Consider the following 56309-nt stretch of genomic DNA (forward strand, 5'->3'; position numbering starts at 1 on the left):
GAGGAGGTCACGGCGGGTCTGACCGGTATGGAGGTTCCGCTGCGGGTGGCCGTCATGGGCTGTGTGGTCAATGGTCCCGGTGAGGCGCGTGAGGCTGATCTGGGTGTGGCGTCCGGCAACGGCAAGGGGCAGATCTTCGTCAAGGGCGAGGTGATCAAGACGGTGCCCGAGTCGAAGATCGTGGAGACCCTGATCGAAGAGGCGACGAAGCTCGCCGAGCAGATGGAACAGGACGGCGTCGCGGACGCCCCCACCGCCACGGGAACACCGACGGTGACGGTGAGTTGAAGTACGGCACGGACCGAGAGGGGGCCCAGCGTGACCATTCTGGAGAGCATCCGGGGACCACGCGACCTGAAGGCGCTGTCCGAGGCGGAACTCGGCGAACTGTCCGACGAGATACGTGACTTCCTGGTGCACGCGGTGGCCAGGACCGGCGGTCACCTCGGGCCCAACCTGGGGGTGGTGGAACTCACCGTCGCCCTGCACCGGGTCTTCGAGTCACCGGCCGACCGGATCCTGTGGGACACCGGCCACCAGAGCTACGTGCACAAGATGCTGACCGGACGTCAGGACTTCTCCAAGCTGCGCGGCAAGGGCGGCCTGTCCGGCTACCCCTCCCGCGAGGAGTCCGAGCACGACGTCATCGAGAACAGCCACGCCTCCACCGCGCTGGGCTGGGCCGACGGGCTCGCCAAGGCGCGCGAGGTGCGAGGGGAGAAGGGGCACGTCGTCGCCGTCATCGGTGACGGCGCGCTGACCGGCGGCATGGCCTGGGAGGCACTGAACAACATCGCCGCCGCCCGCGACCGGCCGCTCATCATCGTCGTCAACGACAACGAGCGCTCCTACGCGCCCACCATCGGCGGCCTCGCCAACCACCTGGCCGCCCTGCGCACCACCGACGGCTACGAGAAGGTCCTGGCGTGGGGCAAAGAGGTGCTCCAGCGCACCCCCGTCGTCGGCGGCACCCTGTACGAGTCGCTGCACGGCGCGAAGAAGGGCTTCAAGGACGCCTTCGCGCCGCAGGGCATGTTCGAGGACCTGGGACTGAAGTACCTCGGCCCGATCGACGGACACGACATGCGCGCCCTGGAGTCGGCGCTGCGGCGCGCCAAACGCTTCCACGGGCCGGTCCTCGTCCACTGCCTCACCGAGAAGGGCCGCGGCTACGAGCCCGCCCTCGCCGACGAGGCGGACCACTTCCACACCGTCGGCGCGATGGACCCGCTCACCTGCGCGCCCCTCGCCCCGTCCGGCGGTCCGTCCTGGACCTCCGTGTTCGGCGACGAGATCGTACGGATCGGTGAGGAGCGCGACGACGTCGTGGCGATCACGGCGGCCATGCTGCACCCGGTGGGTCTCGGCAAGTTCGCCGAGCGGTTCCCCGGCCGGGTGTGGGACGTCGGCATCGCCGAACAGCACGCCGCCGTCTCCGCGGCCGGCCTCGCCACCGGCGGTCTGCACCCGGTCGTCGCCGTCTACGCCACCTTCCTCAACCGCGCCTTCGACCAGTTGCTCATGGACGTGGCGCTGCACCGCTGCGGCGTCACCTTCGTCCTGGACCGGGCCGGCGTCACCGGCGTCGACGGCGCCTCCCACAACGGCATGTGGGACATGTCCGTCCTCCAGGTCGTCCCCGGTCTGAGGATCGCCGCGCCGCGCGACGCCGACCAGTTGCGCGCCCAGTTGCGCGAGGCCGTCGCCGTGGACGACGCGCCGACGCTGGTGCGCTTCCCGAAGGAGTCGGTCGGCCCCCGGATCCCGGCCGTCGACCGGGTGGGCGGCATGGACGTGCTGCACCGCGCGGAGCGGCCCGAGGTGCTGCTGGTCGCCGTCGGCGTGATGGCCCCGGTGTGCCTGCGGGCCGCCGAGCTGCTGCGAGCGCGCGGCATCGGCTGCACGGTCGTCGACCCCCGCTGGGTCAAGCCCGTCGACCCGGCGCTGCCCGCACTGGCCGCCGGGCACCGGCTGGTGGCCGTGGTCGAGGACAACAGCCGCGCCGCGGGCGTCGGTTCCGCGGTGGCCCTGGCCCTGGGCGATGCCGACGTGGACGTACCGGTACGGCGGTTCGGCATCCCGGAGCAGTTCCTCGCGCACGCCAAGCGCGGGGAGGTGCTGGCCGACATCGGTCTCACCCCCGTCGAGGTCGCCGGGCGGATCAGCGCGAGCCTCGCCGCCAAGGAGCAGGCCGGGTCCGTTCCGGCGCAGGCGGGGACCGTCCCGGCACAGAAGCCCGCCGGGAGCGGCACGGCAGTCAAGGAGAAGACTGAATGACCACGGAGTTCGACCTCGGCACCCTCCTGGCCGAGCGCGGCGCCGAGCGCTACGAGCTGCACAGCAAGCACCTGAACCACCAGCTGCCGCGCATGCTGCACACCATCGGTTTCGACAAGGTCTACGAGCGGGCCGAGGGCGCGCACTTCTGGGACGCCGACGGCAACGACTACCTGGACATGCTCGCCGGGTTCGGCGTGATGGGCCTGGGCCGGCACCACCCCGTCGTCCGCAAGGCCCTGCACGACGTGCTGGACGCCCGGCTCGCCGACCTCACCCGCTTCGACTGCCAGCCGCTGCCCGGCCTGCTGGCGGAGCGGCTGCTCACGCACAGCCCGCACCTGGACCGGGTCTTCTTCGGCAACAGCGGCACCGAGGCGGTGGAGACCGCGCTCAAGTTCGCCCGCCGCGCCACCGGGAAACCGCGGATCCTGCACTGCGAGCACGCCTTCCACGGCCTGACCACCGGCTCGCTGTCCGTGAACGGCGAGGAGGGCTTCCGCGACGGCTTCGCCCCGCTGCTGCCCGACACCGCGATCCCGCTCGGTGACCTCGACGCGCTCGCCCGCGAGCTGAAGAAGGGCGACGTGGCCGCCCTGATCGTCGAACCCATCCAGGGCAAGGGCGTGCACGAGACCCCGCCGGGCTACCTGCGGGCCGCGCAGGAGCTGCTGCACCGGCACAAGGCGCTGCTCATCGCCGACGAGGTGCAGACCGGCCTGGGCCGCACCGGCGACTTCTACGCCTACCAGCACGAGGACGGTGTGGAGCCGGACCTGGTGTGCGTGGCCAAGGCCCTCTCCGGCGGCTACGTCCCGGTGAGCGCGACCCTCGGCAAGGACTGGATCTTCAAAAAGGTCTACTCATCGATCGACCGGGTGCTGGTGCACTCGGCGAGCTTCGGCTCCAACGCGCAGGCCATGGCGGCGGGCCTCGCCGTCCTCTCCGTCATGGAGAACGAGCAGATCGTGGCCAACGCGCGGGCCACCGGCGATCTGCTCAGGTCCCGCCTGGCGGCGCTGACCGACAAGTACGAGCTGCTCGCCGACGTGCGCGGCCGGGGCCTGATGATCGGCATCGAGTTCGGCAGGCCCAGGTCGCTGAAGCTGCGCGGCCGGTGGACCATGCTCCAGGCGGCCCGCAAGGGCCTGTTCGCGCAGATGGTGGTCGTCCCGCTGCTCCAGCGCCACCGGATCCTCACCCAGGTCTCCGGCGACCACCTGGAGGTGATCAAGCTGATCCCGCCGCTGGTCGTCGGCGAGCAGGACGTCGACCGGTTCGTGGACGCCTTCACCGCGGTGATGGACGACGCGCACGGCGGCGGCCTGATGTGGGACTTCGGCAAGACACTGGTCAAGCAGGCGGTGGCCAACCGGTAGCCCTCCCGGGAGGCGGGGGCACCGCACGGGTGCGCCGCGGCGATTTGCCTCTGAGGCAATAAATTTGCCCCAGGGGCAATCCTGCGGCTGAATGGAGGCATGAGCACTCCCGAGTCCGGGCCACCGGCGGGCCAGGCCGACGACCTGCCCGCCGTCGCGCCCCAGCTGCGCGCGCTCCGCCGCCGCGCCTCCCTCACCCTGGAGGCCGCGGCCCGCGCCGCCGGGCTGTCGCCCGCACACCTGTCCCGCCTGGAGACGGGGCAGCGCCAGCCCTCGCTGCCGATGCTGCTGGCACTCGCCCGCATCTACGGTACGACGGTCTCCGAACTGCTCGGGGAGAGCGTCGCCGAACGGGACGCGATCGTCCGGGCCGCCGACATGGAGCCCACGCGGGCCGGCGGCTGGACCTACCACCAGGCCGGTGCTGCCGGGCGCGGCATGCAGACCCTGCGGGTCAACGTGCCCCACGGCTCGCAGGGCGACATCGTACGGGTCCACCCCGGCGAGGAATGGCTGTACGTCCTCAAGGGGCGGCTGCGGCTGCGGCTGGGCGACAGCACGCACCTGCTCGCCCCCGGGGACAGCGCGCACTTCGACTCGCTGACCCCGCACCGCATCGCCGCCGAGGACCCGGACGGCCTGGAGCTGCTCTTCGTCCACACCCTGTTGCAGAGTCCCACGGCCGCGCTGTGCCTGGGCCCCCACACCGGAGAGATGTCATGACAGACATGGAGGAGAAGTTCCCGCGCGCCCTCTGGGTCCGGCTGATCATCTACATCGCGGTCGGACACCTGTTCGCCGCGTTCGTCTGGCTGCTGTTCGAGGTCGGCGCCAAGTGAGGCGCGCACCCCGAGGCCGCCGGGCTCAGTCCAGCAGGCGCTCGCGCAGCCGCTGCCTGGTCCGCGGAGCGAGCCCCAGCCCCTGCTCCAGGTAGGCCTCGACCCCGCCCCAGGTCTCCTCCACGGTCTCCAGGGCCGCCGCCAGGTACTCGGCGCGCGCGTCGAACAGCGGGCTGAGCAGCTCCATGACCTCGGGGGAGTAGGCGGAGGGGGAGGAGCCGCTGCGGTGCACCTTGTAGCGGCGGTGCCGGGCGTTGGACTCCAGGTAGTCCGCGACGATCGCCTCCCGCTCCACGCCCAGGGCGAGCAGCGTCACGGCGATCGACAGGCCGGCCCGGTCCTTGCCCGCGGCGCAGTGCATCAGGGCCGGGACGCTGTCCTCGGCGAGCGCGTGCAGTACCCGGGAGTGCTCGGCGGTGCGCTCCTTCATGATCGTGCGGTAGGAGGCGATCATCCGGGCGGCGCCCTGGCCGTCGTCCAGGATCGCCCGCAGCTGGTCGAGGTCGCCGTCGCGGACCATCTTCCAGAACTCGGCGCCGTCGGCGGGGTCGCTCAGCGGCAGGTTCACGTTGCGCACGCCGGGCAGCTCGACGTCCGGCCCCTCCAGCTTCCTGTCGGCCGCGTTGCGGAAGTCGAAGACGGTGTGCAGGCCGAGGGAGGCGAGGAAGACGGCGTCCTCGGCGGTCGCGTGCGCGAGATGACCGCTGCGGAACAGCACCCCGTGCCGCACCCGCCGGCCGTCCACGGTCGGCAGGCCGCCCACATCGCGGAAGTTGCGCACTCCGGTCAGCTCCGGCTCGGTCGACGGGACCTGCTGCGTCACGGGGACTCCTCCCTCTCGGCCCCGCCGCCACGGCTCGGCGGCGGGCGCGATCCCGACGATACGACATGGCTGCCTGAGGCAACATCGACGGCGGGGACGGGGTGACGCGGGTCATGGAGACCCCTTCCTCCGCTGCCCGCGCCGCGTGTATTCCCGACCACGAGATGATGTTGAAGTGGCCTTTCTCACCGTCCGTCAACCCCTGCCTACGGTCGCGTAGGTCACATTCGAAGGTGAATCATGGGCCGACGTGGCAGACGATTCGAAGAGTGACAGCAGATCAGTGATCGGGTCGTACGTGGCGGTGGGGGACAGCTTCACCGAAGGCGTGGGAGACCCCGGACCCGACGGGGCGTTCGTCGGCTGGGCCGACCGGTTCGCGGTCCTGCTCGCCGACCGGCGACCCGAGGGCGACTTCCAGTACACGAACCTAGCCGTGCGCGGGAAGCTGCTCGACCAGATCGTGGCGGACCAGGTGCCGCGGGCCGCCGAGCTCGCCCCCGACCTGGTCTCCCTCTGTGCGGGCGGCAACGACATCATCCGGCCCGGGACCGACCCGGACGACGTGGCCGAGCGTTTCGAGAAGGCGGTCGCCCACCTCGCCTCCGCGGCCGGGACCGTGATGGTCACCACCGGGTTCGACACCCGCGGCGTGCCCGTGCTCAAGCACCTGCGCGGCAAGATCGCCACGTACAACGGCCATGTGCGGGCCATCGCCGACCGCTACGGCTGCCCGGTGCTCGACCTGTGGTCCCTGAAGACCGTGCAGGACCGCCGGGCCTGGGACCACGACCGGCTGCACCTGTCTCCCGAGGGGCACACCCGCGTCGCGCTGCGGGCCGGCCAGATCCTCGGCGTCGACGTCCCGGCCGACCCGGAGCAGCCCTGGCCCCCGCTGCCGCCGCGCGGCACGCTGGACATCCGTCGCGACGACGTCCACTGGGCCCGCGAGTACCTGGTCCCCTGGATCGGCCGCCGTCTGCGCGGGCAGTCCTCGGGGGACGACGTGACGGCCAAGGGCGCGCTGTCCCCGGACGACATCAGGACCCGGATCGCTTCGGTGGCCTGAGCCGCGCGGCCACCGTGCCGTCGGACCGGTCCGGGGTGCTCCGCCCCGGGGGACCGGGGCGGGGGCCGCGGCCGCGCGGCCGGGCGCCGGAGGAGGGCGATGGTGGGGGGCGACGCGGGAGTACGGCGGGCGCAGCGGCCCTCGGGCGTGGTTCAGCGGACCGCAGTCGCCAACGCCTGCCGCTCCAGGCCCAGTTCGCGAGCCAGGGCCTCGTCCACCCATTCCTGTGCCCGGGCGCGGGAGACCGTGCCGCCGTAGCAGGTCAGCTGTACGGCGAGTCCGTCCAGGAGGGCCGTGAGGCGCAGGGCCGTGCCGTCGGGGTCCGGGCAGCGGAACTCGCCCGCGGCCACCCCCTCGGCCACGACCCCGGTGAGGGCCGCCTTCCACTGCCGGTCGAGGTCCCGGGCGACCTGGCGCAGGGCCGGCTCCCGCAGCGCGGCGGCCCACCCCTCGACCCACAGCCGCCAGCCCTTCGCGTTGCCGGTGGGCGCGTACCAGCGCAGGGCGGCCCGCAGCCGGCGCAGCGCACTCGTACGCCGGCCGAGCAGCGCACGCAGGCGCGCGAGGTCGTCCTCGGCCGCGTGGGCGAACGCGGCGGCCACGAGGTTCTCCTTGGTGGAGAAGTGATAGAGCACCAGCGCGTTGCTCACCCCGAGCACCGAGGCCACGTCGGCGATCCGTACCGCTGACACGCCCCGCGCCTCGATCTGCCCGATGGCGGCCCGCAGCAACTCCTCACGCCGCTCCGCCCCACTCAACCGCACTCGCGCCACGCGGTCACCCTAATGGGTCTTGCCCGGGAGGCAAGGTGCGTGCGGGGGGCAGTGACCGGTCGCGCGCCGGGCGGCCGGTGGGACACCCGGCGGCCCCTTCATAATGGAAAACCTGACCGACCCCCTGTGGAGGTAACGTGGCCGGCTTCCGTCCCCCGAGCTCCGGGCTCAGCGCCCTGCGGCCCGAGGCCTTCGGTGTGGACCCCGGCGGTGCGCGCATGGCGCGGATCCGCCGGTCCCCCCACTTCAAGGACGGCGTCTTCCAGAATCCCGGAGGCGAGGCGCGGACGCGGCCCTCGGGCACCGCGTGGGACTTCGCCAAGCTGTACTTCGACAAGGAGCAGCGCACCCGCCGCGCCCCCCTGGGCAACATCCCCGTGCACGCCACGACCTTCGCGGACCTGGCCCGCCCCGCGGCCACCGGACTGCGGGTGACCTGGCTGGGCCACTCCAGCGTCCTCGTGGAGATCGACGGCCGGCGGGTGCTCTTCGACCCCGTGTGGGGCGAGCGCTGTTCGCCGTTCCCCTTCGCCGGCCCCCGCCGCCTGCACCCGGTGCCCCTGCCGCTGGCCGCGCTCGGCCCGGTCGACGTGGTCGTCATCTCCCACGACCACTACGACCACTTGGACATGCCCACGATCAAGGCACTGGCCGGCACGGACACCCTCTTCGCCGTGCCGCTCGGCGTCGGGGCGCACCTCGAACACTGGGGCGTTCCGGCCGACCGCCTGCGCGAGCTGGACTGGCACGAGGCGACCGAGGTCGGCGGACTCACCCTGACCGCGACCCCGGCACGGCACTTCTGCGGCCGTGGCCTGCGCAACACCCAGCACACCCTGTGGGCCTCCTGGGTCGTCACGGGCGCCGGACACCGCGTCTACCACAGCGGCGACACCGGCTACTTCGAGGGCTTCAAGGACATCGGCGCCGACCACGGCCCGTTCGACGTCACGATGATCCAGCTCGGCGCGTACTCCGAGTTCTGGACCGACATCCACATGACGCCGGCACAAGCGCTGCGGGCGCACCTCGACCTCCAGCAAGGCGGCCCGGGCGGCGTGCTGCTGCCGATCCACTGGGGCACGTTCAACCTGGCCCCGCACCCATGGGCGGAGCCGGGGGAGTGGACCAAGGAGGCGGCCGAGGAGGCCGGGCAGGCGGTCGCGTTCCCCTGCCCGGGGGAGCCGTTCGAGCCTGCCGGGGAACTCCCCACGCGCCCTTGGTGGCGGGATGTGTCGCGGCCCCTGGAGCGCACGTGGTCCGTTCCGCAGAGCACGCCGGTGGCGGCCTCCCGGGACGACCTCGACCTGGTGGGCGAGGGCTGAGCGGGGGCGGGGTGACGGGGATCGCGGGGGCGGCCGGGGCCGGGACGGCTCCTCGCCCGCCCCGACGCGGATCTCCGCGGGCCGGACGGCGCCGTCCGGCCCGGGTGCCCGACCTGCCTACAGGAGTATCAACAGCCTGGTCCCCGGGACCGGTTTGCGGTTGACCGTTCTCTTGCGTGGAGGCCCCGGCGTTCACGCCGGGGAGGAATCGCCTTGCCAGCCGGCGGCTGGGCGAATACGAACACGCATACTGCCGTTCACGAGTTGGGGTGAGCGTGACGGTAAGGGCGTGCGTGTGTGCGGGGCTCGCACATACGGTCAGTGTCAGTCGGCCGGACGGGGCCGGCTGACCGGAACGCGAGGCAGGGGGTGTGGCGGGGGTGCGGGAGGCCGAGGGTGCGGTGGGGCGTGCCCGGTGCACGTACCGGCTGCGGGTGTACCGCGACAGCCTCGGCCACTGGTACGCCTCCTTCGTCGTCCCCGCCCCGGGCGAACCACTCCCGTCCACCGGCCGGGTGATCGGCATCGACTGGGGCGTGCGGGAGACGGCCACGACCACCTCCGACGCCCACGACCTGCCCCATCCTCAGCACGGCCGGAAGGCGAAGGAGAAGCTCACCCGCTACGACCGGATGACGGCCCGCCGCAAACCCGAGCGGGGGCAGGCGGCGTCGAAGGGATACCGGGAGGCGAGGCGGTGGCGGGCGAAGACGTACGCGAAGATCGCCCGGCAGCGGCAGGACGCCGCGAGGAAGTGCGCGAAGAACTCCGCGCGTGTGATGCGCGTCCGGGCAGGTCTGGACCCGGCTGGTGACGAGGGCGCAAGACCTCCCGGAGCGCCGCTCCGGGAGGCAGCCTGAGCCAGGAATCCCCCCCCTGAAGGGAGGGGAGCATTCAACCTGTCGAGTGGATCTCCGCGCGCTCGCCGGAACAGGGCTGCCGCGGCTCGTGATGATGCAGGCGTGATTACCGAACCCACCAGGTCCGGGCGCCGACGCAGGAGCCTGGTCACCTCAGGTCTCGTGTGCCTCGCGGCGCTGTCCACCCTCACCGCGTCCCCGGCCTCGCCCGCCGTCGCCGCCGACACGCCCGCCCCGGCCGGCGGCCGGCCCGGAGCCGTACGGCCGTCCACGACACCGGCGGAGGCCGCGACCGACGCCTACCTGCGCTCGATCCGGCGCGACCCCCGGGCCCTGCGCCGCTTCTTCGAGCGCATGCCCAAGGGCGGCGACCTGCACAACCACCTCTCCGGGGCGGTCACCACGGAGTACCTCATCGAACTGGCAGCCGAGGACGGGCTGTGCGTCGACACCGCGACGATGACCGCTCAGGCCCCGCCGTGCGGGCCGGGCACCCGCCCCGCCGCGGACGCCCGCACCGACAAGGCCTTCCGTGAGGCGATCCTGCGCGCCTGGTCCATGCAGGACTTCCCGCCGGGCGGCAACGGCCACGACCACTTCTTCGACACCTTCGGAAAGTTCGGCGAGGTGACCTGGCGGCACCGCGGCAAACTGCTCGCCGACGTGGCCGACCACGCGGCCGTCCAGAACCAGTACTACCTGGAAACCATGATCACCCCCGCCTCGGACGGCGCGAAGAAACTCGCCGACCAGGTCGGGTGGGACGACGACCTGGCCGCACTGCACCGCAAGCTCACGGCCGGCGGCGGACTCGACCGGCTGGTGGGCGAGGCACGCAAGGAGACCGACGACTCCGACGCGGAGTTCCGCACCACCGAGCACTGCGGCACGCGCGCGGCCCGGCCCGGCTGCACGCTCCCCGTGCGCTGGATCTCCCAGGTCTCACGCGGCAGTTCGCCGGTGCGGGTGTTCACGCAGATGGCCCTCGGCATGCGCCTGGCCGAGCGCGACCACCGCTTCGTCGCCGTCAACCTGGTCCAGCCCGAGGACTGGGACAGCTCCCTGCGCAACTACAGCCTGCAGATGCGCATGCTCAAGTACCTGCGCGGCGTCTACCCGCACGCCCACCTCACCCTGCACGCCGGGGAGCTGTGGCCCGGCCTGGTCAAGCCCGAGGACCTGAAGTTCCACATCAAGGAGGCGGTGGACGTCGCCGGTGCCGAACGCGTCGGCCACGGTGTCGACCTGGTCCACGAGGACGACTGGCAGCGCACCGCCCGCACCATGGCCGCCCGTGAGACGGCCGTCGAGGTGCCGTTCACCAGCAACGCCCAGATCCTCGGCGTCAAGGGCGCCGACCACCCCTTCAACACCTACCGCCGCTACGGCGTACCGGTCGTGCTCGCCACCGACGACCCCGGTGTCAGCCGCATCGACATCACCCACGAGTACGCGTACGCCGCCCGCACCTACGCGCTGCACTACGCCGAGCTGAAGAAGCTGGCACGCGCGTCCCTGGAGTACGCCTTCGCGCCGGGCGCGAGCCTGTGGGAGGGCAACCCGACCCGCTCCGGCTACGTGGCCAAGGCCGCCTGCCGCGGTACGCGGCCGGGCGTCGACCAGCCGGCAGGGGCGTGCCGCCGGCTGCTGGACTCCAGCCTGAAGGCCCGCCTGGAGTGGCGCCAGGAGACCGCCTTCCACCGCTTCGAACGCTCGGTCGCCCGACGCGGCTGACCCTGCCCGCCCGGTCCGGTGCCCCCGCGCCCGACCGGGCGGTTCGGGTAAAGTCGGTGTGTCACCGACCGGCTCCGAGCAGGGCCGCGCCCCGGGCGTCACCACCACCGCGGCCGTCGCCGGAAGCCACTGGAAAGCAGGATCCGAAAGCACATGAGCAGGTACGGGTTTCTCGTCTCGCCCTCGCACAACCGCGTGTACGCCCGGTCCGCGCCCGACCTGGCCATGGCGGAACTCCAGGCGTTCGGCGAGACCGTGATCGAGGGCGGTGTCCACGACGTCGCCGTCACCGAGATCGGTGGCGTGCCCTACGTCACCTTCACCGCCGACCCGCTGTCCGACACCGCGATCCGCCTGCTGTCGAACCTGTCGTCGCTGTACGCCCTCTTCGCCGTCGAGCAGCCGGACGTGCTGCGCCCGGTCCTCAGGAAGCCCCTCGACCTCTTCAGCAGCGACCTGCTCACCATCCAGAAGTACGCGGGCAAGACGAACGAGGACTTCACCAAGCTGCTGGTGAACGTGACGGCGCTGGCGACGGACGCGCCGGGCGGGCTGCTGACCGGCGAGATGCGCCTGTTCGACCCGATGTGCGGGCGCGGCACCACGCTCAACCAGGCGGTCATGTACGGCATGGACGCCACCGGCCTCGACATCGACCCCAAGGACTTCGACGCCTACTCGGCGTTCTTCCGCACCTGGCTGAAGAACAGCAGGCTCAAGCACCACGCCGAGACCGGGACCGTCCGCCGCAACAAGGCGACCCTGGGACGCCGGCTGCAGGTCGGCCTCGGGGCGTCCAAGGAGCTGTACCGCGAGGGCAGCACCATCGACGTCACGGTGGTCAACGCGGACACGCTCAGGAGCGGCGACTTCTTCCGCCGCGGCGAGTTCGACCTGATCGTCACCGACGCCCCGTACGGCGTGCAGCACGGCAGCCGGCCGCACGGCGGCGGGAACGCCGGACGGCTCTCCCGCAGCCCCGTCGACCTGCTGGCCGCCGCCGTGCCGGTCTGGGAGCCCCTGCTGCGGCCGGGCGGCGCCCTCGGCATCTCCTGGAACACGCTGGTGGCCGGGCGGGAACAGCTGGCCGAGATCCTCGCCGCCCACGGGTTCACCGTCCGTGACTCCGAGGCGTACCGGGGCTTCGTCCACCGGGTGGACCAGGCGATCAACCGGGACATCATCGTCGCCCGCAAGAACTGATCCCGTTCGCCGCTCTTCCCGCCGCGCGGGGAGGGCGTCACCGGGCCGGCGGCGGCCGAGTCGCGCGCCGGGGGGCCGGCGCCGACGATGGGCTCAGGATTCCCCCACCCCGAAGGACGGGCCGATGCCTCTTCCGCGTCGCGCAGGCCTCGCCGGGCCGCGCCCCACCGCCCTGGCGGTGGCCGTACTGACCTGCACGCTGGCGGCCGGCACGCTGACCGGATGCGGCGGCGGCAACTCCAACGGCGGCGGATCGGGATCCGGCCGGTCCCCCGGCGCACCGAACACGGCCTCGTTCTCCGCGGGTACCCTGCCCTCCGCGCTGGCCTCGTCGGCCTCCGCGGCCGTCTCCTCCGCCCGGGCCTCGGCGTCGGCCGCGGCGTCCTCCGCCGAAGCCCGCGCCTCCGCGTTCGAGGCGTCCGTGTCGGCGGACACCGCCCGCTCCGCCGCGGCGGCCGAGAAGGAACTGAAGAGTGTGCACGGCAGGGGCAACGCGCTCTCCGAGGTCGGGATGACCGGGCTGCCCAAGGACCGGACGGGCGGGGTGCTCGCCGTCCTGGTGACCATCACCAACAGGACCGACCGCAAGGCGTCGTACGCCGCCCAGATCGACTTCGTCGACGCCGACGGCAAGGTGGCCGAGACCCGGTACGTCGGGGCACAGGACCTGGAACCCGGGAAGAAGGCGCAGCCGATCGCGTTCAGCCGCCAGTCGGAGGAGAAGAAGCTGACGGCCCGGCTGACGAAGGCCCAGCGGTACTGACGGCGCCGAGGCGCGTGAGTGGCCCGGAGGCCGCGCCCTTCGGGGCGGTCTCCGGGCCACTCACGTACGGGGCCGGGCTCGGTCAGCAGGCGCCGAGGTCCTGCCAGACGCCCCACTGGCCGGTGGTGCCGGGCTCCTCGCCCGTCGTCCACCACTTGGCCTTCCAGTTGTGGCCCTTGTACGAGACCTGCTGGCCGCCGGTGTAGACGGTGGACTTGGACCACGGGGCGGCGGTGCACTGGTTGCCGTTGCCGCCGGTGACGGTCAGGGCGTACGTCGCCGAGTGGCTGCCGGAGGCGCTCGAACCGGTGACGGTGATGGTGTACGTGCCCGAGACCGCGGCCGAGGTGGTGGCGAGGGTCAGCGTCGCGGAGCCGCCCGCCGTGACCGAGGCCGGGCTGAGCGAGGCGGTGACGCCGGCCGGGGCACCGCTGACGCTGAGGTTCACCGTCTGCGCGTTGCCCTTGGTCACGGCCGTCTTCACCGTGGTGGTGGCGGACTGCCCCGCGGTCACCGTCCCGGAGGACGCGCCGAGCGACACGGAGAAGTCGTCGGCCGGGGCGGTGCTGCCGCTGGTGAACGGCTCGAAGATGTGGGAGAAGTCCCAGGTGTTCTGCTGGATGCCCGAGCAGTTGTCGGCGGCGGCGCCGCCCGCGCAACTCCCGTTGTCACGCTGGAGCGCCCAGAAGGACAGCATGTCGATGCCCTTGGAGACGGCCCAGTTGTAGACCGTGGTCGCGTTCGCCAGGCTGAACGTCTCGGCCGGCCCGAAGTCGTCGACGCCGGGCATCTCGGTGATGCCGACCATGCCCCACAACTGCGCGGAGGTCTTGTTCGGGTAGAGCTGGGTGAGCGTGTCGACCAGGCCCTGGGCGGCGGTCTGGGTGTCCTTCGCCATGTCGTGGGACTGGTTGTCGTAGTAGTCGAACGTCATGAGGTTCACGACGTCGAGCCGGGTGCCGTTGCTCACCGCGTTGCGCAGCAGCTGGACGCCGTTGTCGGCGAGGCCGTGGGTGGTGGTCGGCAGGGTGTACGAGAACTCCACCTTGCGCCCGTTGGCCGCCGCCCAGTCCTGGACCAGCTTGATCGCCTTGTTGCGGCGGTCGATGCCGGCGGCGTTGTCGATGGAGTCGGCCTCGATGTCCATGTCGAGCCGCGAGATGTCGTAGGTGGTGATGACCTTCTCGTACGCGGCGGCGATCTGCTGGACGTCGGTGCAGCTGTCGGCGATCTCGGTGCCCGTGGTGTCGGCGGTGTAGCCGCCGAAGGAGGGGATGACGTCCCCGCCGTTGCCCTGGATGGTCTTGATGTCGCTGCCGAAGGTCGACGAGGAGATCGGCATGCCGGTGTCGCCGTTCCAGTACGGCGTGCAGGAGCCCTTGGAGGCGGTCTGGAGGAACGCCATCGTCAGGTGCTTGGCACCGGACTGGGCGGCCAGGGCCGCGGGGCTCTCGCCGGTCCAGGCCTCGAAGTAGGGGGCGAAGACGTGGGCGGGCAGCTCAGTCGCCGCCTGTGCCGTGCCGGTGCCCGTCAGGGCGAGGCCCACCGAGGCCGCCGTGGTGACGGCCGCGGTGAGGACCGCGCGGAAGGAACGCATGAGTCTCATGTCAGTCCCGGTGTGAGGAGTGGGGTTTCGCCAATGCCCGTACGGAAGGGAGGTGTTGATGCGTATGGGATAGCGCCCGGCCACCGGGTGGGTCAATGGTCTGGACCAAAATGGGACTAGACCAATCTGGCGGGTCGGCGGGTCATCCGCCTGCACAGGGCCCGCGACGGCCCACTGGACCACCCGCGGGCCCCGTCTCCCGCGCGCCGCGGCTCAGCGCTGCCGCAGGTACCCGGCGCCGAGGTCCCGCAGCCGCTCGTGGATCCCGTCGAAGGCGCGGGCCCGCCCCAGCACCCGCTTGGGCAGCTTGGCGACCATCGTGTACTGGGTGTCGCAGACGTTCGCCGCCGGCGCGAGCCCCGTCTGGCTGACCAACTGGTAGGCGTCCAGCCGGTCGAGTCCGAGCAGCTCGGACGTCCACTGCACGAGGTCGTGCTGACTGATGCGGAACGCGTCCTCCAGCGGCCGGGCATGACCTGTGCTCAGCAGGAACTCGTCGTTCTCCAGCCGGGGCACGGCAGGGGCGCCGCCCTTGACGAGGTCGATGGCCACCACCGTGTTCATGGCCGTCTCCACCGCCGTCCCGCACACCTCGCCCTCGCCCTGGCGGGCATGGCCGTCCCCGACGGCGAGCATCGCACCCTCGACGTTGACCCCGAAGTAGACGGTGGTACCCGCCCGCAGCTCGGGCGTGTCCATGTTGCCGCCGTGGACACCGGGGGAGATGGACATCAGCCGCTCACCCGCCGCCGGGGCCACCCCGACGGTGCCGTGCATCGGGTCCAGCGGCAGGTCCACCGCGAAGTCGCCGCGGGTGGCCTCGAACCGGCAGGTGCCGGCCTCCGTGTCGATGGCGTAGACCCAGACCCGCTCCTCCAGCGCCGGATGCAGCATGGCCGTGGTGTGGGTGGTGGTCAACGCGCCGAAGTGCGGGAACGTACTGGACACACCCCAGTCGCGGGCCGGCGAGATGTCCACGAAGTGCACCGCGAGCGCGTCACCCGGCTCCGCACCGGCGACGGCGATCGGCCCGGTCACCGGGTTCAGGTACGGGAAGGCGCAGACCTGGCTCGGCAGATCGGCGGGCCCGCGCACCCGGCCGCCGAAGCAGTCCTCGGTGGTCAGTTCGACGAGCGAGCCGGGCTCCACCGTCACCACGGGCGAGCCGCCGCCGAAGGCGTACGCGTAGCGCTCGGGGCCGGCGGGGACGCTGATCACCTGGACGGGTGTGGTCATGGGAACGGTTCCTCCTGGGGGGGCGGTGAACGGCGGGGGGATTTCCCGGTCTGTCGTTCTCGGTTCGTCGATCTCGGTCCTCGTTCTCGGTTCGTCGTTCTCGGTCTGTCGTACGAGGCTTTTCGATCTGCCGTACGACGCCTCATACCAGAGCGGGACGATTCCCGGGCGATTTCGTCAACTGCTCATCGCACATGATGCATTGGTGACTACTGTGAGTGTCCGCCGGACGACGTAGAGGCGCTTTCCCGGGCCTGGCCGACCGGCACAGCGATGGCGTATGCCCGCTCGCGCTCCCCGCGCGAGCCTCCAGGCCCGACGGACCAGTACGAGGAACAGATGTCTCACCTCCGCGCACCGGCCGCCCGTCCGGACCGCCGCGAGGGCGGACGGCACGGGCGTCCGGTCGCCCGCACCGTCCCCGCGCCGCCCGACGCCCGCATACGGCCCCAACTGCTGCGCCTCGCGGTGCTGCCGCCGGTCGCGGTGGCACTCAGCGCGGGCGCGGCCGTGCTCTTCACGGTGCGCTCCACCGGCGCCCGGCCCGGACTCGCCCTGTGGGCGGTGCTCGCGGGGGCGCTGTCGGTGGCGCTCGCGGGCATCGTGACCGCAGCCGTCGCCGCCGGGCGCGCCGCCCGGTCCGTGCACGAGCGCCTCGACGCGCTGCGCCGCAGCACCGCGCGCCGCGAGGCCGATCTGCACACGCTCGTCGACGCGCTGCGGCACGGAGAGGCCCCGCCTGCCCGCAAACCGCGCGGCGGACCGCCCGCGGACGCCGACGAGTTCGAACTGCTCGCCGCCGACCTGGCCCGCGCCCACGAGGGGGCGGTCACCGCGGTGGTGCAGGCCACGCAGCTCTCCAGCCAGGCGGGCAGCGAACAGAAGCTGGAGGTCTTCGTCAACCTCGCCCGGCGCCTGCAGTCCCTGGTGCACCGCGAGATCTCCATCCTCGACGAGCTGGAGAACGAGATCGAGGACCCCGACCTGCTCAAGGGCCTCTTCCACGTCGACCACCTCGCCACCCGCATCCGCCGCCACGCCGAGAACCTCGCCGTCCTCGGCGGCGCCGTCTCCCGCCGCCAGTGGAGCCACCCCGTCTCCATGACCGAGGTGCTGCGCTCGGCCATCGCGGAGGTCGAGCAGTACTCGCGGGTCAAACTCGTCCCGCCGATCGACGGCCGCCTGCGCGGCCACGCCGTCGCGGACGTCATCCACCTGCTGGCCGAACTCGTCGAGAACGCCACGGTGTTCTCCGCCCCGCACACCCAGGTCCTGCTGCGCGCGGGCCTCGTGACCTCCGGGCTCGCCGTGGAGGTCGAGGACCGGGGCCTCGGCATGCCGGTCGGCGAACAGGTGCGGATGAACGCCCTGCTGGCCGACCCGGACCAGGTCAACGTGGCCAGCCTGCTCGCGGACGGCCGCATCGGGCTGTTCGTCGTGTCCCAGCTGGCCAGGCGGCACGGAATCAGCGTCCGGGTGCAGACCAACATCTACGGCGGTGTGCAGGCGGTGCTCGTGGTGCCCCAGGCGCTGCTCGGGGCGGAGCCGGGCGCGGGTACGGGGGGAGGGGCAGAGGCAGGGCCCGGTATTCGTACGCGTGTTGGTACGGGTACGGAACTCGCCGGTGCGGGTGACGGACCGGGGGCCGAGCCGGGCGCGGCGATCGACGCGTACCGCCCGCCGGCACCGCCGCCGTACCCGGCTGCTCCGGTCGGGCAGATCGGTGGCTCCGAGCAGACCGGTGGCGTCGAGTGGGCCGGGGGCGCGGAGCACGACGGTGTCGTCGACCAGGCCGGTGGCGCCGAGCAGACAGCTGGCGTCGGGCAGGCCGGTGGCGTAGAGGAGGCCGGTGGCGTCGGTCAGTTCGGTGGCGCCGAGCAGATCGGTGGCGCTGAGCAGGCCGGTGGCGTCGGGCAGATCGGTGGTGCCCGGCAGGACGGTGGCTCCGAGCAGACCGCTGTCGGCGAGCGGGTCGGGGGCGCGGAGCAGGCCGGGCCGGACGAGCGCGCCGGGGACGGTGCCGCTGCCGGGGGCGGCCTCGCCGGGCACGGCCCGCAGCCCGACGTGCCGGCCGTGGGGCGGTCCCTCGCGCCCCCCGCTCCCGCCGACGGTCAGGGGCCCGCACCCCTGCCGCGGCGCGGTGCGGGGCAACGGCGGGCGAACCCCTCGGAAGCGGTCCCGGGCATCCGGCCGCAGGACCGGGCAGCCGTCGCCGCCCACGCGGACATCGTGCCCGTCCCGCGCGTGGACTCCGTGGTGCGCGGCACCATGGACCGACCCCGACTGCCGCGGCGCCGCGCCCAGCAGCACATCGTCCCCCAGTTGCGCGACGCCCCCGCGCCCCGCCAGGACAGCGAGGACGTGGCGGGTCACGACCCCGGCCTGATGGCCGCCTTCCAGCGCGGGATCGGACTCGCCGAGACGCAGGAGCGCCGGGCTTCGCTCCTGCCCCCGGAAACGGACGGGCCACCGGAGCCCGCCCCGGACCCGTCGCCGTCGCCGGACGCGGGCCCGTCCCGCGCCGCGCCGCCGGCCGTACGCCACGACGGGAGCCCGCCCGCCGGATGACCAGCACGCCCACCCCCACCCCCGCGTTCACCCGTACCCCCGCGCTCCCTTCAACCTCCAGCGCCGGAGGGGACCTTCGTACCCCAAGGAGTCGATCCACCATGGCGAGCGATGCGCCGACCGGCCAAGTTTCCGACCTCGACTGGCTGATGAGCGGCCTCGTCCAGCGCGTACCCCACACGACCAGCGCGGTCCTGCTGTCCTGCGACGGACTGGTGAAGTCCGTGCACGGCCTCGACCCCGACAGTGCCGACCACATGGCCGCGCTGGCCTCCGGCCTGTACTCCCTGGGCCGCAGCGCCGGCATCCGCTTCGGCGACGGAGGCGACGTACGGCAGGTCGTCGTCGAACTCGACTCGACCCTGCTGTTCGTCACCACCGCCGGCTCGGGCACCTGTCTCGCCGTGCTCGCGGGCCGCGAGGCCGACGCGGCGGTGCTCGGGTACGAGATGGCGATGCTGGTCAAGAGCGTCCGCCCGTACCTCATGACCGCGCCTCGGCAACACACCGCCGGTTCCCCGGCGTTGCGGCCTTGAGCGCGGCGGCCGGTGACGGGCCCTGGCTCGACGACGCGGCCGGGCGGCTGGTGCGCCCCTTCACGGTCAGCAACGGCCGCACCCTGCCCAGCGTCGCGCTCGACCTCATGTCGCAGGTGATGGCGACCGGGGTGACGCCGCTCGGCTACCTCGGGCCCGAGCACGGCCAGGCACTCGACCTGTGCCTCGGGCCGGTCTCGGTGGCCGAGGTGGCCGCCCACCTGAGACTTCCGGCGGCGGTGGCCAAGGTGCTGCTCTCCGACCTGGTCGACTGCGGCGCCCTGACCACCAAGCCGCCCGTCACCCACCACCATCCCACCGACCGGGCTCTTCTGGAGGCAGTGCTCGATGGACTACGACGACAGCTCTGACCGCGGCGACGGCCCCCGCGGTCACGACGGCCGATCCGATCCCTTCCCCACCGCACTGAAGATCCTGGTGGCGGGCGGGTTCGGGGTGGGCAAGACGACCCTGGTCGGCGCCGTGAGCGAGATCGCGCCGCTCAGCACGGAGGAACTGCTCACTTCGGTCGGCGCCGACACCGACAACCTCGACGGCGTCGAGAACAAGGTCGAGACGACCGTGGCGATGGACTTCGGCCGCATCACCCTGGACCCGCGGCACGTGCTGTACCTGTTCGGCACTCCCGGTCAGGAGCGCTTCTGGTTCATGTGGGACGAGTTGTCGGAGGGTGCCCTGGGCGCGGTGATCCTCGCCGACACCCGCCGCCTGGAGGAGTGCTTCGCCGCCGTCGACTTCTTCGAGCAGCGGGGCCTCGCCTTCATCGTCGCCGTCAACGAGTTCGACGGCGCCTACCGCTACGCCCCCGAGGAGGTCCGCGCCGCGCTCGATCTCGACCCGGCGATCCCCGTCGTGCGCTGCGACGCCCGTATCTCCAGTTCGGGAGTGCAGACCCTGCTGACCCTCGTACGGCACCTCATCGCCCACGCGCCCGAGCCCGCGCCGAGTCACGGGGCCCACCTGTGATGCCCGGCACCACCTCGTCACGGAGCCCGTACATGACACGCCCGTACCCGACCGCCGCCCCGAGCGCCGGAGTCCGGTCATGAGCTACGACCCGCCGCGCCCGGCCGGCCGGCTGCTGCTCACCCCCGAGGACAAGGAGGCGCCCGCCCGGGCGCGGCGGTTGCGCCGGCTGGGTCTGGGAGAGCGGGCCGAACCGGCTCTCGACGCCTTCGCGGACCGGCTCGCCGACCGTACCCGGGCGCCGTACGCCATGGTCAACTTCCCGGGCGAGCACGGGCAGTTCTTCGCCGGACTGCACCGGCCCTCCCGTGACGTCCTGGACGTGGACGCGCCCGGGCCGGTCGGACGACTCAGGCCGGTCGGACGACCCGGAACGGTCGGACCACCACCCGGTCTCCCCGGACCGCTCGGGCCTCCCGGGCCGCCCGGTCCCGGTGAACCGGCCGACCGCGACGGCGACGCCGTCCGGCGGGAACTGGGCCGCCGTCTGGCGCGCGACCACGGGTTCTGTCCCCACGTCGTGGCGCGGGGGAAGGCTCTGGTGCTGGAGGACGTCCGTGACTATCCGCGGTTCGCGGGCAACGCGGTGGTCGACGAGTACGGCATCCGGTCCTATCTCGGAGCCCCGCTCGTCGACAGCACGGGCATGGTGCTGGGCACGGTGTGCGTCGTGGACGTGGAGCCGCGCCCGTGGGGCCGCGAGGGGCTCGGCACCATCAAGGCGGCGGCGGCCGAACTCAGCCGGCGGCTGGGCCGGCGCGAGGCGGCGGCGGAGAGCGTCCCGCGCTGAGCCGGCCGGCGTGAGGGGAGAGGCGGAAGAGGGGAGAGGGCTGCAAGGGCGGGGCGGGGGCGCGGGACGCGCGTGTGAGGGGCGCGAGGGCTGGGGACGGGGCGTGGTGAGGCGTGCGTCGGGCGTGGGAGGAGTGCGTCGGGCCGCGTGAAGGAAACCTGTGGCCGTGCTTAAGAAATCCTCGATGGACCGGGCGTGCCGCCGTAGGGCAGATTGCCAGGTGATTCCACCCCTCACCCCGGACGCGGGTCCTTTCGGCATGCCCCGAACCCGGCCCGGGCCCGATCCACAGGAGCCGTTGCGTTGAAGGCGCTGGTCAAGGAGAAGGCGGAGCCCGGGCTGTGGCTCGCGGACGTGCCCGAGCCCGCCGTCGGACCCGGTGACGTACTGATCAAGGTGCTGCGGACCGGTATCTGCGGTACCGACCTGCACATCCGGGCCTGGGACGGCTGGGCGCAGCAGGCCATCCGCACCCCCCTCGTGGTCGGTCACGAGTTCGTCGGCGAGGTCGTCGCCACCGGCCGTGACGTCAGCGACATCAAGACCGGTGACCGGGTCAGCGGTGAGGGCCACCTGGTGTGCGGCAAGTGCCGCAACTGCCTGGCCGGCCGGCGCCACCTGTGCCGGGCCACCGTCGGTCTGGGCGTGGGCCGCGACGGGGCCTTCGCCGAGTACGTCGCCCTGCCCGCCTCCAACGTGTGGGTGCACCGCGTCCCCGTCGACCTCGACGTGGCCGCGATCTTCGACCCGTTCGGCAACGCCGTGCACACCGCGCTGTCCTTCCCCCTGGTCGGCGAGGACGTCCTGATCACCGGGGCGGGACCGATCGGCCTGATGGCCGCCGCCGTGGCCCGGCACGCCGGCGCGCGCAACGTCGTGATCACCGACGTGAGCGAGGAGCGGCTGGAGCTGGCCCGCAAGGTCGGGGTGAGCCTCGCGATCGACGTCTCCACGTCCACGATCGCCGAGGGCCAGCGCACGCTCGGCCTGCGCGAGGGCTTCGACATCGGCCTGGAGATGTCCGGCCGTCCCGAGGCGATGCGCGACATGATCGCCAACATGACGCACGGCGGCCGGATCGCCATGCTGGGTCTGCCCTCCGAGGAGTTCCCGGTCGACTGGGCCCGCATCGTCACCTCGATGATCACTGTCAAGGGCATCTACGGCCGGGAGATGTTCGAGACCTGGTACGCCATGTCCGTGCTGCTGGAGGGCGGCCTGGACCTCGCCCCGGTGATCACCGGCCGCTACGGCTACGCCGACTTCGAGGCGGCCTTCGCGGACGCCGCGAGCGGCAGGGGCGGCAAGGTCATCCTCGACTGGACCGCCTGACCTCCCCGCGCCCCTCCCCGCCAGCACTTCCAAGGAGCCTGTCATGTTCGACTCCGTGCGCGACGACCTGCGCGCCACCCTCGACGAGATCCGCGCCGCCGGCCTGCACAAGCCCGAGCGCGTCATCGGCACCCCGCAGTCCGCGACCGTCGCCGTCACCGCGGGCGGCCGGCCCGGCGAGGTCCTCAACTTCTGCGCCAACAACTACCTCGGCCTCGCCGACCACCCCGAGGTCGTCGCCGCCGCCCACCAGGCCCTGGACCGGTGGGGCTACGGCATGGCCTCCGTGCGGTTCATCTGCGGCACGCAGGAAGTGCACAAGGAGCTGGAGGGCCGCCTGTCGGCGTTCCTCGGCCAGGAGGACACCATCCTCTACTCCTCCTGCTTCGACGCCAACGGCGGCGTCTTCGAGACGCTGCTCGGGGCCGAGGACGCGGTGATCTCCGACGCCCTCAACCACGCGTCCATCATCGACGGCATCCGTCTGTCCAAGGCCCGCCGCTTCCGCTACGCCAACCGCGACATGGCCGACCTGGAGCGGCAGCTGAAGGAGGCGGACGACGGCGGCGCCCGCCGCAAGCTCGTCGTCACCGACGGCGTCTTCTCGATGGACGGCTACGTCGCCCCGCTGCGCGAGATCTGCGACCTGGCCGACCGCTACGGCGCGATGGTCATGGTCGACGACTCGCACGCCGTCGGCTTCGTCGGCCCCGGCGGGCGCGGCACCCCCGAACTGCACGGCGTCATGGACCGCGTCGACATCATCACGGGCACCCTCGGCAAGGCGCTCGGCGGCGCCTCCGGCGGCTACGTCGCCGCCCGCGCCGAGATCGTCGCGCTGCTGCGCCAGCGGTCCCGGCCGTACCTGTTCTCCAACACCCTCGCCCCGGTGATCGCGGCGGCCTCCCTGAAGGTCCTCGACCTGCTGGAGTCGGCCGATGACCTGCGCGTCCGGCTGGCGGAGAACACCGCGCTCTTCCGCTCCCGGATGAGCGAGGAGGGCTTCGACGTCCTTCCCGGCGACCACGCCATCGCACCCGTGATGATCGGCGACGCGGCCAAGGCGGGGCGGCTGGCGGAACTGCTGCTGGAGCGGGGCGTGTACGTGATCGGCTTCTCGTACCCGGTGGTGCCGCAGGGGCAGGCCCGCATCCGCGTGCAGCTCTCGGCCGCGCACTCGACCGCCGACGTGAACCGCGCGGTGGACGCCTTCGTCGCGGCCCGCGCGGAGCTGGAGGGCTGAGCGCAGCCGGCGGGCCCGGCGAAGCCGATGGGTCCCGTGGAAGCGGTGGGGCCAGTGGAGCCGGTAGGTCCGGAGGTGCCCGTGGTGCCGGTGGTTCCCACGGAGCCGGTGGCCTGAGCGGGGCCGGCGGGCGCTGCGAGGGGCCGGCCGGCTGACCGGTCCCGCGTGTCCGGTGGCCGGTGAGCTTGCGATAATCGGTGCCATGATCGAGGCTCGGCGGCTGCACATCCTGCGGGCGGTGGCCGACCACCGTACGGTGACAGCGGCTGCCGCCGCGCTCTACCTGACCCCCTCGGCGGTCTCCCAGCAGCTCACTGCCCTGGAGCAGGAGACCGGCCACCGGCTGGTGGAACGGGGCGCCAAGGGCGTACGGCTGACCCCGGCCGGTGAGATCCTGCTCAGCCACACCAACGCCGTCCTCGCCCAGCTGGAGCGGGCGGAGGCCGAGCTGGCGGCCTACGGCTCGGGCGAGGCGGGCACCGTCACCGTCGCCTCCTTCGCCACCGGCATCGCCGAGGTCGTCGCGCCCGCCGTGGCCCGCCTGGCGGGGACGGCGCCCGGCATACGCATCCGCGTCCGGGACGCCGAGGGCGACGCGAGCCTGCCGATGGTGCTGGACCGGCAGGTCGAGGTGGCGGTCGCCGTGGAGTACCGGGGCGCACCGTCCGCCGACGACCCCCGCCTGACCCATGTTCCGCTGTACGCCGAGCCCTTCGACGCGGTCGTCCCGGTCACCCACCGCACGGCGGACAGCCCCGAGGTTCCGCTCGCCGAACTGGCCAAGGACCCCTGGATCAGCCCGTACCCCGGCAACCCGTGCCACGACGTGGTCGTCCTGGCCTGCGAGAACGCCGGGTTCCAGCCCCGGATCGAACACTCCTCCGACGACTTCAGGGCGGTCGTCGCGCTCGCCGCGGCCGACGCGGGCGTGGCCCTCGTCCCGCGCTCGGCGCTGCGCGGCATGGACCTGACGGGGGTGGTCGTGCGCCCCGTGGACGGCGTGGCCCCCACGCGCCGGGTCTTCGCCGCGGTGCGCCGGGGCGCCGAGGGGCACCCGCTGATCCGCCCGGTGCTGGACGCGCTGGGCGAGGCGGCCCGGGAGCAGACCGTACGGCCTCACGCGCCGCCCGGGGGAGCGGTGCCCCCGGTGAGCGTTCCGTAACACGGGTGTCTCACATCCGGGATAGCGTCCCGGATATGGAAATCGACGAACCGGCGGAGCGCCTTCCCGTCCCCGGCCCGGTCGACGCCCGCCTCGGCGCCCGGCTGGCCGAGCTGCGGTCCGGACGCGGCTGGTCACTGGGCGAGTTGGCCGAACGCAGCGGAGTGAGCCGGTCGACGCTGTCCCGCGCCGAACGGGCCGAGACCAGCCCCACGGCCGCCCTGCTGAACCGGCTGTGCCACGTCTACGGGCGCACCATGTCCCAGTTGCTCAGCGAGATCGAGACGGAGCCCGCGCCCCTGGTGCGAGCCGGGGAGCAGACGGTGTGGGAGGACCGGGCCTCCGGGTTCGTGCGCCGCTCCGTGTCACCGCCGCACACCGGGCTGCGCGGCGAACTGGTCGAGGCGCGCCTCGCGCCCGGCGCCGACATCGCCTACGACCGCCCGCCCGTGCCCGGCCTGGAGCAGCACATCTGGGTGCTGGACGGCGTGCTCGACGTGGCCGCGCAGGACGCCGAGTACCACCTCCGCGCCGGTGACTGCCTGAGGCTGCGTGTGTGGGGGCCCACGCGGTTCCGGTGCCCGGGGCCCGCACGGGCGCGGTACGTACTGGCGGTGGTGCGGCCGTGACGACGATGACCACGATCCGGCTCGATGCCGCCGAACTCGGCGCACGCGCGGAAGAACTGGCCGACCTGCTGACCGACGCGGTGGCGGGCGGCGCCTCCGTCGGCTTCCTCGCCTCCCTCGACCGGCCCGGCGCGGTCGCCTGGTGGCGGGAGCGGGCGGCGGGCGTGGCGGCGGGCCGGCGTGCCGTATGGGTCGCGCACGACGCGGACGGCCGGGTGGCCGGCACCGTCGGTCTCGACTTCCCCGACAAGCCCAACAGCCGCCACCGGGCCGAGCTGGTCAAGCTCATGGTGCACCGGCGCGCCCGCGGGCAGGGTCTGGGCCGCAGTCTGCTGGCCACCGCGGAGGACGCGGCCCGGGCGGCGGGCATCACCCTGCTCCACCTGGACACCGAGACAGGCAGCCCCGCCGAACGCCTGTACCAGTCGGCCGGCTGGACCCGCCTCGGAGCGATCCCCGACTACGCGGCGGACCCGGCCGGGACGCTGCGGCCGACGACGATCTACTACAAGCAGTCGGGGGCGGCCCGTTCGCTCCGGGCCGCGGCCGGGGGGACGGTCCGGTTCGCCGCCGGGGGCGCTGTCAGTGGGAACGGCTAGCGTGCCGGACATGCAGGATGCCGAAGACGTACGCCGTATCGCCCTGTCCCTGCCGGACACGACGGAGAAGACCGCCTGGAGCATGCCCACGTTCCGGGTCGCGGGCAAGATGTTCGCCACGCTGCCGGAGGACGAGACCTCCATCGCCGTGCGCTGTCCCAAGGAGGAGCGCGCCGAACTGGTCATGGCGGAGCCGGGGAAGTTCTGGATCGCCGGCCACGAGGCGCAGTTCGCCTGGGTGAGGGTGCGCCTTTGCGCGCTGGAGGACGAGGACGAACTGCGCGACGTCCTCGCCGACTCCTGGCGCCAGGCGGCCCCGGCCCGGCTGCTGGACGCCCACCCCGGACTCGGGCTGCCCGCCGGGGGGTGAAAATCCCTCCGGCGTTGTCAGCGGGCCGTGGCATGATCCGGAGGACAGGGGCAGTGGGCGCGGGGAGGGGGTGTCGAGGGGATGACCGGGACACCGGCGCAGTCGTCAACGGAAGGGGCAGCGGTGGCGGGCGGGCAGGACGGCGCCGCCGCGACCGGCGCTGCTCGGGGGAGTGGCGCAGGCGCGACCGGTGCCGTTGATCCGGTCGGTTCTCCGGCCGGCGGTGCGGTCGTTTCTCCGGCCGGCGGTGCGGCACGGCCGGTCTGGTCGCGGGACTTCGCGCTGTTCTTCGTGGCCCGGGCCGTCGCCAGGCTCGGCGACACCATGCTCCCCGTGGCGCTGGCCGCGGGCCTGCTCCAGCACGGGTACGGCGCGGGCGCGGTGGGCCTCGCCATGGCCTCGACGGCCGCCGCCTTCGCCGGGCTCGTGGTCTTCGGCGGCGTCATCGCCGACCGCTTCAGCACCCGCAGACTGATGATCGGCGCCGACCTGGCCCGGCTGGGCACCCAGGCCCTGGCCGCGGTCCTCTTCTACTCCGGGCACGTGGTGCTCTGGGAGATCTGCGCGATCGGATTCGTCAACGGCGTGGCCGGCGCCGTCTTCCAGCCCGGCGTGGCCAGCACGGTGCCCCGGCTCGCCACCGACATCCAGGGGGCCAACGGCGCGATACGGATCGCCGAGTCCGGCGCCCAGCTCGCCGGCCCCGCCGTCGCCGGCCTCCTCGTGGGCTTCGCCTCACCCGGCGGGGTCTTCGCCGCCCACGCAGCCACCTACGCGACCAGCGCCCTGTGCCTGCTGCTGCTCAGACTGCCGCCCCTGCCGTCGTCCCTGCTCTCGCCGCGGCCCGGCAGCGGTCCGGCGGCCGGGCACGGGCCGGGCACCTTCAAGGCCGACCTGGCCGAAGGCTGGCGGGAGTTCAGAGCGCGGACCTGGCTGTGGGGTGTCATCGCGATCTGGTGCCTCTACATGATCGCCGTGTGGGGCCCGACCGTCCCGCTGGTGGCCACCGAGGTGGTCCAGCAGCACGGCCCCCGCGCCTACGGCCTGATCAACTCCGCCCTCGGCGCGGGCACCGTCGTCGGCGGGTTCCTCGCGCTGCGGCTGCGCCCGCGCCGGATGCTGCGCGCGGGGGCGGTCGCGCTGTTCACCTTCGTCTGGTTCCCGGCGGCCGTCGGGGCCGGGCTCGGCGTGGGGGCCATGGCCGCGGGAGCCGCCGTCGCCGGGGCCGGGCAGGCGTTCTGGGGCGTGATGTGGGCGACCAGCGTCCAGACGCAGGTCCCCTCCGACGTCCTCAACCGCATCCACGCCTACGACGTGGCGGGCTCCCTCGCCATGATGCCCGTGGGCCAGGCCCTCGCCGGACCGTCCGCCTCCCTGCTGGGCGCGGGCCATGTGCTGCTGGTGTCCGCGGCGATGAGTCTCGTCGTGCCGGTCGCCCTGCTCGCGGTGCCCGCGATACGCGGCCTCGTCCGCGCCGACGCCCGCGGCCCCCGCCTGATGGGGGCGCACCCCGCGGAGCACTGACCACCCGGCAGCCCCCTCCCCCTCCCCGCCCCGGCCGCTCAGGTCTCAGGCCTGCCGGGCGCCCGCCGCGAGGAACGCGGAGATCCGCTCCCGCAGGGACCGGGCGTCGAGGCCGTGGGCGGCGGCATGCTCGTCGACGGTGCCGTAACGCCGCAGCTCGGCGCGGCCCACCCCGAGGCCGAGGACCCGGTGGGGCACGTCGCGGAGCGCGTCGTTCGCCGCCGCCGTCGAAGTGCCCGCCAGGTACGGCTCGACGAGGACGACATCCGTCCCGGCCGTGCGGACGGCCCGGCGCAGGGCGGCCTCGTCGAAGGGCCGTACGGTCGTCGCGTACAGCACGGTGACGTCCAGGTCCTCCGTCGCGTCGAGCACCGGGTCGAGCAGGGGCCCCACGGCGAGAACGACCCCGCAACGCCCCTCGCGCACCGTCACGAAGTGCTCGCCGTCGACCGGGCGTCCGAGGGCGTTCGACTGCACGGACAGCCGGACGTACACCCGGTCCTCTCCGGCGGCGACCGCGTGCCGCAGCAGCGTCTCGGCCTCGTCCGGGTGCCCGGGGACGTGGACCGTCCAGCCGTCCAGGGTGTCGAGCAGGGCCACGTCACCGGGCGCCATGTGGGTGAATCCGCCGGCGGGCCAGTCGAACGAGGCGGCAGCGCTCACCAGCACCGCGCCGGCCTCCTGGTGTCCCAGGTCCAGCTTCACCTGCTCGAAGGGGCGCTCCACGAGGAAGCTGGCGAAGGTGTGCACCACCGGCCGCATGCCGGTCAGCGCCAGGCCGGCGCCGGCGCCGACGAGGAGCTGCTCGCGGATGCCCACGTTGATCACCCGGTCGGGGTGGCGCCGGCGGGCCGCGGTGAACGCGTCCTTGCCGATCTCGGCGAGGACGACCGCCACCCGTGGGTCCTCGTCGAGGAGCCGGGAGACGACGGGTGCGAAACGGTCGCGCATGGTGTCCATGGGGTGGGTTCCTTCTGCGTCGGGACGAAAGCGACGAAAGCGTGGAGGGGTGCCGGTCGGAGGGCGCGCCCGGACTCCCCGGCGGGGGCCCAGGGGGCGTGGGGCGGGGCGCAGGACGGCAGGCTCAGGTGCTCAGGAGTTCTTCGGCTCCACCCGGGCCACCACCACGTGCGGGCGGCCCGGATGCGGTGCGGTGAACGCCGTGTGGAGCGCTTCGTGGTCGCGGCCGTCGACGGTCACCGCCGACCAGCCGGCCGCCTCGAAACGGGCCGCGACCCCGCCGGGGCGGGCATGACTGGCGGAGGCGTTGTCGACGACCACGGTGTGCAGCTGTTCGAGCCCCGCCGGACCGGCGAACGCGATCGCCTCGTGATTGCTCCCCTCGTCCAGCTCCGCGTCGCCGATCAGCACCCACACCCGGGGGTCGTGCAGGCCCTGCGCGCGCAGCCCGAGGGCCGTCCCGACGGCGATGGGCAGCCCGTGCCCCAGCGACCCGCTGCCGATCTCCACGCCGGGCACCAGCGTGCGGTCCGGATGGTGGCCGAGCGGGGAGTCGTAGGTGCCGAAGTCCGGCAGCCACTGCACCGGCACGAGGCCGCGGGCGGCGAGGACCGCGTAGTAAGCCATCGGGCCGTGCCCCTTGGAGAGCAGGAACCGGTCGCGCTCCGGGTCGTCCTGCCGCCCGGGGCCGACCCGGAGCACCCGGTCGTAGAGGACCCAGAGCACGTCGAGCGTCGACGTGGCCGCGGGGCCGTGCTTCTCGTCGCCCGTCATGAGGCCCATCAGCCGGGGCAGGTCGGCGTACCCGAGGGTGCGCCCGAGTTCTTCGGTGGTCGTCATGCCGACGATCGTGCAACCTCAATCAAGCTTGAGGTCAAGCGTGCGGGGGAAAGGCGTGCGCGACCACCGACCCGAGTGCGGTATGGTTTTCCTGCGCGTTCGACCGGGGGAAGCCCCAGGTCAGACGGGCAACGGGACGTGGCGCAGCTTGGTAGCGCACTTGACTGGGGGTCAAGGGGTCGCAGGTTCAAATCCTGTCGTCCCGACTTGAGAGAGTCGCAGGTCAGGGCCGTTTCGGAGAAATCCGGGACGGCCCTGACGCATGTCCGGGCGCGGGGCGTCACGGTGGGGCGTCGGCGTAGCCGCGGGCCCGGACGACGTCATGCGTGAGGCGGGTGAAGGCGCGGGCGGCGGCGCTCTCGTAGCCGCCCCCGCGCCGCAGGAGCGCGACGGCGCGGACTGGCAGGGCGGGGTCCAGGGGCACCGGCGTGAGATGCGGGTGGTCGTGGGTGATGGCGTCGGGCAGCACCGTGGCGATCGTCGTGCGCCGCACGATCTCGGCCAGGGCCTGCACGGAGTTGGCCTCGACCGCGATGCGCGGCTGCACGCCGTGCGCCGCGAGATGGGCGTCGATGTGCCCGCGCGTGGCGAAGTCCCCGCTGAGCAACGCGAGCTGATGTTCCCTCAGGCACCGGATCGGGAGCGGTGGGGCCGGGTCGCCCTCGGGGTGGTGCCCCCCGGTGACCAGGCTCAGGGTCTCCGTGAACAGGGTCGCCGCCGTGATGCCCGGCAGATGGGCCCCGGCGAAGGCGATGCCCAGGTCGATGTCGTCGGCGAGCAGGGCCGACTCGATGCGGTCCTGGGTCATCTCCCTGACGTCCAGTGTGATCCCGGGGTGCCGCTCGTGCAGCCCGGCGACCAGGGGGCCCACCAGATAGGCGGTGAAGGTCGGCGTGACGGCCAGTCGCAGATGGCCGCGGGTGAGGTCCTGGACGTCCTGGACGGCGCGCTCGGCCGCCGCCAGGTCCCGCAGGGCCCGGCGGGCGTGGCGCGCGTACGTCTCACCGGCGTCGGTCAGCCGCACGCTGCGGCCGGTGCGGTCCAGTAGCTGCGCGCCCACCGTCCGCTCCAGCTGCCTGACCTGCTGGGAGAGGGTCGGTTGCGAGATGCGCAGGTCCTCGGCGGCACGCGTGAAGCTGCCGTGCTCGGCGACGGCCAGCAGGTAGCGCAGATGACGCAGTTCCGGAGCCATGAGCACCACTATAGATGTGACCAATGGAAGACATGAGTGATGCGTCTTGGACGCTATAGGCACAGGTCATGCAAGGTGGACGCATCGAGCCCGACGGGCCCGAACCGAACCCGTCGAACCCACGGAGGGAGTGACCCATGCGCGACCTCGCCGAGGGCGTCACGCGATTCCAGCGGGACGTCCACCCCGCCAAGGCGGACCTGTTCGCCCATCTCACCACGCACCACGCCCCGCACACGCTGTTCATCGGCTGCTCGGACGCCCGCGTCGTCCCCGAGCTGATCACGTCCAGCGAGCCGGGCGAGCTGTTCGTCGTCCGTAACGCGGGCAACCTCGTCCCCGCCTACACGCCGGCCCCGGACGCGATGGCGGCGGGCATCGAGTACGCCGTCGCCGTGCTCGGCGTCTCGGACGTCGTGGTGTGCGGGCACTCCGGCTGCGGCGCGATGACGGCCCTGGCCGAGGCGCACGACCTGAGCGGTGTTCCGGCGGTCGCCCGGTGGCTGCGGCACGCGGAGGCCTCCCGGGCCCGTACCCCGGCCCGCGGGGACGTCGCCGCGCTGGTGCGGCAGAACGTGCTCGCCCAGCTCGCGAACCTGGCCACCCACCCCTCGGTGGCCCGCGCCCTGGCCGAGGGCACCCTCACCGCGCACGGCTGGGTCTACGACATCGCCACCGGCGGCGTCGAGACGGTCACCGCCGGCCACGGTCCCGCCGTGTCGGCGGCCTGACCACGCCTCCACGCCCCCCCACGTCCCGGCCGCCGTCGCCACGTCGCGGCGCGCCGGGTGTTCCCCCACCCTTGAACCCAGGAAGGACCCCCTCATGGTGCATGCCCAGTTCGACCCCGCAGCCCGCCAGGCTCTCGCCGCCACCGCGGTCGAGGCCAAGACCCGCAAGGACCTCAGCTGGCAGCAGATCGCGGACGCGGCCGGCCTCTCGGCGGCCTTCGTGACCGCCGCCGTCCTCGGTCAGCACGCCCTGCCCGCGGACTCCGCCGAGGCCGTCGCCGAACTGCTCGGCCTCGACGACGACGCCGTGATGCTGCTGCAGACCATCCCGACCCGGGGCTCCATCCCCGGCGCCGTCCCCACCGACCCGACCATCTACCGCTTCTACGAGATGCTCCAGGTGTACGGCACCACGCTCAAGGCCCTGGTGCACGAGCAGTTCGGCGACGGCATCATCTCCGCGATCAACTTCAAGCTGGACGTGAAGAAGGTCGCCGACCCGGAGGGCGGCGAGCGTGCCGTGATCACCCTGGACGGCAAGTACCTGCCCACCAAGCCCTTCTGACCGCTCGCGCCCCCGCCCCGCCGATCCCTTCGGGGCGGGGGGCCGGAGGCCGGCGGGCGGGGGGGGCCGGGGCCCCGGGTACCCCCCCGCCCCCCCCCCCCCCCCCCACACCCCCCCCCCCACCACCCCCTTCCGCCCCCCCGCCCCCCCCCCCCGCCCCCCCCGTGGGGGCGGGGGCCCGGTGGCGGGCGGCGGGGGCGGACCGGTCCCCTGGATCCGCCCCGGCCCCGCCGCGCCACCACCTCTCCCACGCCACCAGCCGGGCAAGCCCTGCAAGCCCGGCAATCCGGGCCTCGCAATCCAGGCCAGACAGGAAGGACACGCAGCATGGACTTCGCGCAGCGCACCATCGACATCGCCCGCCGCAACGTCGCCGGGGGCGGACGCCCCTTCGCGACCGTCATCGTCAAGGACGGCGAGGTCATCGCCGAGAGCCCCAACCGGGTCGCCCAGACCAACGACCCCACCGCACACGCCGAGATCCTCGCCATCCGCGAGGCATGCACCAGGCTCGGCACCGAGCACCTGGTCGGCACGACGATCTACGTCCTCGCCCAGCCGTGCCCGATGTGCCTCGGCGCGCTCTACTACTGTTCGCCCGACGAGGTCGTGTTCCTCACCACCCGCGACGCCTACGAGCCGCACTACGTGGACGACCGCAAGTACTTCGAACTCGACACCTTCTACGGCGAGTTCGCCAAGGACTGGGACGAGCGCCGGCTGCCGATGCGGCACGAGCCGCGCGACGCCGCCGTCGAGGTCTACCGGCTCTGGCAGGAACACAACGGCGGCGAGCGCCGGGTCCCGGGTGCCCCCACCGCCGCCTGAAGGAGAGCCGTGAGCCCCACCGAACCGGGGACGAGTCCCACCGAACCGGGGACGAGTCCCAACGAACCCGGGACGAGCCCCAACGATCCGGGGACGAGCCCCACCGAACCGAGGGCGAACCCCACCGGCTCGGGCCCGGTCGAACCGACGCCCGACGACATGCGCTACCTGGAGCGTGCCGTCGAACTGGCGGCCGAGGCGCTGCGGGCCGGGGACGAGCCGTTCGGCTCCCTCCTGGTCGGCGCAGACGGGCGCATCCTGGCGGAGGAGCGCAACCGCGTCCGTACCCTCGGCGACCGGACCCGGCACCCGGAGTTCGAACTGGTCCGCTGGGCCACGGCCCGCCTCACCGAGCGCGAGCGGGCCGCGGCCACCGTCTTCACCTCGGGCGAGCACTGCCCCATGTGCGCCGCCGCCCACGGCTGGGCCGGCCTGGGGACCGTCGTGTACGCCCACTCGGCCGCCCAGCTGACGCGGTGGCTGGCCGACCTCGGAGTGCCGCCGTCCCCGGTGCGCTGCACGCCGATCCAGGACGTGGTGCCCGGACTGGAGGTGCGGGGGCCCGCCCCGGCCCTGACCGGCCGGCTGCACGACCTGCACCGCGCGTTCGCCACAGCACGGCCATCCCCAGCGGACGAGGGCCGACCGCCGGGCGCGTGACCCGGCCCGTGCCGAGGTCGAGTCCGCCCTCGGTGCCTACGGGGCCACCTGAATACGGCTTCCGGACGGCTTCCGGTCCAAGTGCCGGTGCCGGGCGGACGCGGCCGGGGAGCCGGCGCGGCCGTCCGCCGCGCACCCGGCCGCCGCGGCGACGAGCACCGCGCGCCCGACGACCGCGCGCCCGACGACCGTGGAGCGGTGCCGCCTCACCGTCCGGCCTCCGTGTCCCGGGGGCTCTCCGGGGCATGGGGGCCCGGGCGCCCTTCGGCCGCCAGGAGGAGCGCGGCGATCGCGCGGAAGCCGCGGCGCTCGGCGTGGACGCGGGCCGTCGTGCCCTCGGCGTCCGGCAGCAGCGGGTCGGCGCCCGCCGCGAGCAGCACCTCCACCACCTCCTGGTGGGTGCGTCCGCCGTCGCCGAGGATCACCGCCTCCAGCAGGGCCGTCCAGCCGAGCCGGTTGACATGGTTCACGTCGATGGAGGTCTCGGCCAGGACCGCGCGTACGTACGGCACGTGGCCGCGTTCGCTCGCCGGGATCACCGACACCCCGCCGAACCGGTTGGTCAGCGTCACGTCCGGCCGGCCGGGCAGCAGCGCGCGCATCATCGCCACGCTGCCGGTCACGCCGGTCACCAGCCAGGCGCTGTCCTGGCGGCCGTCCCGCGCGTTCACGTCCGCGCCCGCGCCGACCAGCACCTCGGCCACCGCGACCTCGTCGGCGAGGGCCGCCCGCAGCAGCGGCGTACAGCCCTCCTCGTCGCGTGTCTCCAGGTCCGCGCCCGCCGCGAGGGCCGCCCGGACGGCGGGGACGTCGCCGCGCCGCGCGGCCTCCAGCAGGGCGCGGTCGGCAGGGGAAGGTGACTTCTTGGGCACGGCGGAACTCCTCCACGGGGTGGCGGTGACAACGGATGGCGGTGACAACGGGACGGCAGAGCGAACACGCGGTGGCGAGCGGACGAGCGGGCGGGCAAGGAAGGAGCGGGCGCGGGTGGCTGCGGAGTGTACGGACAAGTGTGGGGCGGCGCGCGGGGCGGGGGCCCGGCACGCGCCGCCCCCGGACGGCCCCGGGACGGGACCGCCAAAACACAACGGGGCAGGGCCGGGATCAGCGGCCGTCGGCGATGGCCGCGGCGCCGGCCTGGGCGAACTTCTCGTCCAGGTCACCGGAGGGCGCGCCCGCCACACCGATCCCCGCGATCGGCGCGTCGCCGTACGCGACCGGGGCGCCGCCCGCCAGGAACAGCGTGCCCGGGATGTCCTTGAGCGTGGGCGCCGACTCCAGCCGCTTGACCAGCTGGGAGGTGGGCGCGTTCCAGGACACGGCGGTGTACGCCTTCTTGACCGCGGAGTCGTACGCCTGCGGCCCGGCGCCGTCGCCGCGCAGGGTGACGATCGTGTTGCCGTTGCGGTCCACCACCGCGACGCTCACCCGCTGGCCCTCCTTCCGAGCGGCCTTCAGCGCCGCCTCGGCGGCGTCGGTGGCGGCGTCGACGGTCAGGTGCGTGCTGGTGGTCGTGGCCTTGCCCTTCACCGCGGCGGCGGCCACGGCCGGAGCGGCGGCCGGGGTGTCGGCGGAGGCGGACACGGCGCCGGCCACACCGGCGCCGACCGCCGCCAGGACCGCCACTGCGGTGACGGCCTTGGCACGGGTGGAGAACTTCTCGGCCTTGTGCTGCATCAGGGCAACTCCCAGTCATGTCGCGTTCCCCGCTCCCGAGGGGCGGGCCGGTGTCGCGGCCCCCGGTGCTCCGGTACGGGGGAAGCAGCGCTTCCTGCGCTGTGCTTCCAGCCTCGGGCCGCCCGCTCCGCGCACCCGTCGGCGTACCGGCTGGTTCCGGCGGGCGGGACGGCCGATGCCGGGGTCATCCGATCGGTTGACCCCGCGGGGCCGCACCGGGGCGACAATGTCAGTGCTCGCCCAGCCCGGCAGCCATGTCCGTACGTCCCTGTGTCACGTCCTCACGTCCCGGCCGGGAGGAGCAGCCCATGCCGTCGTCCAGGAGCCGAGCCTCCCGCGCCCGCCCGCAGCCGGTCGACGGCGAGGCACGCACGCTCGCGTTCGTCGTCCATCTCGCCTTCTTCCTGCTGCTGCTCTCCGCGCTGGTCCGCTACGTGCAGCGGCACGGCGCCCAGCCCCAGGTGCCCGCGGTCCTCGCCCTGGCGGGCGTGCTGGCCCTGCTCTACGTCGTCGGACGGCGCACGGCGGCGGGCGCGACCGCCGGGCGCGCGCCGGAGCCTCCTTCCGGGAGCGGCCCACCTCCTCCCCAGGGCTCCTCTCAGGGCCTCGCCGCCGTGGCGGCCCCAGCCGTCCCCACCGGCTCCGGGCGACCGGCCCTCACCGGGCTGTCGTGGCTCGGCACCCTGGTGGCGGTCTGGGCCGTGCTGGTCGCCCTGGCACCCAGTTTCGCCTGGTGCGCGGTGCCGCTGTTCTACACCGCGCTGCGGACCCTCCCGGCGCGCGCCGCGTACACGCTGGTGGCGTTCTTCACGGTCTTCGTCGTCGTCGCCCAACTGCGGCTGGCCGACCGCCTCGACGTCGACGTGGTGGTGGGCCCGCCGGCCGTCGCCCTCCTGGCGACCGCGGTCTTCACCCACATGGACCGCCAGGCGACACGCCAGGCCGCCCTGATCCGCGACCTGGTGCGCACCCGCCGCGAACTGGCCGCCACCGAACGCCGCGAGGGCACCCTCGCCGAGCGCCAGCGGCTGGCCATGGAGATCCACGACACCCTCGCCCAGAGCCTGTCCAGCCAGCGGATGCTCCTGCAAGCCGCCGACCGGGTGTGGCGCACCGATCCCCAGCAGGCGCGGGCCCACGTGCGCACAGCCGCCTCCATCGCCGAGAGCAGCCTCGCCGAGGCCCGCAGGTTCGTGCACGACCTGGCGCCCGCCGACCTCGCCGGGGGCGGCGGCCTGGAAGCGGCCCTGCGTACACTCGCCTCCCGCGAGAGCACGGCGGAGCGCACCGTGACCTGCCTCGTCGACGGTGCACCGGGCCCGGCCGGGTTGCCGGAGCGGGTGCAGTCCGCGCTGCTGCGCATCGCGCAGGGCGCCCTCGCCAACGTCCGCGAGCACTCCGGCGCCCGCCGGGCCGCCCTCACCCTCACCTACCTGGGCGACCAGGTCCGCCTGGACATCGCCGACGACGGCCGCGGCCTGGACGCCTCGGCCCTGCCGGAGCGGGCCTTCGGGGTCCGGGGGCACGGGCTGCCGGCGATCCGCGCCAGGGCCGGTCAACTGGGCGGCACCCTCACCGTCGAGTCCGCCCCCGGTGACGGCACCGTGGTCTCCGCCGCCGTACCGCTCCATCCCACCCCCAGCGCCGCGGAGGCTCCCGCACCGTGACTCGCCCCGGCCCCACCGACCCCACCCCACCCACCCTGAGGCTCACCGATCCCATGCAACCCAGCGAACCCGCAGGACCCAGCGAACCCGCCAGTCCCGTCAACCCCGCCGGCCCCGGTCCCGTCAACCCCGCCGGCCCCGGTCCCACCGAGTCCGGCGGCCCCACCGGAGCGACCTCCGTCCGGATCGTTCTGTGCGACGACCACGCCGTGGTCCGCGCCGGGCTGCGCGCCCTGCTGGGCAGCGCCCCGGGCATCGAGGTCGTGGGAGAGGCGGACACCGGGGCGGAGGCCGTCGCGCTCGCCGCGAAGCTCGCTCCCGAGGTGGTCCTCATGGACCTGCAACTCGGGGACGGGACGGACGGTGTGGAGGCCACCCGCCGGATCACCGCCGCATCCGGCGGTGCGGTCCACGTCCTGGTCCTGACCACGTACGACACGGACGCCGACATCACCCGCGCCATCGAGGCGGGCGCAACCGGCTATCTGCTCAAGGCCGAGCGTCCCGAGGAGCTGTTCACGGCCATCCACAGCGCGGCCGCCGGCCGTACCGCCCTGTCGGCGCCCGTGGCCCACCGGGTCATGGCCCGGATGCGCAGCCCGCGGCCCACGCTCACCGGCCGCGAGCGCGACATCCTCGGCCAGTTGGCCCGGGGGTTGACCAACCGGGACATCGCCAAGGCGCTCTTCCTGAGCGAGGCCACGGTCAAGACGCACCTGGGGCGCATCTACGACAAGCTCGGCGTCGACACGCGTGCGGGCGCCGTGGCCGTGGCCAAGGAGCAGCGGCTGCTGTCGTGACCGGAGGTCGACGAGCCGGGGGAGGAATGCCGGACGGGCCAGGGAGGAATGCCGGACGGGCCAGGGGAGGAATCTTGGGGGAGGGGGAGCACATCACCCGGGAACTCCCGCCCGGGGCCACCCGGGACCGCGACTTGCCGGTCGATGCCGGTCGATGCCGGTCGATGTCCGTCGACGCCGGTCGGTGCCTCCCGGCCGGGCTCCCGACCGGCCCGAACTACCGCGGGAGGGCGGACCCCGCCCTCCCGCGCATGAGGGCGGCGTAGAGCGCCGAGGCGACCACGAGCCCCACCGGCAGGGCGAGGTCCACGCCGCCCAGGGCGGTGGCGAGAGGTCCGGTGCAGTAGACCGTGTCCACGCAGAGCGAGGCGGCGGCGGTGCCCGCCAGGACGGCGACGGCGCCCGCCCGGTTCACGCCACCGGCGTACCAGAAGGGGCTGCCCGGGGTCTCGTCCATCAGGGCGCGGCCGTCGTAGCGGTTGCGGCGCAGCAGGATGTCGGTGGCGTAGACGGCCGTGCTGGGGCCGAGCAGCGCGACGGTGAGTTGCAGGACGTTGTTCACGGTGTCGAGGAAGTCGGAGACGAGCAGCGCGTACAGCGTCAGGGAGACCGAGACCGTGCCGTCGACGAGCACGCTGAGGGAACGGCGGATGCGCACGCCCACGGCCTGGAGCGCCAGGCCCGCGCTGTAGGCGGTCAGGGCGTTGATGGCGATCGTGCCGAGGATCAGCGCCAGCAGGAAGACGGGGTCGAACCAGGAGGGGAGGATCTTCTGCAGCGCGCCCTGCGGGTCGGTCATGTCGACCGCGGTGGCGGCGAAGGCGCCCAGCGCGCAGACGACGGTGCCCGGCAGGAAGCCGCCCAGGGCCGTCCAGCCCACGATCGCCCTGGCGGAGGTGGTGCGGGGCAGGTAGCGGGAGAAGTCCGCGCTGGTGGTGTACGACAGCGGGCCCGACGCGACGAGGGCGACCCCGGCGAAGACGGCCGCCCACAGGCCGGTGCCGGTCAGCGGGTGGCCGGGGGCGTAGGAGAAGTCGGTGTGTCCGACCACGGCGATCGCGACCCCGATGAAGGTCGCGGTGAGCACCAGGGTGATCGGGAGGTACAGCCGCATGATCAGCCCGTGGCCGTACACGCTGACCGTCAGCGTCAGCGCCGCGACGACCACCACGACGACGATCTTGACCCCGGTGCCCACGGGTATGCCGGCCTTGCCGACGAGGGAGAAGGCCGCCGTCGCGGCGGCGGCGAGGTTGAGCGCGAAGTAGCAGACGGAGATCAGCCATCCGACGACGGCGTTGTTCACGCGGTTGCCGCGGATTCCGTACATCGCCCGCGTGATCACCTCGCTCGGTGTGCCCGCGGCCGGACCCGAGACGGCCAGCACCCCGGTCAGCAGCCAGAAGGCGTTGCCCACCACGATCACCGCGAGCGACTGCCACAGGTTCAGGCCCATCAGGACCAGCGCGCCGCCGACCACCAGACTGAGGTAGTTCACGTTCGCGGCGGCCCATACGGAGAACAACTCCCTTGGGTGGCCCCTGCGTTCGCCGTCCGGGATGTGATCGATGCCGTGCGCCTCGACCCGGGCCGACCGGTCCGCGGGCGGTGGTGGACCGGGACAGTCGTCGACGTCCGGGTTCGGGTCGGGGGTCGTGGACACCATTGTCGCTCCGAGCACTTGCACGACTTGCTTATTGGTCGGACACTCAATAGCATCCGCGGTATGTCGTCAAGCGCCAGCCGCAAACGAATTCGCAAAGACCCGGCCACGCGACGTGCGGAAATCGTCGACACCGCCGCACAGATCGCGCTGGCCGAGGGCCTGGAGTGCATCACGCTGCGCCGCGTCGCCGAGGAACTGGACGTGCGTCCGGGGCTGATCAGCCACTACTTCCCGTCCGCGGACGATCTGGTCGCCGAGGCCTTCGGCTGCGCCGCGACCGGCGAACTGGACGCCCTGATCCCGCCCGAGCGGCCCGAGGGCACCCCGAAGGACCACCTCGCACGCTTCCTCGCCCGCACGGTGGGGGACGCCTACGACTCGGTGAGCCGGCTCTGGATCAACGCCCGGCACCTCAGCCGCTACCGGCCGGTGCTGCGCGACCGGGTCCTCGAACAGGAGGCCGCCTGGCGCGGACGGCTCGGGGACGTCATCCGGCAGGGCGTCGCCGCGGGTGAGTTCCACACGGACGACGTGCCGGTGGCGGTCATCCAGATCCTGGTCGTACTCGACGGCCTCGGCGCCCACGCCAACTCCGGCACCGCGGACCGTTCGCCCGCGGTGAGCCGTATGGCCGTCACCACGGCGGAACACGCCCTGGGGCTCCCCGTCGGCGCGCTCGCCCGCCCGGCCGAGGGTGCGGCGGGCCCGGAACCGGGCGCTGTGCCCGATTCCCCTACGGCACCATGAGCCGTCGAGCCGTCGAGCCGTCGAGCCGTCGAGCCGTCGAGCCGTCGAGTCATGGATTCGTCGATTCGTCGAGCCGTCAGGAGCGAGCCACCAGTGCCTCTGGCATCACCAGTGCCTCTGAAGCACCACCAGCGTCTCTGGCACCACCAGCACCCCCAGCGCCTCTGCACCGCCTGCACCACCAGCACCCCCAGCGCCTCTGCACCGCCTGCACCGCCTGCACCAACAGTCCCGAAGGAGCGACCCTGTGTTCCCCGATCTCGTCCTGCTCTCCGCCCGGCTGCTCGACCCGGGCACGGGCTCGCTCCTGCCGCACACGGCGCTGGCCGCGGGCGGCGGTCGCATCACGTACCTCGGGGACGACCGCGAGGTCCGGGCGCTGGCCGGACCGGCGACGACGGTGATCGACCTGAAGGGCGCGGTGGTCACCGCGGGTTTCACGGACGGGCACGTCCACCCCGTCTCCGGCGCCGAACGCACCATGGGCGTGGACCTCTCCGGCTGCCGCGACCTGGCTGCCGTGCGTACGGCCCTCGCCGGGCGGGCCGCGACCCTGGTTCCGGGCGCGTGGCTGCGCGGCTGGGGCCTGGACCCGAACGCCTTCGGTGACGCGCCCGTCGCCGCCGCCTCCCTCGGCCCGGTCGTCGACGGCATCCCCACCCTGATCGACCTGTTCGACGGACACTCCGTGCTGGCCAGTGCCCGCGCGCTGGAACTGGCGGGTGTCGACGGCCCTCGGCGCTTCGAACAGGCAGCCGAGATCGTCTGCGACGACGCGGGCCGTCCCACAGGCCTGCTGCTTGAGGACGCCGCCTGCGAACTCGTCGAGGCCGCGGCCCCCAAGGCCACCGAGGCCGAGGTGCGGGCGCGCACCGGCGAGGTGCTGCGCGAGATGGCGGCGGCCGGCCTGACCGGCGGCCACGCCATGGACGCCAACGGCGCGACCCTGACGATCCTCGGCGCGCTGGAGGCCGACGGCGGCCTGCCGCTGCGACTGCGGGTGGCGCCCTGGTGCCAGCCGGGCGCCGACGCCGACGCGGTGGCCGAACTGGTCCGGCTCCAGGGCACCGGCGGCGCGCTGTGGCGGGTCGCCGGGGTCAAGATGTTCATGGACGGCACCATCGACAACGGCACCGCCTGGCTGGAGCGGCCCGACTGCCACGGCGAGTCCGCGCACGCCTTCTGGCCCGACCCCGACCGGTACCGCTGGGTGGTCGGCGAGCTGCACCGGGCCGGGGTGCCCACGGCGACCCACGCCATCGGCGACGCCGCCGTGCGGCACGTCCTCGACTCGGTGGAGAGAGCCCAGGGCGCGGGCGGGGCGCCGGTACGCCACCGGGTGGAGCACATCGAGACCGTCCCCGACGACACCGTGCCGCGCTTCGCCCGGCTCGGCGTGACGGCGTCGATGCAGCCCACCCACTGCTGCGAGTACACCCGGGCCGACCACACCGACAACTGGTCGCGGCGCCTCGGCGAGGAGCGCGCCTCGCGGGCGTTCCGCTGCCGCGACCTGTGGGAGGCCGGCGCCCGGGTGGTCCTCGGCTCCGACTGGCCCATCGCGCCCTTCCCGCCGCTGGGAGTCATGGCGGGCGCGCGCCACCGCCGCCCCGGCGACCTGTCCCTGCCCCCGCACGGGCCCGAGCAGGCGCTGACGCCGCTCCAGGCACTGCGGGGCATCACCCTCAACCCGGCCTGGGTCGCGGGGGAGGAGGACCGGGCCGGCCGGCTGGCCGTCGGGTACCGTGCGGACCTCACGGTGCTCGCCGGCAACCCGCTCGACGTGGCCGACGCCGACCTCGCCGGGTTGCCGGTGCTGCTCACGGTGGTGGACGGCCGCCCCACTCACCGGGCCGCCGGTCTCTGAGCGCGCGTCGCCGCGACGCGGCGGCCGTGCGGGTCGACGGCGTACGTCGACAGGGCAGCGCAACAGACGTCAGCACCTTCACATCAGACGTCGTCAGACGTCTGATGTCCTACCTTGATAGACTGCGGGCGTGGCATCACGAGGAGAAGGGGGCAAGAGGTGAACTCGTCGCGTCCGCAGGAGTTCCGGACGGCGGCCCGGCCGTCGTTGCGTCAGGAGGTCACGGAGGCGATCAAGAGTTACATCCTCGACAACCGCCTCGGACCGGGCGACCCGCTGCCCTCGGAGGCCGAACTGTGCACCGCGCTGGGGGCCAGCCGGTCCAGTATCCGCGAGGCGGTGAAGACCCTGGCCGTGCTCGACATCGTCGAGGTCCGGCGCGGCCACGGGACGTACGTCGGCCGGCTCAGCCTCTCCGCGCTGGTGGAGGGTCTGGTCTTCCGCGGACTGCTCAGCCCCCAGGACGACTTGCGCATCCTGTCGGAGCTGATCGAGGTGCGCGAGCTGATCGAGCGCGGCATGGCCGAGCGCATCCTGGCGGCGCTGGCACCGGAGGACCTCGACGCCCTCGACGCGCTCGTCGACGAGATGGACCGGCGCGGCGCCGCAGGAGAGGACCTCGCCGAGTGCGACCGGGCCTTCCACGAGCGACTGATGGAGCCGATCGACAACAAACTCGTCGGCCAGCTCTCGCAGGCCTTCTGGGACGTGTACGCCATCGTGGCGCCCCACCTGCAGGGCGTCTCCGAGACGGACGAGGCCGGCACGGTCGCCGATCACCGTGCGATCGTCCGTGCGGCCAGGGACGGCGACGCGGCGGGATTCGCCCGTGCCCTCTCCGGCCACTACGCGCCGGTACGCGCGCGGCTGGCGGAGGCGCGCGCGAGCGACGGCACGCCGGAAAGGGCCGCGCGGACGGCCTGACGGGTGCGGGCTGGAACGCGCGCGGACCAGGGGAGGATGCGGCTCTTCCGTCGACGGCGCCCGACTGGCGCACACGACGCACGCGCGGCGGCTTCACGGCCGAGGGGATGAGGCTGGCCCCGGTCTCCGCCGGCGCTTCGTCGTCAGTCCCGTGCGCCTCGGCTCGCGACGTCGGTCGCCGGAGCCGACGAGTGGCGCGGTGCGTCAGGTTGTCATGTACATGCAATTCACTTCACTGTCCACGCGCCGCCCGAATCTGTGACCCGTTCCCCTCTTGACCTCCACAGCGGGGGAGTGCCTATTGTTCGGACGTCAGACGTCTTATGTCTGGTGTCCTTCCCTCCGCCCCGCCCGGGGACCCCCCAGCACCACCACGGAGAAGCACTCATGCCCTTGACCGCACCCCTGCGCGGTGTCGTCCCGCCCGTCTGCACGCCGCTCGACGCCCACGGTGACGTCGACACGGCCTCCCTCGCCCGGCTGGTCGACCACCTGCTCACCGGCGGGGTCCACGGACTCTTCGCCCTCGGGTCCACCAGTGAGGTCGCCTACCTCACCGACGAGCAGCGGGGTGTCGCCCTGGAGACCGTGGTGAACGCGGCCGACGGCCGGGTTCCGGTGCTCGCGGGCGTCATCGACACCACCACCCCGCGCGTGCTCGACCACGCCCGCGACGCGGCGCGCCTCGGAGCAGACGCGCTGGTGGCCACCGCGCCCTTCTACACCCGCACCCACCCCCGGGAGATCGCCGGCCACTTCCGCCGCATCCGCGACCGGGTGGACCTGCCGCTGTTCGCCTACGACCTGCCGGTGTCCGTGCACAGCAAGTTGTCCGCCTCCCTGCTGCTCGACCTGGCCGCCGACGGCACCCTGGCGGGCGTCAAGGACAGCAGCGGCGACGAGGGTTCCCTGCGTCGTCTGCTCGTCGCGCTGGGCGGCCGGGACGGACGCGCCACGGGCCCGGCCCCCGCGTTCTCCGTCCTCACCGGTTCCGAACTGACCGTGGACGCGGCGCTGCTGGCGGGAGCCGACGGAGTCGTGCCGGGCCTCGGCAACGTGGACCCCGCCGGCTACGTCCGCCTGCACGACGCGGCGCGAGCCGGTGACTGGACGCTCGCCGTGAAGGAGCAGGAGCGGCTGGCCGCGCTGTTCGCCATGGTGGACGCGGGCCCCGAGGACGAGATGGGCCGCAGCTCCTCCGCGCTCGGCGCGTTCAAGGCCGCGCTGCGGCTGCTGGGCGTCATCGCCTGCGGCGACACCGCCTTCCCGCAGGTGCAGCTGAACGCCGCGGCCGTCGCCGAGGTCGACGCACGGCTGCGCGCGGCCGGACTCCCCCCGGTCCGATGACCGCTTCCCCGAAGGCCGGCGCCCGGACTCCCGGCGCCGCCCCACCCGACCTGTCACACGACCCGTCCCCCGACCTGTCACACGACCCGTCCCCCGACCTGTCACACGACCCGTCCCCCGACCTGTCACACGACCCGTCCCCCGACCTGTCCCGTGACCTGTCATGCGATCTGCCACACGGCCGGTCAGGCGCCCCGTCGTCCGGCGCGGCAGCGCCTCGCGCCACACGGCTGGGCGGCCCCGTCATCGGGCTCGACCTCGGCGGCACAAAGATCGCCGCCGCCCTGGTCGGCCCGGACGGCACGGTCCTGCGCCGCTCCATGCTGCCCACCCCGGCCCGCGCCGGCGCAGCGGCGGTCCTGGACGCGCTCGCCGCGGCGGCCCGCGCGGTGGACGACGGCGCCGAGGCCGTCGGTGTCGCCGCCGCCGGTGTCATCGACCCGCGCACCGGCACCGTCACCAGCGCCACCGACTCCATCGCGGGCTGGGCCGGCACCGCGCTGGCCGCGGGCCTGTACGAGCGCACCGGCCTCCCGGTCGCCTGCGACAACGACGTACGCGCCACGGCCGCCACGGAACTCGCCGCGCTCCCCGGCCCGGGCGGTTCCCTCGTGTACGTCGCCGTGGGCACCGGGGTCGGCGGCGCCGTCGCCGCCGACGGCAGGATGCTCCACGGCAGCGCCGGCATCGCGGGCCACCTGGGGCACGTACCCAGCCCGGAGGCCGCGGGACTGCCGTGCACCTGCGGTGGCGAGGGCCATCTGGAGGCGATCGCCGCCGGACCCGCGATCACCGCCCTGTACGCGCGTCTCGGCGGGCGGGCTGCCAAGCGGTTGCAGGACGTGGCCGAGCGCGCCGCCGCGGGGGACGCCGCCGCCCGGGAGGCGATCACCACCGGGGCACGCGCCACCGGCCGCGTCCTCGGCGGCCTGGCCAACGCCCTCGGCCCCGACCGCGTCGTCGTCGGCGGCGGCGTTCCGCGGATCGGCGAGCTGTACCGGTCCGCGCTGACCGAGGCCTTCCGCGCCGAACTGATGGCGCCCCTGCGCGAGCTGCGCCCCGTATCCCCGCGGCTCGGAGCGGACGCGGCCGTCCAGGGCGCCGCCCTGCTCACCCGCACCACCCCGCTCCACGGCGGCCCCGCCACCCCCCGGCCACCCCTCACCGCGGCCCTGCCCGGCCTCACCGCGCCCCTGGCCGACTGCCCAGCGCCCCCGCCCGGCGCGACCCCACTGCCGCCCGGCCCCACCGTGCCCTTGTCTGGCGCGACCCCGCCGTCGCCCGGCCGCCCCACCGCGCCCCTGCCCGACACCGCGGCACCCCCGCCCGGTCCGGCCGTGGCCCCGCATGCTCCAGGAGGAACCCGATGATCCCCACCAGCCCCTCGGACCCGACGCCCTCCTCGGCCCCGAGCACCCCCTCCGCCCCGTCGGCCTCGACTCCGACGCCCCCCACCACCTCGTCCGCGGGCTCCGCGGCGTCCGTCGTCGCCGCCGTCCGGGGCCGGCTGATCGTCTCCTGCCAGGCGCCGCCGGGCGATCCGATGCGGGACACGGCGACGCTGGTCCGGCTGGCGCGCTCCGCGGCGGCAGGCGGCGCCGCCGGCATCCGGGTCAACGAGCCCGACGTGGTGGCCGCCGTGACCGCCGCCGTCGACCTGCCGGTGATCGGGCTGTGGAAGGACGGCGACACCGGGGTGTACATCACTCCGACCGTGCGTCACGCCCTCGCCGTCGCCGAGGCCGGTGCCCAGGTGGTCGCCGCCGACGCGACGGACCGCCCGCGCCCGGACGGCGGCTCCTTCGCCGACCTCGTGGCCGCCGTGCACGCCGCGGGCGCCCTGGTCATGGCGGACGTGGCCACCCTGGAGGAAGGCGTGCGCGCAGCCCGGCAGGGCGCGGACCTCGTCTCCACCACGCTGTCCGGATACGTGCCCGGCTCCCCGCGGCAGTCCGGCCCCGACCTGGACCTGGTCGCCGCCCTCGCGAGCGCGACCGGCGTTCCGGTCGTCGCCGAGGGACGCATCGGCACCCCCGAGGAGGCCGCCGCCGCGCTGGCGCGGGGCGCCCACAGCGTCGTCGTCGGCACCGCCATCACCGCCCCGACCGCGCTCACCCACCGCTTCGTGACGCACCTCACCCGGCCCTGAGAGCCCCCCTCGTTCCCGACCGCGCTCAACGACGAGTCCGTCCGGCATCCTGGAGTCACCGTGCACCACACCACCGCGCCACCGCAGTCCCCCTGGTACCGCCAGGTGGGGCGCAGCCAGTGGAAGTCGTTCTTCGCCGCCTGGATCGGCTACCTCCTCGACGGCTTCGACTTCGTCCTGATCACGCTGGTGCTCACCGAGATCAGCGACGACTTCCACCTCGACACGGTCCAGGCCGCCGGCCTGGTCTCCGCCGCCTTCATCACCCGCTGGCTCGGCGGCGCGGTGCTCGGCGCCCTCGGTGACCGCTTCGGCCGGAAACTGTCGATGGTCGTCAGCATCCTGCTGTACTCCCTGGGCAGCTTCGCCTGCGGGTTCGCCTGGGACTACACGAGCCTGTTCGTCGCGCGGCTCGCCATCGGCATGGGCATGGCCGGCGAGTACTCGGCGAGCGCCACGTACGTGATGGAGAGCTGGCCGGCGCACATGCGCAACCGGGCCAGCGGGTTCCTGATCTCCGGCTACTCGGTGGGCACGGTCCTGGCCGCCCAGGTCTACAAGTGGGTCGTGCCCCACCTCGGCTGGCGCTGGATGTTCTACCTGGGCCTGATCCCCGTCCTGATCGCCCTGTGGATGCGCCGCACCCTGCCCGAGGCCGCCGAGTGGAAGGCGTCGGTCGCCGCGGGCGAGCGGCGGCCCAACCCCTTCCGTCCGCTCTTCACCACCCGTGCCAGGGCCACCGTCAACGTGGTGCTCGCGGTGGCGGCCACGGTGTCCCTCTTCGCCGTCTTCACGCCGCTCGGCGACGGCCTGGTGCCGGTGCTGTCCGTGGTCGCCGGGGCCTGCCTGATCGCCTTCGCGGTACAGCTGGGCGGGCGCCGCGGCTGGCTGCTCTACGTGTCGATGATCGTCACGATCTTCTTCGCGTTCCTGTACTCGTGGCCCATCCAGGCACTGCTGCCCACCTACCTGAAGACCGACCTCGGCTATGACCCCGGTCAGGTCACCGACGCCCTGTTCTACGCGGGCTTCGGCACGATGGCCGGCTGCTGGCTGGCAGGGTTCGTCGGCGACTGGATCGGCACCAAGAAGGCGTACGCCTTCACCCTGCTCGCCTCCCTGGTGTTCGTCTTCCCGGTCTTCGCGGTCAAGGACAGCCTGCCGCTGCTCGGCATCCTGCTGTTCCTGCTCCAGGCCACCAGCTTCGGCATCTCCGGCCTGCTGCCGCGCTACATCGGCGGACACTTCCCCACCCACAGCAGGGCCGCCGCCCTGGGTTTCACCTACAACGTGGGCGCGCTGGGCGGTGCCGTGGCCCCGGTCCTCGGCGCGCGCCTCGCCTCGGGCATGGACCTGGGGCAGGCGCTGGCGGTCCTCACCTTCGCGGGGACGATGATCGTGGTGCTCCTGGTCGGCTTCGACGTGCCCGGCAGGCTGGGCCGCCTGCTCGACCCCCAGGGGCCGGCCGACCACCTCGTCGGGGAAGGGGACCCCGACGTACGGGACGGCGCGCCTCAGTACACCTGACCCACGTGGGCGAGCGCCTGCTGCAACAGCACCCCGTGCCCGCCCGGCATCTCGCTCTGGACCGCGACGGAGGCCGCCTCCTGCGGTGTGAACCACACCAGGTCCAGTGCGTCCTGCCGGGGCCGGCAGTCACCGGCGACCGGGACGATGTAGGCGAGCGAGACGGCGTGCTGACGCGGGTCGTGGTACGGCGTGACGCCCGCTGTCGGGAAGTACTCGGCCACCGTGAACGGCTGGAGCGAGGCCGGGACCCGGGGCAGCGCCACCGGGCCGAGGTCCTTCTCCAGGTGGCGCAGCAGTGCGTCGCGCACCCGCTCGTGGTGCAGCACGCGGCCGGAGACCAGGGTCCGGCTGACCGTTCCGTCCGGTCCGATGCGCAGCAGCAGGCCGATACTGGTGACTTCGCCGCTGTCGTCGACGCGCACCGGCACCGCCTCGACGTACAGGATCGGCATGCGCGCGCGTGCCGACTCCAGTTCGTCGGTGGTCAGCCAACCGGGCGTGGTCTCGGTCATGTCAGACATTGCTTGATCATACTTTCAGTGGTTCCTGATGGGGAGTTCAGCGGGTTCCTGAGGGGGTCCGGCGAGTCCGTAGACCCGCAGGGCGTTGTCCCGTCCGGTCCAGCGGGCGAGCCGCAGCGCGTCCGCGAGGCTCAGCTCGTCGGCGTCCACCCGTGCGCGCAGCAGCCCGGACAGGCCCTGCCGGAAGGCCACCGCGCCGAGGTGGTGGAACTCGGCCAGACCGTAGGCGTCGGAGCTGTACAGCAGCTTGCGGAACGGGGTGATCTCCAGGGCCTCGGCCAGCACCGCGCCCGCCCGCGCCGGGCCGACGTGGTGCAGGGCGAGACCGACGTCGAGGTACACCCGTTCGAAGACTGCGGCCAGATAGGCCGCCTGCCGCTGGTAGGGCCAGCAGTGCAGCAGCATGACCGGCACGGTGCCGGCCGTCAGGTGCAGCCAGTCGGTGAGGAGCGCCGGATCGGCGCGGTGCAGCCGCAGGTCGTCGTCCCCGAACCCGGTGTGCAACTGCAGCGGCAGCCCCAGGTCGACGGCGGTCCACAGCAGGTGCCGTACGAGGACCGGGTCCTCCAGACGCCCGCGCGGACGCCCGCCGGACCCGGTCAGCCATCCGGCCGCCGCCCGCGTGACCTCCCGGTCCGTGGGACGGGCGGGGTCCAGCAGGAAGCCGGTGCGGTAGGCGGCCACCGACTTCACCGCCACCACGCCGGGGCGCCGCACGGCGTCCTCGGCGGCGGCGCGCGCGGCGGCACCGTACTCGCCGGCCTCCAACCCGCCCGCGGCCACCGCCTCGGCTACGCCCTCCAGCCGTACGACCTCGTACGCCGCCGCCCCCGCCGGCTCCGCCAGCTGCGCCGGGGTGGTCAGCCGCTGGGGCGCGTACCCGGTGTCGACGCACAGGACGGCCGTGCCCGCGGCGGCCAGGAAGCGCCGGTTCACCTCGTCCGCGCCCAGCTCCGCCCGGCGCGCCAGGTACGCGTCGGCCGGGGCATGGCGCGGCAGGTCCAGGACGGGCGCGCAGTGGCGGCGCACGGCCACGCCCACCGGGCTGTCGAACGGCGAGATGCCGCTGCCCGGCCACCCGGCACCCTCGGTGAGCAGCGACTCGAAGCCCGTCCGGTCCAGGCCGGCGGTGACCACGCCGTGGCAGTGGTGGTCCACGAGCGGCAGCGCACCGAGCAGCTCGTGGACCGCGCCCGCGCCGGACGGCCCGCCCATCAGTACCTCCAGCGGTAGGCCGCCGCCACCTGCTCGTCGTCCAGCCCCTCGACGGCCGCGGCCTCGCCCAGGCGCACGGCGGTCACCGCGTCGGCCAGGACCGGCCCGAGGGCGTCCCGCAGCAGGGCGTCCCGGCGGAACGCGTCCACCGCCTCCGGCAGGGAGGCCGGCAGCCGCCGTACGCCCCGGGCCGCCGCGTCGGCCGCGGCGAGCCGCGCCGGATCGCCGGTGGTCTCCTCGGGCAGCGGCGTGCGGGACGTCATGCCGTCCAGACCGGCGGCGATCAGACAGCCCAGCGCCAGGTACGGACTGGCCGCGAGGTCGACCGGTTTGACCTCCAGGTTCGCGGTCCGCTCGCGCGCGCCGAGCGTCCCGGTGACGACCCGCACCGCGCACTCGCGGGCCTCCAGGCCCCAGGCGGTGAACACCCCGGCCCACTGGGAGGGCCGCAGCCGCAGGTAGCTGGCGGGGCTCGGCGCCGTCACCGCCGTCAGGGCGGGCAGGTGGGCCAGCACACCGGCGGCGAAGGACTCCGCCTCGACGGTCATGCCGTGGCGGCCGGTGCCCCCGCTGTGCAGGTTGGTCCCCTCGCGCCACGCCGACAGGTGCACGTGGCCGCCGTTGCCGACGCCCTCGGCGAGGACGGCCGGGGCGAAGGAGACCCGCAGTCCGTGCCGCCGCGCCACGGCCCGCACGGTCTGGCGTACCAGCAGGCTCCGGTCGGCCGCCGCCACCGGGTCCAGGGCGCCCACCGACACCTCGAACTGCCCGGCCGCGTACTCGGGATGGAACTGCTCGACGTCCACGCCCTGCGCCGCGAGCGCCGCCAGCAGGTCCGCGCCGTAGTCGCTCACCTCCACCTGCCGGATCGCGCCGTACGCCGGCCCCGGCACCGCGGGCTCGAACCCGCCGTCCGCGACCGTCTCCCGGCCGAGAACCCACTCGATCTCGACGGCCGCCTTGAACGTGATCCCGTGCCGCCGCGCCGCGTCCGCCACCGTCCGGCGCAGGAAGGTGCGACCGCACCCGGGATGCCGTTCGCCGTCCTGGGTGATCCGGTCGACGGGCGTCCACGCCCAGCCGGGCTGCCCGGCCAGGGCCACCAGGCGGTCGAGGTCCGGGTAGAGCCGCAGGTCGCCGTCGGGGGAGCCCAGGACGTCCGTGGTGACGACGGAGTCGTCGGCGAGGAAGGTGTCGAACACCGGCGACATGCCCACGCCCCACGCCGCGGCGGCGGGGAGCCGTGCCACCGGCACCGTCTTGACCCGGGTGATCCCGGCAGTGTCGACATAGGCGAGGACGACGCCGTGCACGCCCCGCCCGGTCAGTTCACCGGCGAGCGCGCCGGCCCGCTCCACATCGCCGGGGCGACCGCCCGGCACGGGGTCGGCGAGGGTGGTCATCCGTACTCCTCGGCTTCCTCGGGCGTGCGGCGGTGCGCCGCGCCGCCCGCGTCAGGGCTTCACGGCCACCGCGCCGAACTGCGGCACCGCGGCCGGGGAACCGGCCTGGGGCCGCCACTGCGAGCAGGGCACCAGTCCCGGCTCGACCAGGTCCAGGCCCTCGAAGAAGGCGGCGACCTCGGCCCGCGGCCGCGCGGTGATCGGGGGAGTGGCGTTCTCGTTCCAGAACGCCATGGCGCCCACGTTGCCCTCGCCGCCGAGGTCGGCGTCGACGGTGGGGTGGGTGAGGACCAGGTAGCTGCCCGAAGGGGCCGCCGCCATGACGCGCCGGACGATGTCGCGCGCCTTGTCGGTGTCCAGCACGAAGTTCAGGATGCCGAGCATCATCACCGCGACCGGCCTGCCCAGGTCCAGCGTCGCCCCGGCCCGCTCGACGATGGCGTCCGGATCGTGCACGTCCGCGTCGATGTAGGCGGTGGCGCCCGCCGGGGTGCTGGTCAGCAGGGTCCGGGCGTGCGCGAGGACGATGGGGTCGTTGTCGACGTACACGATCCGCGCCTCGGGGGCGAGGCGCTGCGCTATCTCGTGGGTGTTGTCGACCGTCGGCAGCCCGGTGCCGATGTCGAGGAACTGGCGTATCCCGCGCTCGGCGGTCAGGAAGCGCACCGCCCGGCCGAGGAAGTCGCGGTCCGCGCGGGCGACGTCCCGGATCACCGGGAACATCCCGGCCACGTGCTCGCCGACCTGCTGGTCGACCTCGTAGTTGTCCTTGCCGCCGATCCAGTAGTTCCAGACCCGCGCGTTGTGCGCCACCCCGGTGTTCAGCCTCGGCGACCCGCCCGACGGGGTGTTGCTCTCGCTCACGTCCGCACTCCCGGTTCGTGTCCGTCCACGGCACGGCGCAGGCCGCGGTGCCCCCGCCATTGTGCCGCGCGGTGATCACCGTGTCCTGGGAATCGGCGGATGCGGACCGTCCCGGGGCCCGGCCACGCCGCGGGCGCGGCCGGCGGGCGTTTGCCCGCGAGCGGTGCGGCGTGTTTGTCTCGGAGGCCGGCGGTGAGCCGTCCCCGGACCGCTCCCGCCGCCGCACCACCCGTCCGGCGCGCCCGCCGCGCCCCCACAGGAACCGGGACATGTCCAGCACTCCCTCGCCCCTGCTCACCACCCCCGGCGACCGCCCCGGCGACCCCGCCGGGCCGGCCGACATACGCTTGATCGTCACCGACATGGACGGCACGCTCCTCGACGACGCGAAGCGGATGCCCCCGGGCCTGCGGCCGCTCCTGGCCGAACTGCGCCGCCGCGGTGTGCTGTTCAGTCCGGCGAGCGGACGCCAGTACGCCACGCTGGCCGAGCAGTTCGCCGGCGTCGACGAGGGTATGGTCTTCATCGCCGAGAACGGCACGTACGTCGTCCGGGACGGGGAGGAACTCAGCTCGGACCCGCTGGAACCGGCCGTGGCCGCCCGTCTCGTGTCGGCGGTACGGGAGCTGGCCGCCCGGGGCACGGACGTGGGGGCCGTGGTCTGCGGCAAGCGGTCGGCCTACGTCGAGCGCGGCGACGAGGCCTTCCTGGCGGAGGTCCGCAAGTACTACGTACGGCACCAGGTCGTGGCCGACGCCGCGGCCGTCGACGACGACGTCATCAAGGTGGCCCTCTTCGACTTCGGAGCGGCCGAGCGCAGAACCGCCCCCGCGCTGGCGCCGTTCGCCGCCACCCACCAGGTCGTCGTCTCCGGCGAGCACTGGGTCGACGTCATGAACCGCACCGCCGACAAGGGCGCGGCCGTGCGCCGCCTCCAGCGGGACCTGGGCATCTCGGCCGCGCAGACCCTGGTGTTCGGCGACTACCTCAACGACCTGGAGATGCTGGACACCGCCGAGTGGTCGTTCGCCATGGCCAACGCCCATCCCGAGGTCATCCGCCGGGCTCGTCACCTGGCCCCCTCCAACAACGACAACGGCGTCCTGCGGACCATCTCCCGCCTGATGCGGCTGCCGGTGCGGCAGGACTGAAGGGACGTACGTCGGGGGCCCGGGTATCGCGGCGGGGCCCGAAGTGAGCGGATGCGGCGGTACGCCGGGGCTGAGGCGCCCGGAGCCGGGGCTGCGGCGGGGTTGCCCTGAGCCGGGGATCACCTGACCGATTCGGCCACCTTCTTGTCCAGCGCCGCGCGGACGAGGGCCGCCGCGAGGATCGCGGGGTCCGTGCCGCCGGCGAGGGCGGCCAGGCGGCCGGGTTCGGCCGGCAGGCCGAGGCGCTCCGCGCCGGACAGCGCCTTGGCGTCCAGGTAGGGGCGAGGTCCGGCCAGACGCCCTGCGCCTCGCGCAGGAAGATGTCCGCGCCGGCCGGCCCGAGGCCCGGCACCTCCTGGAGCAGTGCGCGCAGCGCCGTCACGTCCCCGCCCGCCTCCCGGCGCAGCCGGCGCAGGTCACCGCCCCAGCGTGCGGTGACCAGCTCGGCGCCCTCGCCCAGCTGGGTGGCGGTGCGTTCGTCGTAGCGCCGGTAACCGCCGCGGCCGAGCGCGTCCACGCGCTCCTGCCAGTCGGCGGCGGCCATCCGGCGCGGATCGCGCAGCCCGGCCCCGGCCAGTTCACGGGCCGCGGCGACGGCGACCGAGCCGCGGATCCGGGCGCTGAGCAGGACGGCGAGGACCAGCAGCCGGTACAGCGGCTGCGGGGTGTCCTTCAGGGTGATGCCGGCCTCCTGGGCGAAGGTTTGGCCGTGTGTCTCGACCAGCCGCCGCAGGATCCGCGCCTCGCGGCCGTCCTTCCCGGAGGCCGCCGGACGGTCTTCGCTCATCGGAACCTCTTGCGTACGCGTGCGTCCGGAGCCTGTGCGGAAGGGAAGCCGACGACCGGCCGGAGGCGAGAGCGGCGGCCGGCCGAAGGCGGAACCGGCGGCCGGCCGGAGCGGGACGAGCGGGCCGGTCAGTCGTCGCGGGACACGTTCTCCGCCGCGAACATCCAGCGCTGCTTCTCCAGCTCGGCGGTGATCGTGATCAGCAGGTCCTGGGTGACCGGGTCGGGCTTCTCGGTCGCCTCGATGCGCTCGCGCAGCCGGACGATGGCCGCCTCCAGTGCCTCGACGATCACCTCGACCACGTCGGTGTCGCGGACCCAGCCGTCCTTCGGGCCGGGCAGCGTGAACGCGGAGGCGATCGTCTCCGGGCGGCCGTCCGGCGGCAGGCCGAGCGCCGAGGAGCGTTCCGCGACCGTGTCGGCGAACTCGCGGGCCGACGCCACCACCTCGTCCAGTTGCAGGTGGATGGAGCGGAACCGGGGGCCCACGATGTTCCAGTGCGCCTGCTTCCCGATCAGCGAGAGCCCGAGAAGATCCACCAGGGTGCTCTGCAGCGCCTCCCCGGTGACCTGGCGTGCCGACTCGGGAATCGTGCTCTTCACGACAGTCATGCGGTGGTTCTCCCTCGTGGGGTCGTCTTGCGCGGTACCGGGCGGGTTCCCGGCGAGTGCCCCCGCAAACCGTCCCCGCCGCGGTGCCCGCGGGAGGTGCTCAGCGAGGCAGGACGCGCTCCAGGAAAGCCGTCACGTCCGCGAACACCTCGGCCCTGTTCGTCTCCTGGAACACCTCGTGCCGGGCGCCCGGATAGACCCGCTCGGTCAGGTCGCCGCGCCCCTCGCGCGCACCGCCGCTCCCACCGGGGCCGCCGGTGAGCCGTTCCACGCCGACCCGGCTCCCGGGCAGCGGCACCAGCCGGTCGTCGTCGCCGTGCAGCCACAGCACGGGAAGCCGTCCGACGCCACCGCCGTCGGCGACGGCCCGCAGCGTCCGGGCGAACGCCTCCAGCGTCGGCCGCTTCATCGGGCCGTGCCACACCAGCGGGTCCGCCGCGTAGGCCGCGCCGACCGCCGGGTCCCGGGAGAGCGCGGCCGGGCTGATCGGCGTGTCGGGGATCTCGTCGAGGCCGAGCAGCCGTCCGGGCAGCTCCCAGGCGCCGATGACCGGCCCCGACAGTACGAGCGCGGTCAGCTCCGCGCCGTACCGCTGGGCGTAGCGGGCCGCGATCAGACCGCCCATGGAGTGCCCGAACAGGACGACCGGCAGCCCCGGGTGCGCGGCGCGGGCGAGGTCCGCCACGGTGTGCAGGTCGCTCACCACGTCCTCGAAGTCCTCGACGACCACACGCTCGCCCGCCGACCTCCCGTGCCCCTGGTGGTCGGGCGCGTACACGGCCGCGCCGAGTGTCCCGAGCGAACCCGCCACCTCCCCGTACCGCCCCGCGTGCTCGCCGTACCCGTGCACCAGCAGGGCGAGGAACCGCGGTCGCGGGTGGGGCCACTCGTGGACGGCCAGGGCGCCCCGGGTTCCGGTGAGGACGTGCTCGCGGGTGTCGGTCATGTCTCCTCCAGCGGCGACGGCGGGTGTGGAAGGGGGGATCTTCCCAGCGGGCCGGTCTGAGGTCTATAGTCCAAAACTAGCAGTGCTAATTAATGGCTGCGCGAGGCCGCACGACCGACAGGCCCGCGTGCGGCCGTGCGAGCCCTTCGAGGAGTCCTGCCGTGCGTCCCGTCCACTTCGCGGCCGCCCGCCGCACCCCGATCGGCAAGCTGCGCGGGTCCCTTTCCCGCGTACGCCCGGACGACCTGGCCGCGGCGGTGATCCGCGCCCTGGTCGCCGACGTGCCGGCGCTGGACCCGGACCGCGTCGACGACGTCTACTGGGGTGCCGCCAACCAGGCCGGTGAGGACAACCGCAACGTCGCCCGGATGGCGGCCCTGCTCGCCGGGCTGCCCGAGTCCGTGCCCGGCGCCACCGTCAACCGGCTCTGCGCCTCCGGCCTGGAGGCCGTCACCACCGCCGCCCGCACCATCGCCGCGGGCGAGGCCGACATCGTGCTCGCGGGCGGGTCCGAGTCGATGAGCCGCGCCCCCTTCGTGCTGCCCCGCCCGGACGAGGCGCTGCCGCACCGCATCGAGACGTACGACACCCGGCTCGGCTGGCGCCTGGTCAACCCGGCGATGAAGGACCTGCACGGGCTGCTGTCCATGGGCGAGACCGCCGAGGAGGTCGCCGCCCGGTACGGCATCGCACGCGAACGCCAGGACGATTTCGCGCTGCGCAGTCACCGGCGGGCCGCCCAGGCGCGCAAGGAAGGACACTTCGACCGCGAACTCCTGCCCGTCCACCGCCCCGACGGCGTCGTCGTCGACACCGACGAGTGCATCCGCGAGGACACCTCCTACGACAAGCTCGCCCGGCTGAAACCCGTCTTCCGCACCGGCGGCACGGTCACCGCCGGCAACGCCTCCCCGATGAACGACGGCGCCGCCGGCCTCCTCCTGGTCAGCGAGGAGGCACTGAACGACCTCGAGCTGGAATCCCTGGGCCGCTACGTCGCAGGCGCCTCCGCGGGCGTCCACCCCGACGTCATG

General features: G+C 73.7%; 52 protein-coding genes, 1 tRNA gene and 3 pseudogenes (1 of these 56 running past the window's edge). 39 read left to right on the top strand and 17 right to left on the bottom strand.

Annotation, left to right across the window (positions count from 1 at the left end):
* The 5 genes from ACFC02_RS12755 to ACFC02_RS12775 all read left to right on the top strand — a co-directional run.
* Window positions 1-288: flavodoxin-dependent (E)-4-hydroxy-3-methylbut-2-enyl-diphosphate synthase (locus tag ACFC02_RS12755; RefSeq protein ID WP_376355790.1), on the top strand; the 288-nt coding region annotated here is incomplete at its 5' end.
* Window positions 289-318: 30 nt separating this feature from the next.
* The gene (dxs, locus tag ACFC02_RS12760; RefSeq protein WP_376355792.1) at window positions 319-2277 is read left to right on the top strand and encodes a 1-deoxy-D-xylulose-5-phosphate synthase; all 1959 of its coding nucleotides are present in this window, start codon (window positions 319-321) and stop codon (window positions 2275-2277) included.
* Window positions 2274-3656, top strand: a complete 1383-nt coding sequence (locus ACFC02_RS12765; RefSeq protein ID WP_376355794.1) for an aspartate aminotransferase family protein — start codon at window positions 2274-2276, stop codon at window positions 3654-3656. The genes dxs and ACFC02_RS12765 overlap by 4 nt, the downstream gene beginning before the upstream one ends.
* A 99-nt stretch (window positions 3657-3755) precedes the next feature.
* Window positions 3756-4379, top strand: coding sequence for a helix-turn-helix domain-containing protein (locus ACFC02_RS12770; protein WP_376355796.1), 624 nt, complete (start codon window positions 3756-3758; stop codon window positions 4377-4379).
* Window positions 4376-4495 carry a DUF6126 family protein gene (locus ACFC02_RS12775; protein WP_037864074.1) on the top strand — a complete coding sequence of 40 codons (120 nt, stop codon included), beginning with the start codon at window positions 4376-4378 and terminating at the stop codon, window positions 4493-4495. The genes ACFC02_RS12770 and ACFC02_RS12775 overlap by 4 nt, the downstream gene beginning before the upstream one ends.
* 25 nt (window positions 4496-4520) lie before the next feature.
* Here ACFC02_RS12775 and ACFC02_RS12780 read toward each other — a convergent pair whose 3' ends face one another.
* Window positions 4521-5318, bottom strand: coding sequence for a tyrosine-protein phosphatase (locus ACFC02_RS12780; protein WP_376355799.1), 798 nt, complete (start codon window positions 5316-5318; stop codon window positions 4521-4523).
* Between the two features lie 283 nt (window positions 5319-5601).
* Between ACFC02_RS12780 and ACFC02_RS12785 the strand changes: the two genes are divergently transcribed.
* Entirely contained in the window at window positions 5602-6387 is a 786-nt protein-coding gene (locus tag ACFC02_RS12785; protein WP_376355917.1) for an SGNH/GDSL hydrolase family protein, read from the top strand.
* A 152-nt stretch (window positions 6388-6539) separates the two neighbouring features.
* Here ACFC02_RS12785 and ACFC02_RS12790 read toward each other — a convergent pair whose 3' ends face one another.
* Window positions 6540-7160 carry a TetR/AcrR family transcriptional regulator gene (locus ACFC02_RS12790; RefSeq protein WP_376355801.1) on the bottom strand — a complete coding sequence of 207 codons (621 nt, stop codon included), beginning with the start codon at window positions 7158-7160 and terminating at the stop codon, window positions 6540-6542.
* A 137-nt stretch (window positions 7161-7297) separates the two neighbouring features.
* Between ACFC02_RS12790 and ACFC02_RS12795 the strand changes: the two genes are divergently transcribed.
* From ACFC02_RS12795 to ACFC02_RS12815, 5 genes and pseudogenes are all read left to right on the top strand, one after another.
* The gene (locus tag ACFC02_RS12795) at window positions 7298-8485 is read left to right on the top strand and encodes an MBL fold metallo-hydrolase (protein ID WP_376355803.1); all 1188 of its coding nucleotides are present in this window, start codon (window positions 7298-7300) and stop codon (window positions 8483-8485) included.
* Window positions 8486-8913: 428 nt separating this feature from the next.
* Window positions 8914-9345 (top strand): annotated as a pseudogene (locus ACFC02_RS12800) (transposase); the annotation flags it as partial.
* Window positions 9346-9447: 102 nt separating this feature from the next.
* Window positions 9448-11079: an adenosine deaminase gene (locus ACFC02_RS12805; RefSeq protein ID WP_376355804.1), complete on the top strand. Its 1632-nt coding sequence runs from the start codon at window positions 9448-9450 to the stop codon at window positions 11077-11079.
* 153 nt (window positions 11080-11232) lie between these two features.
* Complete coding sequence (locus ACFC02_RS12810; RefSeq protein ID WP_376355806.1) at window positions 11233-12282, top strand: TRM11 family SAM-dependent methyltransferase; 1050 nt, start codon at window positions 11233-11235, stop codon at window positions 12280-12282.
* A gap of 124 nt (window positions 12283-12406) precedes the next feature.
* On the top strand, window positions 12407-13045 hold the full coding sequence (locus ACFC02_RS12815; protein WP_376355808.1) for a hypothetical protein: 639 nt from the start codon (window positions 12407-12409) through the stop codon (window positions 13043-13045).
* Between the two features lie 82 nt (window positions 13046-13127).
* Here ACFC02_RS12815 and ACFC02_RS12820 read toward each other — a convergent pair whose 3' ends face one another.
* Both ACFC02_RS12820 and ACFC02_RS12825 read right to left on the bottom strand, forming a co-directional pair.
* Complete coding sequence (locus ACFC02_RS12820) at window positions 13128-14651, bottom strand: glycosyl hydrolase family 18 protein (RefSeq protein ID WP_376355810.1); 1524 nt, start codon at window positions 14649-14651, stop codon at window positions 13128-13130.
* A gap of 213 nt (window positions 14652-14864) precedes the next feature.
* On the bottom strand, window positions 14865-15887 hold the full coding sequence (locus ACFC02_RS12825; RefSeq protein ID WP_376355812.1) for an acetamidase/formamidase family protein: 1023 nt from the start codon (window positions 15885-15887) through the stop codon (window positions 14865-14867).
* Between the two features lie 339 nt (window positions 15888-16226).
* Between ACFC02_RS12825 and ACFC02_RS12830 the strand changes: the two genes are divergently transcribed.
* The 12 genes from ACFC02_RS12830 to ACFC02_RS12885 all read left to right on the top strand — a co-directional run bounded on the left by ACFC02_RS12830 (window position 16227) and on the right by ACFC02_RS12885 (window position 27627).
* Window positions 16227-18455, top strand: a complete 2229-nt coding sequence (locus ACFC02_RS12830) for an ATP-binding protein (RefSeq protein WP_376355814.1) — start codon at window positions 16227-16229, stop codon at window positions 18453-18455.
* A 101-nt stretch (window positions 18456-18556) separates the two neighbouring features.
* Window positions 18557-18991 (top strand): roadblock/LC7 domain-containing protein, encoded by a 435-nt coding sequence (locus ACFC02_RS12835; RefSeq protein WP_376355816.1) that lies wholly within the window; start codon window positions 18557-18559, stop codon window positions 18989-18991.
* The gene (locus ACFC02_RS12840) at window positions 18988-19362 is read left to right on the top strand and encodes a DUF742 domain-containing protein (protein WP_376355818.1); all 375 of its coding nucleotides are present in this window, start codon (window positions 18988-18990) and stop codon (window positions 19360-19362) included. The genes ACFC02_RS12835 and ACFC02_RS12840 overlap by 4 nt, the downstream gene beginning before the upstream one ends.
* The gene (locus ACFC02_RS12845) at window positions 19340-19978 is read left to right on the top strand and encodes an ATP/GTP-binding protein (protein ID WP_376355820.1); all 639 of its coding nucleotides are present in this window, start codon (window positions 19340-19342) and stop codon (window positions 19976-19978) included. Before ACFC02_RS12840 ends, ACFC02_RS12845 begins: the two co-directional genes overlap by 23 nt.
* A gap of 79 nt (window positions 19979-20057) precedes the next feature.
* Window positions 20058-20768, top strand: a complete 711-nt coding sequence (locus ACFC02_RS12850; protein WP_376355822.1) for a GAF domain-containing protein — start codon at window positions 20058-20060, stop codon at window positions 20766-20768.
* Window positions 20769-21071: 303 nt separating this feature from the next.
* Window positions 21072-22100, top strand: coding sequence for an L-threonine 3-dehydrogenase (gene tdh, locus ACFC02_RS12855; protein WP_376355824.1), 1029 nt, complete (start codon window positions 21072-21074; stop codon window positions 22098-22100).
* 43 nt (window positions 22101-22143) lie between these two features.
* Window positions 22144-23343 carry a glycine C-acetyltransferase gene (locus ACFC02_RS12860; RefSeq protein ID WP_376355827.1) on the top strand — a complete coding sequence of 400 codons (1200 nt, stop codon included), beginning with the start codon at window positions 22144-22146 and terminating at the stop codon, window positions 23341-23343.
* Between the two features lie 202 nt (window positions 23344-23545).
* The gene (locus tag ACFC02_RS12865; RefSeq protein ID WP_376355829.1) at window positions 23546-24505 is read left to right on the top strand and encodes a LysR family transcriptional regulator; all 960 of its coding nucleotides are present in this window, start codon (window positions 23546-23548) and stop codon (window positions 24503-24505) included.
* 35 nt (window positions 24506-24540) lie between these two features.
* Complete coding sequence (locus ACFC02_RS12870; RefSeq protein WP_376355831.1) at window positions 24541-25134, top strand: helix-turn-helix domain-containing protein; 594 nt, start codon at window positions 24541-24543, stop codon at window positions 25132-25134.
* Between the two features lie 5 nt (window positions 25135-25139).
* On the top strand, window positions 25140-25733 hold the full coding sequence (locus ACFC02_RS12875) for a GNAT family N-acetyltransferase (RefSeq protein WP_376355919.1): 594 nt from the start codon (window positions 25140-25142) through the stop codon (window positions 25731-25733).
* A 10-nt stretch (window positions 25734-25743) separates the two neighbouring features.
* The gene (locus ACFC02_RS12880; RefSeq protein WP_376355833.1) at window positions 25744-26103 is read left to right on the top strand and encodes an MmcQ/YjbR family DNA-binding protein; all 360 of its coding nucleotides are present in this window, start codon (window positions 25744-25746) and stop codon (window positions 26101-26103) included.
* 81 nt (window positions 26104-26184) lie between these two features.
* Window positions 26185-27627 (top strand): MFS transporter, encoded by a 1443-nt coding sequence (locus tag ACFC02_RS12885; protein ID WP_376355835.1) that lies wholly within the window; start codon window positions 26185-26187, stop codon window positions 27625-27627.
* Between the two features lie 45 nt (window positions 27628-27672).
* Here the strand turns inward: ACFC02_RS12885 and ACFC02_RS12890 are convergent, their stop codons facing one another.
* Window positions 27673-28587 carry a transketolase family protein gene (locus tag ACFC02_RS12890; protein WP_376355837.1) on the bottom strand — a complete coding sequence of 305 codons (915 nt, stop codon included), beginning with the start codon at window positions 28585-28587 and terminating at the stop codon, window positions 27673-27675.
* Window positions 28588-28719: 132 nt separating this feature from the next.
* Window positions 28720-29427: a transketolase gene (locus tag ACFC02_RS12895; RefSeq protein WP_376355839.1), complete on the bottom strand. Its 708-nt coding sequence runs from the start codon at window positions 29425-29427 to the stop codon at window positions 28720-28722.
* A 132-nt stretch (window positions 29428-29559) separates the two neighbouring features.
* On the opposite strand from ACFC02_RS12895, the gene ACFC02_RS12900 reads away from it, so the two are divergent.
* Window positions 29560-29633, top strand: a tRNA-Pro gene (locus ACFC02_RS12900).
* A gap of 74 nt (window positions 29634-29707) precedes the next feature.
* Here ACFC02_RS12900 and cynR read toward each other — a convergent pair.
* On the bottom strand, window positions 29708-30619 hold the full coding sequence (cynR, locus tag ACFC02_RS12905) for a transcriptional regulator CynR (protein WP_376355841.1): 912 nt from the start codon (window positions 30617-30619) through the stop codon (window positions 29708-29710).
* Between the two features lie 137 nt (window positions 30620-30756).
* Here cynR and ACFC02_RS12910 point away from each other — a divergent pair, with 137 nt between their 5' ends.
* From ACFC02_RS12910 to ACFC02_RS12925, 4 genes are all read left to right on the top strand, one after another.
* On the top strand, window positions 30757-31350 hold the full coding sequence (locus tag ACFC02_RS12910; protein ID WP_376355843.1) for a carbonic anhydrase: 594 nt from the start codon (window positions 30757-30759) through the stop codon (window positions 31348-31350).
* A 94-nt stretch (window positions 31351-31444) separates the two neighbouring features.
* A complete protein-coding gene (cynS, locus tag ACFC02_RS12915; protein WP_360971818.1) occupies window positions 31445-31915 on the top strand; it encodes a cyanase in 471 nt (156 codons plus the stop codon).
* A gap of 327 nt (window positions 31916-32242) precedes the next feature.
* Entirely contained in the window at window positions 32243-32743 is a 501-nt protein-coding gene (locus tag ACFC02_RS12920) for a nucleoside deaminase (protein WP_376355846.1), read from the top strand.
* 159 nt (window positions 32744-32902) lie between these two features.
* Window positions 32903-33403 carry a nucleoside deaminase gene (locus tag ACFC02_RS12925; RefSeq protein WP_376355921.1) on the top strand — a complete coding sequence of 167 codons (501 nt, stop codon included), beginning with the start codon at window positions 32903-32905 and terminating at the stop codon, window positions 33401-33403.
* A gap of 206 nt (window positions 33404-33609) precedes the next feature.
* On the opposite strand, the gene ACFC02_RS12930 is transcribed toward ACFC02_RS12925, so the two are convergent.
* Complete coding sequence (locus ACFC02_RS12930) at window positions 33610-34275, bottom strand: ankyrin repeat domain-containing protein (RefSeq protein WP_376355848.1); 666 nt, start codon at window positions 34273-34275, stop codon at window positions 33610-33612.
* Between the two features lie 232 nt (window positions 34276-34507).
* The gene (locus ACFC02_RS12935) at window positions 34508-35080 is read right to left on the bottom strand and encodes a heme-binding protein (protein WP_376355850.1); all 573 of its coding nucleotides are present in this window, start codon (window positions 35078-35080) and stop codon (window positions 34508-34510) included.
* 308 nt (window positions 35081-35388) lie between these two features.
* Between ACFC02_RS12935 and ACFC02_RS12940 the strand changes: the two genes are divergently transcribed.
* Window positions 35389-36747: a sensor histidine kinase gene (locus tag ACFC02_RS12940; protein ID WP_376355852.1), complete on the top strand. Its 1359-nt coding sequence runs from the start codon at window positions 35389-35391 to the stop codon at window positions 36745-36747.
* A 53-nt stretch (window positions 36748-36800) separates the two neighbouring features.
* A complete protein-coding gene (locus ACFC02_RS12945; RefSeq protein WP_376355854.1) occupies window positions 36801-37547 on the top strand; it encodes a response regulator in 747 nt (248 codons plus the stop codon).
* Window positions 37548-37764: 217 nt separating this feature from the next.
* On the opposite strand, the gene ACFC02_RS12950 is transcribed toward ACFC02_RS12945, so the two are convergent.
* Window positions 37765-39213: a purine-cytosine permease family protein gene (locus ACFC02_RS12950; protein WP_376355856.1), complete on the bottom strand. Its 1449-nt coding sequence runs from the start codon at window positions 39211-39213 to the stop codon at window positions 37765-37767.
* A 60-nt stretch (window positions 39214-39273) separates the two neighbouring features.
* Between ACFC02_RS12950 and ACFC02_RS12955 the strand changes: the two genes are divergently transcribed.
* The 7 genes and pseudogenes from ACFC02_RS12955 to ACFC02_RS12985 all read left to right on the top strand — a co-directional run bounded on the left by ACFC02_RS12955 (window position 39274) and on the right by ACFC02_RS12985 (window position 47774).
* Window positions 39274-39960 carry a TetR/AcrR family transcriptional regulator gene (locus ACFC02_RS12955; protein ID WP_376355858.1) on the top strand — a complete coding sequence of 229 codons (687 nt, stop codon included), beginning with the start codon at window positions 39274-39276 and terminating at the stop codon, window positions 39958-39960.
* Between the two features lie 247 nt (window positions 39961-40207).
* A complete protein-coding gene (locus ACFC02_RS12960) occupies window positions 40208-41827 on the top strand; it encodes an amidohydrolase (RefSeq protein WP_376355860.1) in 1620 nt (539 codons plus the stop codon).
* A 159-nt stretch (window positions 41828-41986) separates the two neighbouring features.
* Window positions 41987-42751 carry a FadR/GntR family transcriptional regulator gene (locus tag ACFC02_RS12965; RefSeq protein ID WP_376355862.1) on the top strand — a complete coding sequence of 255 codons (765 nt, stop codon included), beginning with the start codon at window positions 41987-41989 and terminating at the stop codon, window positions 42749-42751.
* Between the two features lie 387 nt (window positions 42752-43138).
* Window positions 43139-44098 (top strand): dihydrodipicolinate synthase family protein, encoded by a 960-nt coding sequence (locus ACFC02_RS12970; protein ID WP_376355864.1) that lies wholly within the window; start codon window positions 43139-43141, stop codon window positions 44096-44098.
* A 230-nt stretch (window positions 44099-44328) separates the two neighbouring features.
* A pseudogene (locus ACFC02_RS12975) lies at window positions 44329-45231 on the top strand (ROK family protein); the annotation flags it as partial.
* 233 nt (window positions 45232-45464) lie between these two features.
* Entirely contained in the window at window positions 45465-46247 is a 783-nt protein-coding gene (locus ACFC02_RS12980) for an N-acetylmannosamine-6-phosphate 2-epimerase (RefSeq protein WP_376355866.1), read from the top strand.
* Between the two features lie 60 nt (window positions 46248-46307).
* Window positions 46308-47774: a sialate:H+ symport family MFS transporter gene (locus ACFC02_RS12985; protein WP_376355868.1), complete on the top strand. Its 1467-nt coding sequence runs from the start codon at window positions 46308-46310 to the stop codon at window positions 47772-47774.
* Here ACFC02_RS12985 and ACFC02_RS12990 read toward each other — a convergent pair.
* Genes ACFC02_RS12990 through ACFC02_RS13005 form a run of 4 tightly spaced genes read right to left on the bottom strand, consistent with a single transcriptional unit; the run spans window position 47762 to window position 51780 of the window.
* Window positions 47762-48289 carry an NUDIX hydrolase family protein gene (locus ACFC02_RS12990; RefSeq protein ID WP_360971900.1) on the bottom strand — a complete coding sequence of 176 codons (528 nt, stop codon included), beginning with the start codon at window positions 48287-48289 and terminating at the stop codon, window positions 47762-47764. The two genes, ACFC02_RS12985 and ACFC02_RS12990, sit on opposite strands and share 13 nt — an antisense overlap.
* Before the next feature lie 24 nt (window positions 48290-48313).
* Complete coding sequence (locus tag ACFC02_RS12995) at window positions 48314-49513, bottom strand: amidohydrolase family protein (protein ID WP_376355870.1); 1200 nt, start codon at window positions 49511-49513, stop codon at window positions 48314-48316.
* A complete protein-coding gene (locus ACFC02_RS13000) occupies window positions 49513-50916 on the bottom strand; it encodes a glutamine synthetase (protein WP_376355872.1) in 1404 nt (467 codons plus the stop codon). Before ACFC02_RS13000 ends, ACFC02_RS12995 begins: the two co-directional genes overlap by 1 nt.
* Window positions 50917-50967: 51 nt before the next feature.
* Window positions 50968-51780, bottom strand: coding sequence for an SAM-dependent methyltransferase (locus ACFC02_RS13005; protein WP_376355874.1), 813 nt, complete (start codon window positions 51778-51780; stop codon window positions 50968-50970).
* A gap of 269 nt (window positions 51781-52049) precedes the next feature.
* Here ACFC02_RS13005 and ACFC02_RS13010 point away from each other — a divergent pair, with 269 nt between their 5' ends.
* Complete coding sequence (locus ACFC02_RS13010; protein WP_376355876.1) at window positions 52050-52931, top strand: Cof-type HAD-IIB family hydrolase; 882 nt, start codon at window positions 52050-52052, stop codon at window positions 52929-52931.
* 119 nt (window positions 52932-53050) lie between these two features.
* Here ACFC02_RS13010 and ACFC02_RS13015 read toward each other — a convergent pair.
* From ACFC02_RS13015 to ACFC02_RS13025, 3 genes and pseudogenes are all read right to left on the bottom strand, one after another.
* Window positions 53051-53718: pseudogene (locus ACFC02_RS13015) on the bottom strand (endonuclease).
* A 128-nt stretch (window positions 53719-53846) separates the two neighbouring features.
* The gene (locus tag ACFC02_RS13020; protein ID WP_376355878.1) at window positions 53847-54329 is read right to left on the bottom strand and encodes a Dps family protein; all 483 of its coding nucleotides are present in this window, start codon (window positions 54327-54329) and stop codon (window positions 53847-53849) included.
* Window positions 54330-54429: 100 nt separating this feature from the next.
* Window positions 54430-55275: an alpha/beta hydrolase gene (locus ACFC02_RS13025; protein WP_376355880.1), complete on the bottom strand. Its 846-nt coding sequence runs from the start codon at window positions 55273-55275 to the stop codon at window positions 54430-54432.
* A gap of 161 nt (window positions 55276-55436) precedes the next feature.
* Between ACFC02_RS13025 and ACFC02_RS13030 the strand changes: the two genes are divergently transcribed.
* Window positions 55437-56309: the 5' portion of a thiolase family protein gene (locus ACFC02_RS13030; protein ID WP_376355882.1), read on the top strand. 315 nt of this gene lie beyond the right edge of the window; 873 of the gene's 1188 nt are visible here — the first part of the coding sequence; the start codon lies at window positions 55437-55439; its stop codon lies beyond the right edge, outside the window.

Source organism: Streptomyces sp. NPDC056160 (assembly GCF_042268205.1).
GTDB lineage: Bacteria > Actinomycetota > Actinomycetes > Streptomycetales > Streptomycetaceae > Streptomyces.

Excerpts from the sequence above, each read along its gene's own strand:
- ACFC02_RS13025 (WP_376355880.1), bottom strand. The coding sequence starts at position 55,275 with ATGACCGACACCCGCGAGCACGTCCTCACCGGAACCCGGGGCGCCCTG.
- ACFC02_RS12890 (WP_376355837.1), bottom strand. The coding sequence starts at position 28,587 with ATGGACACCATGCGCGACCGTTTCGCACCCGTCGTCTCCCGGCTCCTC.
- ACFC02_RS12845 (WP_376355820.1), top strand. The coding sequence starts at position 19,340 with ATGGACTACGACGACAGCTCTGACCGCGGCGACGGCCCCCGCGGTCAC.
- ACFC02_RS12830 (WP_376355814.1), top strand. The coding sequence starts at position 16,227 with ATGTCTCACCTCCGCGCACCGGCCGCCCGTCCGGACCGCCGCGAGGGC.
- ACFC02_RS12970 (WP_376355864.1), top strand. The coding sequence starts at position 43,139 with ATGCCCTTGACCGCACCCCTGCGCGGTGTCGTCCCGCCCGTCTGCACG.
- cynS (WP_360971818.1), top strand. The coding sequence starts at position 31,445 with ATGGTGCATGCCCAGTTCGACCCCGCAGCCCGCCAGGCTCTCGCCGCC.
- ACFC02_RS12920 (WP_376355846.1), top strand. The coding sequence starts at position 32,243 with ATGGACTTCGCGCAGCGCACCATCGACATCGCCCGCCGCAACGTCGCC.
- ACFC02_RS13010 (WP_376355876.1), top strand. The coding sequence starts at position 52,050 with ATGTCCAGCACTCCCTCGCCCCTGCTCACCACCCCCGGCGACCGCCCC.
- ACFC02_RS12850 (WP_376355822.1), top strand. The coding sequence starts at position 20,058 with ATGAGCTACGACCCGCCGCGCCCGGCCGGCCGGCTGCTGCTCACCCCC.
- ACFC02_RS12885 (WP_376355835.1), top strand. The coding sequence starts at position 26,185 with ATGACCGGGACACCGGCGCAGTCGTCAACGGAAGGGGCAGCGGTGGCG.
- ACFC02_RS12955 (WP_376355858.1), top strand. The coding sequence starts at position 39,274 with ATGTCGTCAAGCGCCAGCCGCAAACGAATTCGCAAAGACCCGGCCACG.
- cynR (WP_376355841.1), bottom strand. The coding sequence starts at position 30,619 with ATGGCTCCGGAACTGCGTCATCTGCGCTACCTGCTGGCCGTCGCCGAG.
- ACFC02_RS12860 (WP_376355827.1), top strand. The coding sequence starts at position 22,144 with ATGTTCGACTCCGTGCGCGACGACCTGCGCGCCACCCTCGACGAGATC.
- ACFC02_RS12770 (WP_376355796.1), top strand. The coding sequence starts at position 3,756 with ATGAGCACTCCCGAGTCCGGGCCACCGGCGGGCCAGGCCGACGACCTG.
- ACFC02_RS12925 (WP_376355921.1), top strand. The coding sequence starts at position 32,903 with ATGCGCTACCTGGAGCGTGCCGTCGAACTGGCGGCCGAGGCGCTGCGG.
- ACFC02_RS12995 (WP_376355870.1), bottom strand. The coding sequence starts at position 49,513 with ATGGGCGGGCCGTCCGGCGCGGGCGCGGTCCACGAGCTGCTCGGTGCG.
- ACFC02_RS12990 (WP_360971900.1), bottom strand. The coding sequence starts at position 48,289 with ATGACCGAGACCACGCCCGGTTGGCTGACCACCGACGAACTGGAGTCG.
- ACFC02_RS12820 (WP_376355810.1), bottom strand. The coding sequence starts at position 14,651 with ATGAGACTCATGCGTTCCTTCCGCGCGGTCCTCACCGCGGCCGTCACC.
- ACFC02_RS12835 (WP_376355816.1), top strand. The coding sequence starts at position 18,557 with ATGGCGAGCGATGCGCCGACCGGCCAAGTTTCCGACCTCGACTGGCTG.
- ACFC02_RS12810 (WP_376355806.1), top strand. The coding sequence starts at position 11,233 with ATGAGCAGGTACGGGTTTCTCGTCTCGCCCTCGCACAACCGCGTGTAC.
- ACFC02_RS12910 (WP_376355843.1), top strand. The coding sequence starts at position 30,757 with ATGCGCGACCTCGCCGAGGGCGTCACGCGATTCCAGCGGGACGTCCAC.
- ACFC02_RS12775 (WP_037864074.1), top strand. The coding sequence starts at position 4,376 with ATGACAGACATGGAGGAGAAGTTCCCGCGCGCCCTCTGGGTCCGGCTG.
- ACFC02_RS12950 (WP_376355856.1), bottom strand. The coding sequence starts at position 39,213 with ATGGTGTCCACGACCCCCGACCCGAACCCGGACGTCGACGACTGTCCC.
- ACFC02_RS12895 (WP_376355839.1), bottom strand. The coding sequence starts at position 29,427 with ATGACGACCACCGAAGAACTCGGGCGCACCCTCGGGTACGCCGACCTG.
- ACFC02_RS12825 (WP_376355812.1), bottom strand. The coding sequence starts at position 15,887 with ATGACCACACCCGTCCAGGTGATCAGCGTCCCCGCCGGCCCCGAGCGC.
- ACFC02_RS12765 (WP_376355794.1), top strand. The coding sequence starts at position 2,274 with ATGACCACGGAGTTCGACCTCGGCACCCTCCTGGCCGAGCGCGGCGCC.
- ACFC02_RS12980 (WP_376355866.1), top strand. The coding sequence starts at position 45,465 with ATGATCCCCACCAGCCCCTCGGACCCGACGCCCTCCTCGGCCCCGAGC.
- ACFC02_RS12940 (WP_376355852.1), top strand. The coding sequence starts at position 35,389 with ATGCCGTCGTCCAGGAGCCGAGCCTCCCGCGCCCGCCCGCAGCCGGTC.
- ACFC02_RS12815 (WP_376355808.1), top strand. The coding sequence starts at position 12,407 with ATGCCTCTTCCGCGTCGCGCAGGCCTCGCCGGGCCGCGCCCCACCGCC.
- ACFC02_RS12875 (WP_376355919.1), top strand. The coding sequence starts at position 25,140 with ATGACCACGATCCGGCTCGATGCCGCCGAACTCGGCGCACGCGCGGAA.
- ACFC02_RS12865 (WP_376355829.1), top strand. The coding sequence starts at position 23,546 with ATGATCGAGGCTCGGCGGCTGCACATCCTGCGGGCGGTGGCCGACCAC.
- ACFC02_RS13000 (WP_376355872.1), bottom strand. The coding sequence starts at position 50,916 with ATGACCACCCTCGCCGACCCCGTGCCGGGCGGTCGCCCCGGCGATGTG.
- ACFC02_RS12870 (WP_376355831.1), top strand. The coding sequence starts at position 24,541 with ATGGAAATCGACGAACCGGCGGAGCGCCTTCCCGTCCCCGGCCCGGTC.
- ACFC02_RS12880 (WP_376355833.1), top strand. The coding sequence starts at position 25,744 with ATGCAGGATGCCGAAGACGTACGCCGTATCGCCCTGTCCCTGCCGGAC.
- ACFC02_RS12945 (WP_376355854.1), top strand. The coding sequence starts at position 36,801 with ATGCAACCCAGCGAACCCGCAGGACCCAGCGAACCCGCCAGTCCCGTC.
- ACFC02_RS13020 (WP_376355878.1), bottom strand. The coding sequence starts at position 54,329 with ATGACTGTCGTGAAGAGCACGATTCCCGAGTCGGCACGCCAGGTCACC.
- ACFC02_RS12935 (WP_376355850.1), bottom strand. The coding sequence starts at position 35,080 with ATGCAGCACAAGGCCGAGAAGTTCTCCACCCGTGCCAAGGCCGTCACC.